The 57,671-nt window shown below is 33.8% G+C and carries 50 protein-coding genes, 1 tRNA gene and 1 other RNA gene (1 of these 52 running past the window's edge); 29 read left to right on the forward strand and 23 right to left on the reverse strand.

Translation table 11 applies throughout. The annotated features are described in order from the left end of the window. Positions 1-1,663 (reverse strand): SprB repeat-containing protein (locus tag IEV84_RS15555; RefSeq protein ID WP_444542653.1); only part of this gene is annotated, 1,663 nt, incomplete at its 3' end. A gap of 623 nt (positions 1,664-2,286) precedes the next feature. Here IEV84_RS15555 and IEV84_RS15560 point away from each other — a divergent pair. The 4 genes from IEV84_RS15560 to IEV84_RS15575 are packed head-to-tail and all read left to right on the forward strand — an operon-like array spanning position 2,287 to position 6,350. Further along, positions 2,287-2,772, forward strand: coding sequence for a SixA phosphatase family protein (locus IEV84_RS15560; RefSeq protein WP_188495609.1), 486 nt, complete (start codon positions 2,287-2,289; stop codon positions 2,770-2,772). A 3-nt stretch (positions 2,773-2,775) separates the two neighbouring features. Further along, entirely contained in the window at positions 2,776-4,848 is a 2,073-nt protein-coding gene (gene ppk1 / locus IEV84_RS15565) for a polyphosphate kinase 1 (RefSeq protein ID WP_188495611.1), read from the forward strand. A gap of 24 nt (positions 4,849-4,872) precedes the next feature. After that, positions 4,873-5,763 carry a Ppx/GppA phosphatase family protein gene (locus IEV84_RS15570; protein ID WP_188495613.1) on the forward strand — a complete coding sequence of 297 codons (891 nt, stop codon included), beginning with the start codon at positions 4,873-4,875 and terminating at the stop codon, positions 5,761-5,763. Between the two features lie 8 nt (positions 5,764-5,771). Then, positions 5,772-6,350: a TMEM175 family protein gene (locus IEV84_RS15575; RefSeq protein ID WP_188495615.1), complete on the forward strand. Its 579-nt coding sequence runs from the start codon at positions 5,772-5,774 to the stop codon at positions 6,348-6,350. A 14-nt stretch (positions 6,351-6,364) separates the two neighbouring features. Here the strand turns inward: IEV84_RS15575 and IEV84_RS15580 are convergent, their stop codons facing one another. The 3 genes from IEV84_RS15580 to IEV84_RS15590 form a co-directional block, all read right to left on the reverse strand. Then, on the reverse strand, positions 6,365-6,739 hold the full coding sequence (locus tag IEV84_RS15580) for a DUF8439 domain-containing protein (protein ID WP_229732717.1): 375 nt from the start codon (positions 6,737-6,739) through the stop codon (positions 6,365-6,367). A gap of 248 nt (positions 6,740-6,987) precedes the next feature. Further along, the gene (dnaX, locus tag IEV84_RS15585) at positions 6,988-8,073 is read right to left on the reverse strand and encodes a DNA polymerase III subunit gamma/tau (RefSeq protein WP_188495617.1); all 1,086 of its coding nucleotides are present in this window, start codon (positions 8,071-8,073) and stop codon (positions 6,988-6,990) included. A 151-nt stretch (positions 8,074-8,224) separates the two neighbouring features. Next, the gene (locus tag IEV84_RS15590) at positions 8,225-8,524 is read right to left on the reverse strand and encodes a hypothetical protein (protein WP_188495619.1); all 300 of its coding nucleotides are present in this window, start codon (positions 8,522-8,524) and stop codon (positions 8,225-8,227) included. Positions 8,525-8,650: 126 nt separating this feature from the next. On the opposite strand from IEV84_RS15590, the gene rnpB reads away from it, so the two are divergent. Continuing rightward, positions 8,651-8,969, forward strand: an RNA gene (gene rnpB / locus IEV84_RS15595) — RNase P RNA component class A. A gap of 95 nt (positions 8,970-9,064) precedes the next feature. Here the strand turns inward: rnpB and IEV84_RS15600 are convergent. From IEV84_RS15600 to IEV84_RS15650, 12 genes are all read right to left on the reverse strand, one after another. After that, complete coding sequence (locus tag IEV84_RS15600) at positions 9,065-9,655, reverse strand: RsmD family RNA methyltransferase (RefSeq protein WP_188495621.1); 591 nt, start codon at positions 9,653-9,655, stop codon at positions 9,065-9,067. Continuing rightward, complete coding sequence (locus IEV84_RS15605; RefSeq protein WP_188495623.1) at positions 9,652-10,458, reverse strand: DUF3822 family protein; 807 nt, start codon at positions 10,456-10,458, stop codon at positions 9,652-9,654. The genes IEV84_RS15600 and IEV84_RS15605 overlap by 4 nt, the downstream gene beginning before the upstream one ends. 596 nt (positions 10,459-11,054) lie before the next feature. Next, complete coding sequence (locus IEV84_RS15610; protein ID WP_188495625.1) at positions 11,055-12,005, reverse strand: nucleotidyl transferase AbiEii/AbiGii toxin family protein; 951 nt, start codon at positions 12,003-12,005, stop codon at positions 11,055-11,057. Next, positions 11,998-12,582, reverse strand: coding sequence for a DUF6088 family protein (locus IEV84_RS15615; RefSeq protein ID WP_188495627.1), 585 nt, complete (start codon positions 12,580-12,582; stop codon positions 11,998-12,000). Before IEV84_RS15615 ends, IEV84_RS15610 begins: the two co-directional genes overlap by 8 nt. Positions 12,583-12,840: 258 nt before the next feature. Continuing rightward, a complete protein-coding gene (locus IEV84_RS15620) occupies positions 12,841-13,641 on the reverse strand; it encodes a PRTRC system ThiF family protein (protein ID WP_188495629.1) in 801 nt (266 codons plus the stop codon). Beyond that, entirely contained in the window at positions 13,638-14,123 is a 486-nt protein-coding gene (locus tag IEV84_RS15625; RefSeq protein ID WP_306451825.1) for a hypothetical protein, read from the reverse strand. Before IEV84_RS15625 ends, IEV84_RS15620 begins: the two co-directional genes overlap by 4 nt. A gap of 83 nt (positions 14,124-14,206) precedes the next feature. Next, positions 14,207-14,353, reverse strand: coding sequence for a hypothetical protein (locus tag IEV84_RS16600; RefSeq protein ID WP_306451826.1), 147 nt, complete (start codon positions 14,351-14,353; stop codon positions 14,207-14,209). Continuing rightward, a complete protein-coding gene (locus tag IEV84_RS15630; protein WP_188495631.1) occupies positions 14,350-15,441 on the reverse strand; it encodes a hypothetical protein in 1,092 nt (363 codons plus the stop codon). Before IEV84_RS15630 ends, IEV84_RS16600 begins: the two co-directional genes overlap by 4 nt. A 56-nt stretch (positions 15,442-15,497) precedes the next feature. Further along, positions 15,498-15,716, reverse strand: a complete 219-nt coding sequence (locus IEV84_RS15635; protein ID WP_188495633.1) for a PRTRC system protein C — start codon at positions 15,714-15,716, stop codon at positions 15,498-15,500. Between the two features lie 5 nt (positions 15,717-15,721). Then, positions 15,722-16,249, reverse strand: coding sequence for a PRTRC system protein E (locus IEV84_RS15640; RefSeq protein ID WP_188495635.1), 528 nt, complete (start codon positions 16,247-16,249; stop codon positions 15,722-15,724). 52 nt (positions 16,250-16,301) lie between these two features. Further along, the gene (locus IEV84_RS15645; RefSeq protein WP_188495637.1) at positions 16,302-16,661 is read right to left on the reverse strand and encodes a DUF7222 domain-containing protein; all 360 of its coding nucleotides are present in this window, start codon (positions 16,659-16,661) and stop codon (positions 16,302-16,304) included. Between the two features lie 48 nt (positions 16,662-16,709). Beyond that, complete coding sequence (locus IEV84_RS15650) at positions 16,710-17,108, reverse strand: single-stranded DNA-binding protein (RefSeq protein ID WP_188495639.1); 399 nt, start codon at positions 17,106-17,108, stop codon at positions 16,710-16,712. An 834-nt stretch (positions 17,109-17,942) separates the two neighbouring features. On the opposite strand from IEV84_RS15650, the gene IEV84_RS15655 reads away from it, so the two are divergent. From IEV84_RS15655 to IEV84_RS15685, 7 genes are all read left to right on the forward strand, one after another. Beyond that, positions 17,943-18,410, forward strand: coding sequence for a GbsR/MarR family transcriptional regulator (locus IEV84_RS15655; protein WP_188495641.1), 468 nt, complete (start codon positions 17,943-17,945; stop codon positions 18,408-18,410). Between the two features lie 63 nt (positions 18,411-18,473). Next, the gene (locus tag IEV84_RS15660) at positions 18,474-19,805 is read left to right on the forward strand and encodes a TolC family protein (RefSeq protein ID WP_188495643.1); all 1,332 of its coding nucleotides are present in this window, start codon (positions 18,474-18,476) and stop codon (positions 19,803-19,805) included. 17 nt (positions 19,806-19,822) lie between these two features. Then, complete coding sequence (locus tag IEV84_RS15665; protein WP_188495645.1) at positions 19,823-20,314, forward strand: efflux RND transporter periplasmic adaptor subunit; 492 nt, start codon at positions 19,823-19,825, stop codon at positions 20,312-20,314. Continuing rightward, positions 20,271-21,545: a DUF6119 family protein gene (locus IEV84_RS15670; protein WP_188495647.1), complete on the forward strand. Its 1,275-nt coding sequence runs from the start codon at positions 20,271-20,273 to the stop codon at positions 21,543-21,545. Before IEV84_RS15665 ends, IEV84_RS15670 begins: the two co-directional genes overlap by 44 nt. A 20-nt stretch (positions 21,546-21,565) precedes the next feature. After that, positions 21,566-22,252, forward strand: coding sequence for a GNAT family protein (locus IEV84_RS15675; RefSeq protein ID WP_188495649.1), 687 nt, complete (start codon positions 21,566-21,568; stop codon positions 22,250-22,252). 35 nt (positions 22,253-22,287) lie between these two features. After that, positions 22,288-22,863 carry a hypothetical protein gene (locus IEV84_RS15680; protein WP_188495652.1) on the forward strand — a complete coding sequence of 192 codons (576 nt, stop codon included), beginning with the start codon at positions 22,288-22,290 and terminating at the stop codon, positions 22,861-22,863. A 156-nt stretch (positions 22,864-23,019) separates the two neighbouring features. After that, complete coding sequence (locus tag IEV84_RS15685; RefSeq protein ID WP_188495654.1) at positions 23,020-25,278, forward strand: hypothetical protein; 2,259 nt, start codon at positions 23,020-23,022, stop codon at positions 25,276-25,278. A gap of 1,149 nt (positions 25,279-26,427) precedes the next feature. On the opposite strand, the gene IEV84_RS15690 is transcribed toward IEV84_RS15685, so the two are convergent. Further along, positions 26,428-27,183, reverse strand: coding sequence for a hypothetical protein (locus tag IEV84_RS15690; RefSeq protein ID WP_188495656.1), 756 nt, complete (start codon positions 27,181-27,183; stop codon positions 26,428-26,430). Positions 27,184-27,859: 676 nt separating this feature from the next. Then, positions 27,860-27,944 (reverse strand) — tRNA-Ser (locus tag IEV84_RS15695). Positions 27,945-28,377: 433 nt separating this feature from the next. On the opposite strand from IEV84_RS15695, the gene IEV84_RS15700 reads away from it, so the two are divergent. Further along, positions 28,378-30,660 (forward strand): NADP-dependent malic enzyme, encoded by a 2,283-nt coding sequence (locus IEV84_RS15700; protein ID WP_188495658.1) that lies wholly within the window; start codon positions 28,378-28,380, stop codon positions 30,658-30,660. A 177-nt stretch (positions 30,661-30,837) separates the two neighbouring features. Then, on the forward strand, positions 30,838-32,259 hold the full coding sequence (locus IEV84_RS15705; protein WP_188495660.1) for an ATP-dependent DNA helicase: 1,422 nt from the start codon (positions 30,838-30,840) through the stop codon (positions 32,257-32,259). Positions 32,260-32,584: 325 nt separating this feature from the next. Here the strand turns inward: IEV84_RS15705 and IEV84_RS15710 are convergent, their stop codons facing one another. Then, on the reverse strand, positions 32,585-32,953 hold the full coding sequence (locus tag IEV84_RS15710) for a winged helix-turn-helix transcriptional regulator (protein WP_188495662.1): 369 nt from the start codon (positions 32,951-32,953) through the stop codon (positions 32,585-32,587). A 120-nt stretch (positions 32,954-33,073) separates the two neighbouring features. Here IEV84_RS15710 and IEV84_RS15715 point away from each other — a divergent pair, with 120 nt between their 5' ends. Both IEV84_RS15715 and ygiD read left to right on the forward strand, forming a co-directional pair. Continuing rightward, positions 33,074-33,952 (forward strand): SDR family oxidoreductase, encoded by an 879-nt coding sequence (locus IEV84_RS15715; RefSeq protein WP_188495664.1) that lies wholly within the window; start codon positions 33,074-33,076, stop codon positions 33,950-33,952. A gap of 139 nt (positions 33,953-34,091) precedes the next feature. Beyond that, positions 34,092-34,922 (forward strand): 4,5-DOPA-extradiol-dioxygenase, encoded by an 831-nt coding sequence (gene ygiD, locus IEV84_RS15720; protein WP_188495666.1) that lies wholly within the window; start codon positions 34,092-34,094, stop codon positions 34,920-34,922. Positions 34,923-34,966: 44 nt separating this feature from the next. On the opposite strand, the gene IEV84_RS15725 is transcribed toward ygiD, so the two are convergent. Both IEV84_RS15725 and IEV84_RS15730 read right to left on the reverse strand, forming a co-directional pair. After that, positions 34,967-35,752 carry a sulfite exporter TauE/SafE family protein gene (locus tag IEV84_RS15725; protein ID WP_188495668.1) on the reverse strand — a complete coding sequence of 262 codons (786 nt, stop codon included), beginning with the start codon at positions 35,750-35,752 and terminating at the stop codon, positions 34,967-34,969. A gap of 71 nt (positions 35,753-35,823) precedes the next feature. Next, on the reverse strand, positions 35,824-36,459 hold the full coding sequence (locus IEV84_RS15730) for a Crp/Fnr family transcriptional regulator (RefSeq protein ID WP_188495670.1): 636 nt from the start codon (positions 36,457-36,459) through the stop codon (positions 35,824-35,826). A gap of 326 nt (positions 36,460-36,785) precedes the next feature. On the opposite strand from IEV84_RS15730, the gene IEV84_RS15735 reads away from it, so the two are divergent. Both IEV84_RS15735 and IEV84_RS15740 read left to right on the forward strand, forming a co-directional pair. Next, complete coding sequence (locus IEV84_RS15735; protein ID WP_071183272.1) at positions 36,786-37,097, forward strand: rhodanese-like domain-containing protein; 312 nt, start codon at positions 36,786-36,788, stop codon at positions 37,095-37,097. Between the two features lie 42 nt (positions 37,098-37,139). Next, the gene (locus IEV84_RS15740; protein ID WP_188495672.1) at positions 37,140-38,720 is read left to right on the forward strand and encodes an NADP-dependent glyceraldehyde-3-phosphate dehydrogenase; all 1,581 of its coding nucleotides are present in this window, start codon (positions 37,140-37,142) and stop codon (positions 38,718-38,720) included. Positions 38,721-38,811: 91 nt separating this feature from the next. Here the strand turns inward: IEV84_RS15740 and IEV84_RS15745 are convergent, their stop codons facing one another. Together IEV84_RS15745 and IEV84_RS15750 are read right to left on the reverse strand one after the other, a co-directional pair. Beyond that, on the reverse strand, positions 38,812-39,501 hold the full coding sequence (locus tag IEV84_RS15745) for an NUDIX hydrolase (RefSeq protein WP_188495674.1): 690 nt from the start codon (positions 39,499-39,501) through the stop codon (positions 38,812-38,814). Between the two features lie 196 nt (positions 39,502-39,697). Then, positions 39,698-40,273, reverse strand: coding sequence for an RNA polymerase sigma factor (locus tag IEV84_RS15750; RefSeq protein ID WP_188495676.1), 576 nt, complete (start codon positions 40,271-40,273; stop codon positions 39,698-39,700). 109 nt (positions 40,274-40,382) lie between these two features. Between IEV84_RS15750 and IEV84_RS15755 the strand changes: the two genes are divergently transcribed. The 11 genes from IEV84_RS15755 to IEV84_RS15805 form a co-directional block, all read left to right on the forward strand. After that, entirely contained in the window at positions 40,383-41,549 is a 1,167-nt protein-coding gene (locus tag IEV84_RS15755; RefSeq protein ID WP_188495678.1) for a FecR family protein, read from the forward strand. Positions 41,550-41,704: 155 nt separating this feature from the next. Continuing rightward, on the forward strand, positions 41,705-45,004 hold the full coding sequence (locus tag IEV84_RS15760; RefSeq protein ID WP_188495680.1) for a SusC/RagA family TonB-linked outer membrane protein: 3,300 nt from the start codon (positions 41,705-41,707) through the stop codon (positions 45,002-45,004). Positions 45,005-45,034: 30 nt separating this feature from the next. Then, positions 45,035-46,597 (forward strand): RagB/SusD family nutrient uptake outer membrane protein, encoded by a 1,563-nt coding sequence (locus tag IEV84_RS15765; protein WP_188495681.1) that lies wholly within the window; start codon positions 45,035-45,037, stop codon positions 46,595-46,597. Between the two features lie 97 nt (positions 46,598-46,694). Continuing rightward, complete coding sequence (locus IEV84_RS15770; RefSeq protein ID WP_188495682.1) at positions 46,695-48,308, forward strand: arabinan endo-1,5-alpha-L-arabinosidase; 1,614 nt, start codon at positions 46,695-46,697, stop codon at positions 48,306-48,308. A gap of 143 nt (positions 48,309-48,451) precedes the next feature. Next, entirely contained in the window at positions 48,452-49,999 is a 1,548-nt protein-coding gene (locus tag IEV84_RS15775) for an alpha-N-arabinofuranosidase (protein ID WP_188495683.1), read from the forward strand. 7 nt (positions 50,000-50,006) lie between these two features. Next, a complete protein-coding gene (locus IEV84_RS15780; RefSeq protein WP_188495684.1) occupies positions 50,007-50,996 on the forward strand; it encodes a glycoside hydrolase family 43 protein in 990 nt (329 codons plus the stop codon). A 52-nt stretch (positions 50,997-51,048) separates the two neighbouring features. Continuing rightward, the gene (locus IEV84_RS15785; RefSeq protein ID WP_188495685.1) at positions 51,049-52,029 is read left to right on the forward strand and encodes an arabinan endo-1,5-alpha-L-arabinosidase; all 981 of its coding nucleotides are present in this window, start codon (positions 51,049-51,051) and stop codon (positions 52,027-52,029) included. A gap of 159 nt (positions 52,030-52,188) precedes the next feature. Continuing rightward, positions 52,189-53,307, forward strand: a complete 1,119-nt coding sequence (locus IEV84_RS15790; protein WP_188495686.1) for a family 43 glycosylhydrolase — start codon at positions 52,189-52,191, stop codon at positions 53,305-53,307. Positions 53,308-53,393: 86 nt separating this feature from the next. Further along, complete coding sequence (locus IEV84_RS15795) at positions 53,394-55,379, forward strand: alpha-L-arabinofuranosidase family protein (protein WP_188495688.1); 1,986 nt, start codon at positions 53,394-53,396, stop codon at positions 55,377-55,379. Between the two features lie 137 nt (positions 55,380-55,516). Continuing rightward, positions 55,517-57,184, forward strand: a complete 1,668-nt coding sequence (locus tag IEV84_RS15800) for a ribulokinase (protein ID WP_188495690.1) — start codon at positions 55,517-55,519, stop codon at positions 57,182-57,184. A 9-nt stretch (positions 57,185-57,193) separates the two neighbouring features. Then, positions 57,194-57,671: the 5' portion of an L-ribulose-5-phosphate 4-epimerase gene (locus tag IEV84_RS15805; RefSeq protein ID WP_188495692.1), read on the forward strand. Its footprint extends 224 nt past the window's final position; 478 of the gene's 702 nt are visible here — the first part of the coding sequence; it begins with the start codon at positions 57,194-57,196; its stop codon lies beyond the right edge, outside the window.

Below are 57,671 nucleotides of genomic sequence, written 5' to 3' on the forward strand. Positions count from 1 at the left end.
AAAGAACTGCAGTTGTTGTAGCAGAAGCAGTTAAATCGTTATCAGGTTGAGTCACTGTTGCCGAAGCAGTAGTTGTACAGTTATTTTTATCAGTGATTGTTACATCATAAGTTCCAGCAAGTACAGAAGCAAGGTCTTGAGTAGTTGCTCCGTTGCTCCAAAGGTAAGTATAAGGGCTTGTTCCACCAGTTACAGTTAAGTCTACGGCACCATTACCACCTTTACAAAGAACTGCAGTTGTTGTAGCAGNTAAAGTTACAGTTAATTCCGCAGAAGTACAGTTATTAGCATCTTTAACGATTACTTTATATGTACCAGCAGCAAGTCCAGTTTGGTCTTCAGTAGTAGTATTAACTCCGGTTCCTGTCCAAGCATAGGTGTAAGGAGCGACTCCACCAGCAGCAGTAATGTTTATAGCTCCTGTAGATGCATTTTTACATAATATATTAGTTTGTGAAGAAATAGATACTGTTGGAGCAGTAGAAACAACAACTGAAGTTGAGTTACTAATTGTACAACCGTTACTGTCTTTTGCAATTACTGTATAAGATCCATTAGCTAAACTACTAAAAGTAGTACTTGTTTGGTAATTTGTACCTCCATCAATGCTATAAGTATAGCTACCATTACCTCCTGTAACTCCGCTAGCTGTAATACTTCCTAATGCACCATTGCAAGAAGTAGGAGAGGGTGTTAATGTTAAACCAGCTAATTGTGGATATATAGTAACCGTATGAGTTTTGATACTACTGGCTGGAGTTGGTGTAGCTGTATCTGTAGTTGTTAATGTAATTGTATAATCAATAGGGCTAGCCGTATTATTAACAGGAAAAGAATGAGCCGAAAATACGTAATCATCAAATTCTTGATTAGCATCATCATATAAGTCAGGAGAAACTGTAAAATCTCCTGTTCCATCACCATAATTAATTTTTAGAGTGTAAGGAGTTTGAATTGGAGTTAAATCATCCCCAGTTGCATATAATTTACCACCAGTAATATCTGTTGTGAGAATAATATTATTGCAACTGCGTGAATATGAAAAATCGGTTTTTAGTGGAGCATCCACAGTAATATTAGGAATTGCACCGTTACAATGTGGATACTTGTTGGTAGGACAAATTGGATTTCCATTTGAATCATTATTATCCCAAGAGACAAAAATATTCTTTAATTCAATCTCATCCCCACAAGTCCAACCAACAATTTCCATTGTTTTATAAAATGCAGTTTGAGTATTTCCATTATATTTAAATGTATTTAAAACAGAGGGATTTCCATTTATTGATACATTAAACTGTACTAACAAACCATTTTTATTACCAGTTTCGAGAACATTAATGAAAATGAAAAAAGGTCCTGTCTGACTACAATTAGTTACTGGTGCTCCAGTTGCTGTTCCAATATAAGCTCCACGTATTTTAGTAGATGATGATGTACAATTTAGAGATGGAGAACTTGCCTCGCATGATGTGCCACCTGTTTCTGTTGTTGTAGGAGAAATTATTGTCTGCGAGAACCCAATCGTTGTAGAAAACAACAATATTAGAAAAGTTAAAAATCGAATTGGGATGATTTTTTTCTTACGATTCTGTAAATAACTGTTTACTGTCGAGAATAGCAGAGCCGTAATTGTCAGTAAAAAAAGTAGTTTTGTTTTCATACAATTAATTTTTAATTTATGATTTGGGTAATTTTAAATCTATAATTGTGAGATTATATATTAATTTATTTGGTGATGTTAATTAATTAGGATAAAGTTTGTATAACCTTAATTTTTATTTTTGCCGAAATTACAGACAAATAAATAATTAGACATTTTTTCTCTATCAATGACCTAAAAACTCGTTAAATAGCTTTTTTACCGATAATTCGTCTTGTTTTTGATTTTAATTAAGTTGTAAAATGTGCTTTTTGTCGTTTTTTTTATGTCGTTTTTACTGTTATCATTGATACGATAATCTTAAAAATTAACATAAAGCAATGTTAAAATTTCAATCAAACTTAAATCGTTTTTTTATATCTACCAAACAAAACATCGATAAAGTGTAAAAAAACATCGACAAAGTGTATTTTTATAGGTTTTTTATTTCTTTTTTCGTTTGTAATATTATCCTTGTTAGTCTTAAATGAAGAAAAAAATAATTAGATAGGGGATTACTTTATTTGGTATGATATTATAAGTTTAAAAAAGGGAAAAATAAAGTCTTAATCTTTCGCTTTTCTTTTGTAAATTGTAAGTTCGATTTCTGTTTTCAGGATTAATTACAATTAAAATCGATATCTATGAAAAATTTAGTATTAATTAGACATGCAAAATCAAATTGGGATATGCCATTAAAAGATATTGACAGACCTTTGGATCAACGTGGACTACAGGATGCTCATTTAGTTTCTTCAAAAATTCAAAAATATGTTCCTAAAAAGTACATTATTTGGAGTAGTCCGGCTAAAAGGGCTTCTGATACAGCTATAATTTTTGCACAAAATGTTTTGTATCCAATCGAAAACATTGTGTATAAAGACGATTTATACACTTTTGACGAGAAACAGTTAGAAGAAACTATTAAATCTTGTGCAAATACATTTGACAGCGTAATTCTTTTTGGACATAATGCTGCAATTACAAATTTTGTTAATAAATTTGGAGATGTATTTATAGATAATGTTCCTACAAGTGGTTTTGTTTCTTTAGAATTTGAAACGGATAATTGGGGCGAAATAAAAAAAGGTAGAACCAAAAAAATAATAATTCCAAAAGATTTTAAATAAAAAATGTTTGATCAAAAGTATATTGATAGAGAAAAAAGTTGGTTAGCATTTAACGCCAGAGTACTTCAGGAAGCAGCAGACGATTCGGTACCATTATTAGACAGATTACGATTTTTAGGGATTTTTTCCAATAATTTAGATGAGTTTTTTAGAGTTCGGTTTGCCGCTGTTCGCAGATTGAGTTTGTCTGGAAAAACAGGAGAAAAAATACTGGGAGGAATTTCTGCGCAACAATTAGTAAAAGATATTACCGAAATTGTAATTCAGCATCAGGCAGAAAGTTTAGCAATTCTTAAAGAAATAGAAGCCAAATTAGAGACTGAAAATATCTTTATAATTAACGAAAACGAGATTTCGACTGAACAGGAAATTTTCTTAAAGGATTTCTTTATTCAAACTTTAAGTCCGGAATTAGTAACTATTATCCTGAATGATTTGGCCGAATTTCCTTTGTTGAAAGACAATATAGGTTATCTGGCAGTGAAATTAGTCATGAAAAAAAATGCGGCTGTTCATTATGCAATTATAGAAATTCCTAAAACAATCAACCGTTTTGTTGTTTTACCATCCAATGATCATAAGCAATATGTGATTCTTATTGATGATGTCATTCGGCACAATTTAAAAAGTATCTTCAATATTTTTGATTGTGAAAGTATCGCTGCTCACATGATTAAAATTAGCAGAGATGCGCAATTAGATATTGATAGTGATATGAGCAAAAGTATGCTCGAAAAAATATCGACCAGTGTTAAAGACAGAAGAATAGGAGAGCCGGTACGTTTTATTTATGATCAGTTAATTGAACAGGATACCTTGCAGTTTTTCTTAGATAAAATGAAAATCGTTTCTACTGATAGTATCATTCCGGGAGGGAGATACCATAACAGAAGGGATTACATGGAGTTTCCAAACTTAGGAAGGTATGATTTATTATATAAAAAAAACATACCATTACCCATTCCGGAACTCAATTTAGAAGGCAGTATTTTAGATAAAATCAGTAAAAAAGATTATCTATTGCATGCACCTTATCAGTCGTTTTCTTATTTGACAAAGTTTTTAAGAGAAGCAGCTTTGGATCCAAAAGTAACTTCGATAAAAATAACATTATATCGATTAGCTAAAAATTCCCAAATTATCAGTTCTTTAATTAATGCTGCCAAAAACGGTAAACAAGTCACGGTTCAGATAGAATTACAAGCTCGTTTCGATGAAGCTTCTAATATTTCGTATGCAGAACAAATGCAAACCGAAGGAATTGATCTTATTTTTGGTATTAAAGGTTTAAAAGTACACAGTAAAATTTGTGTTGTTGAAAGAAATGAAAACGGAAAAACAAAACGTTACGGCTTTATTTCAACAGGAAATTTCAACGAAGCTACCGCTAAAATTTATACTGATGTCACTCTTTTTACCGCTCATCAGCAAATTTTAAAAGACATTTCAAAAATTTTCGATTTTTTTAATATCAACTACAGAGTACATCGTTACAAACATTTGATTGTTTCGCCTCATTATACCCGTTACCGATTTTATAAATTAATCGATAGAGAAATATCGCATGCACTCGCAGGTCGCGTGGCTTATATGAAGTTAAAAATGAATAGTTTGTCTGATTTTGCAATGATTGATAAGTTATATGAAGCAAGCAATGCCGGAGTGAAAATTCAATTAGAAGTCAGAGGAATTTGTTCATTAGTTCCCGGAATTAAAGGGATGAGCGAAAATATAGAAGCCATAAGTATTGTTGATAATTATCTGGAACATTCCCGTATTTATATTTTTGGAAATGGAGGTCAGACTGAAGTTTATATTTCTTCAGCCGATTTTATGACCCGAAATTTAGATGGAAGAGTCGAAGTAACTTGTCCTATTTATGATCAGGATATCAAAAATGAATTGATTGAAAACTTTGATATAGGTTGGAAAGGAAATGTAAAAGCTCGTTTTCATTCCTATAAGTTAGATAATAAATACCGTAGTAATGACGGAAAAAATGTATTTAGGGCGCAAATTGAAACGTACAAATACTATCAAAGAAAAGTGGGTTTGCTCGAAGAAATTATTCTTTAATGGCAATTAAAACAGAAAGGTGTAATGATTAAAATAAAAAAATACGCAGCTATCGATATTGGATCCAATGCCATGCGATTATTAGTTGTCAATATTGTCGAACAAGAAGGAAAAGAAACCCAATTTAATAAAAGTTCCCTGGTACGTGTGCCTATCCGTTTGGGACAGGATGCTTTTACAGTTGGAGAAATTTCGACTGAAAATAGAGATCGAATGGTTGATGCTATGAAAGCATTTCATCTTTTAATGAAAGTTCATAAAGTAGAGTCGTACAAAGCTTTTGCAACTTCGGCTATGCGTGAAGCATATAATGGTAAAGAAGTTGTGGCGCTTATTAAGAAAAAAGCCGATATCAAAGTCGAAATTATTGACGGAAAAAAAGAAGCAGCTATCATTGCATCGACCGATTTGCATCATTTGCTAAAAACAGATAAAACCTATTTGTTTGTGGATGTAGGAGGGGGTAGTACCGAATTTACCTTGTTTTCTGATGGTAAAATTGTGACTTCAAGATCGTTTAAAGTAGGTACGGTTCGTTTATTGAATGAAATGGTTCATGATGTGGTATGGGAAGAAATTGAAAAATGGATTAAAACTAATACAGCCGATTTTGACGAAGTTTCCCTGATAGGATCGGGAGGTAACATTAATAAATTATTCAAAATGTCGGGAAAAATGCAGGATAAGCCTTTGTCTTATTTGTATATCAATTCGCAATATGCCTTTTTAAATTCGTTAACCTACAATCAAAGAATTTCCGAATTAGGTTTGAACCCTGACCGTGCCGACGTAATTATACCTGCAGTTCGTATTTATCTTAATGCGATGAAATGGAGCGGAGCCAGAAACATCTATGTTCCTAAAATCGGACTTTCAGATGGTATTGTTAAGGCCATGTATTTTGGTAAAATATAATTTATAATATGAATAAAACTAGATTAGAAGCATTTAGTGATGGGGTTTTAGCTATTGTTATTACCATCATGGTTTTAGAATTAAAAGTTCCGGAAGGGGAACATTTTATCGATTTATTACCCCTTTTTCCTGTATTTATTAGTTACGTTTTGAGTTTTATTTATGTTGGGATTTATTGGAACAATCACCATCATTTATTGCATAGTGCTACTAAAGTTAACGGAAGAATACTTTGGGCAAATCTTCATTTGCTTTTTTGGTTGTCGTTAATTCCGGCTTCAACGGCTTGGATGGGTGAGCATAATTTTGCAAAAGCGGCAGTAACTGTTTATGGAGTGGTACTTTTTATGTCGGCCATTGCATTTGTTATTTTGCAAAACACAATTATATGTTATGATGGAGAAAAATCTCTTTTAGCAAAGGCTATTGGTAACGATATTAAGGGTAAAATGTCACAGGGTTTGTATTTTTTGGCTATTATAATCTCATTTTTTAATCAATGGATTTCATTAGCAATTTATTTAATAGTTGCTTTGATGTGGTTAATTCCGGATACCCGAATAGAAAAAAAGATGTTAGACAAGTAGTAAAACTAATTTGTTTAAATATTCAAATCTAATCCAAATGTTGTTCTTAATAGTTCAATATTTGGATTGATTTCATGTAAACGATTGTATCTGTCCTGATCATTCAGTGCTTTTTTGATAGCTACATTTTCATTTACAATTACTTCTATGGTAATATTATGATTATGAAGATGTCCTCTTAAATGTCCTAAAAGTCCATTCATTTCTTTTTCGAAATCCAATTTCGAACCTTCATTTGGCAATTCTATACTAACGGTTGTTCCGTTTAAAACCGGATCATTGATAAGTAATAAAGATTCCATGATTTTGAAACCTTTGTCTCCTAGTCTTTTAGCATAATTAGTCCATTGCAACAACATTTCTGTTTCCGTAAAAGCTTCGGTAGGCAAATCAACAGTTTCTCTTACGACTACTTTTTTAGTATCTTCTAATGCTTTTTTGGCGCGAATACTCGATAATGATAAGGCTGAAAATTGAGGACCACTCGTTTCAGTTGCCGCTTTTTTTGGAGTTTCAGTAGTTTGAATTGCTGCAGGAACTTCTTTTTCAACAATCGTTGGAGCAGTAGTTACAGTTTCAATAGGTTTAGATTGCTCTACTATTGAATAGTCTTTTTTTCTAAAATAAGTAGGCGGAATTATGAAAGACTCAACTTTTTTTTTTCTCCATCAAAAGTGATAGAGGCTAATTGCATTAAGCAAAGTTCAACCAGTAAACGCTGATTTTGACTCAGTTTGTACTTTAAATCGCATTCATTGGCAATGGCAATTCCCTGTAAAAGAAATTCCTGGGTGCATTTTTGAGCCTGAATACCATACATTTTTTGAGCTTGTTCACCTGCTTCTAATAAACTTAATGTTGAAGGTGTTTTGCTAACCAATAAATCTCTGAAATGACTTGCTAATCCCGCTACAAAATGATGCGCATCGAATCCTTTTGAAAGAATATCGTTGAAAGCTACCAATAAATCAGGGATTTTATTCTCTAAAATTAAATCGGTAACACTGATGTAAGTTTCATAATCTAATACATTCAGGTTTTCGGTAACTGCCTGACGTGTCAAATTAGTTCCGCAATAAGAAACTACTCTGTCAAAAATAGACAAAGCATCACGCATGGCACCATCAGCCTTTTGAGCGATGATATGTAAAGCATCGTCTTCGAAAATAATTTCCTGACTTTTAGCTACTTCGGCCAAATGTTCTTTAGCATCTTTTACAGTGATTCTTTTAAAATCAAATATTTGACAACGCGATAAAATCGTTGGGATAATTTTGTGCTTTTCAGTAGTTGCCAAAATAAAAATAGCATGTTTTGGCGGTTCTTCTAAGGTTTTCAAAAAAGCATTAAAAGCTGCCGATGACAACATGTGCACCTCATCTATAATATAGACTTTGTATTTTCCGGTTTGTGGTGGAATACGAACCTGGTCAATTAAATTACGAATATCATCAACGGAGTTGTTTGAAGCAGCATCCAATTCGAAAACATTAAAAGCAAAGTCTTCGTTTGGATCGTCATAACCGGGCTGATTGATTTTTCGTGCCAAAATTCGTGCACAGGTAGTTTTTCCAACACCTCTGGGACCTGTAAATAATAGGGCAGAGGCCAGATGATTGTTTTCTATAGCATTCAATAAAGTATTGGTAATCGCCTTTTGTCCCACAACATCATTAAATGTTTGTGGGCGGTATTTGCGGGCTGATACTATAAATTGTTCCATAGATTTTCTATTCGAAAGCAAATATAGGGTTTGAAAAACCAAAAAACAAATTCTAAATTCCAAATACAAAAAATTAAAGAATCGATTGAATTTTAGTATTGCTTAGGGATTTGATTTTCTGTTGGTTTTAATTTTTGATTATATTAAAAAGCTATTTTTTTCCTGTTTTAATACTAATATTTAATAAAAGTTGAGCGGTTTCATTAATAGAATTTGCTGCAAAACCGGCTACATAAACGCCTTTTTTCCCCGATTTGGACTGAATACCAAAAACAATCGCTTCGTCATCCGGATTGGATTCTCCTTCATAACGATAGATATGTCTGATTTCGTAATTGTCAGGATTTTTTAGGATCAAATCTTCGTGTTGATTAAAGTCATAATTAAAACCATTTTCGTTCAATTCGTCCAAAGCTTTTGAAACAGAATCGTAGTGATATATAGTGTTCATGGTACTAAATATTTAAGAGTTAAAAACATACTTAAATATAACTATTTTATTTTTAATGGCTTGCAAAATGCTTGTTAAAGTAGTTCTATTAGGCTTGTTAACCCGCTTTTATTGTTGTAATTTTGCACAACAGACCGCCTTATCGCCGTTTTGAGTAATCAAGAAGGAGGAAAGTCCGGACACCATAGAGAAGCATAGCGGGTAACACCCGTCATCCCGATTCATCGGGATAGGACAAGTGCAACAGAAAGTATGTACAGGTGATGCTGTAGTGAAACCAGGTAAACTCTATGCGGTGAAATACCAAGTATATCAGCATTTAAGGATTTCTCGTCCGTTGCTGAAGGGTAGGTAGCTCGATCTCAATAGTAATATTGAGGCTAGATAAATGATAAGGCTCCGATTTCATCGGAGACAGAATCCGGCTTATAGGTCTGTATTTTTTTAAAATCAAAAACCATTAAGGAATTTAGAAATTATGGCAAAAGCTTAATGAAACTAAATTCCTTAATGGTTTAATTTTTTTTGTAGAAGTTTTAGTTATTCTTCTTCTCCTTCATCATCAAAATCGTCTTCATCAATTTCTTCTTCTGATTCAAATTCGAAAAAACTAAAAACAGAACCACCATAACTTTTCTGAAAAGAGAAATTTGGCAAGTGTTCTAACTTTGTATATTTAGAATGCTCAATAACCATCATTCCATCCGGATTGAGAATATTTCTTTCAAAAACAAGTAGAACTACTTTTTCAAAAGTCGCCTGGTCAAGTCCATAAGGCGGATCGGCAAAAACAATATCGAATGAAGTATTGCATTTTTCCAGAAATTTAAAAACATCACTTTTGGTTGCTGCAATCGGAAAATCGTATTCGGCAGCTGTTTGTTTGATGAATTTTACACAACCAAAATCACCATCAACTGATGTGATTGGCGAACTTCCACGAGAACCAAATTCATAACTGATATTTCCGGTTCCGGCAAATAAATCCAATACTTTCAAACCGTCAAAATTAAAATGATTGTTTAAAACATTGAATAGAGCTTCTTTGGACATATCGGTTGTAGGTCGAACGGGTAAACCTTTTGGCGGGTTAATGCGTCTTCCTTTGTATTTTCCTGAAATGATTCTCATGAATTGAAAAGTATAAAATGATTTCTGTTTTCGGCCTCAGAAAAATAATTGTTCCATCGTAAATCTTCTACATCTATGAGTGAAACATTACGGATGTATTTGTAAGCGATTTTAAAAAACGGACTTTCGGTAGTGATGTCCCCGATTAATTCCAATGGAAAATTTTCCGGATTTAGATTCAGTTGCTCGGCAGTGAACAGTATATAGTAGATAAAATCTTCCGGAGTTTGATATTCGAAAGAATTAAATAATAATAGTTTTTGGTTTTGGATGACCACAATTTCAAAATGAGTGGAGTTAAAATGAACCATCATTTTTTTAGTGTCAATATTTTTAGAAGCATCTAATAATTTAGTGACAAGAATACTATTGGCATGTTTGTAGTCAAAAGAACCAAACTTATCAATGAAAAAATTATTCATATTCACATACGGAATATAAACGGCATTGATTTCGTAATTGCTTATTTCGTCAAAAGCAAAAAAATCAGTTTCGAAAACTTTGGTGTTGTATTGTAAATAACTTCCCAAATAATTTTCGTCAAAAAGAGGAGTCGGAACAAAAGTGGAAAGATTATTACTGTGAATGACAAGTACCTCGTCGTATTTCTCATTTAATTCAGAATATTTTTCAAAAGCATTGGCAAACAAATCCTCAATTTTTAAATTTTTATCAAAATTTCCAAAAGGAATGTCTTTAAAGGAAGAAACGGTGTTATTTAGTGTGTCGAAACAACAAAAAGAAAGCCCGGTCAGCGAAACCTGAATGGAAAGTTTTTTAAATTTCTTCTCGGTAATATCCATTAATATTGCTTTTTTCTGATTGGCAAACTTACAAATTTAAAAAGTAATCACAATACCAAAACTTAATTTCATTGGTAATAAGTATAGAAGAAATAAAAAGAAAGATTATTGAAATAAAAAACCCTAACGAACTAATTTTTAGTGGTTAGGGTTTTAATTCTGCGGAGTCGAGGGGATTACAATCGAACACCTTATACCTATTTTAATGTTCTTGGATAACTTAGAGAAATAGTTTGTGAAGCCTTATGTTTATTGAGGATTTTGAAGTTCTTTATGTTGTTTTTGTCTCTCTTTTTTAATGGTAATTACGAGTTTTTTATATTTAATTTTAATTATATAATTTTTTTAAATGCAAATTGTTCCATTAAAAATGCCTTGAGGTGTTCGACTGTCGAACACCTTAATTTTTGTCTGCAATTGTTTCTAAGTTGTTATGATATCTAAAGAATAGTTTTAGAGAAAGAGAGAATTGTACTCTTTCTCTAACGCGTTAATATGTAAGAATTATATATTTTTTTCATGTTTTAAGGCCTCGCTTTTGCCCCTCAATTCAGAGTTGCAAATTTTGAAATTCTACAGAACGAAATAAATGAATTTTACAATTTTTCAACCCATTTGCCGATTTCAGCAAGTAGTTCGTTAAAGTCAGGTTGACCTTTGTAATACAGTTTAGCTGTTTTTTTATAGCGTTCTATAAAGTGTTCTCTAAGCTCCGGATTATTCAATAAAAAAGCGTCATTATTAGCAATAGGTATTTCGTAGTCTTTGGGTGGAAACCGAGTTTCTTTGTGTTTTTGATATTCTACTGTCCCTATGAATGCTTTAACTATGTCGTTTTTTAAAAGGCTGTAGACATCATAGTACTGACGCATTAAATTTTGCCGTTCTTCTTTGTCTTCCTGTTCCTGTCTAAATTTGGTTGCAATAGTCTGTAATTTTTCAACAAAAGTGTAGCCAATGTGATAGCAGGCAATATCTACAGCCCGATTGTCGATTATATCGACGCCTTGTTGAACAGCTTTGTCATACGCCCAGGATGATATTGTTAGTGGATTATTTGGTGTCACTGTATCAAATCCAACTTCCAATAAAATACCCTCTTTAACTCCTTCAATCGCCTCCGTCATACTTTCGTAATGTAATCTTATACCACCGCTACGATATTGTCTTTGATCATCAAAAGCTTCGTCTCTTACTGCCGATATAATGCCGTCTATTTTTATATCGTTTGCCAAACCATCGTAAAAATCTTTTCTCTTTTGTATATTTCGTGGCTTATTGTTGTTTGGATTTTCATTGATTTTCATTTCAGTCGGTGGCTTAATATGAATATCGATGTCTTCAGAAAAACGGTGTATGATTCCATATCCTTTAGATAAAGAAGTACCTCCCTTGAGTTCGAATTGAAACCCTTGTTGTTTTAACCCATATAAAACATGCATAATCCAATAGTCTTTTTCAACAAGCCCTGGTTCAATATTTAATTCTGCTCCTACAATACGCAGTAGGTCGCGGAAGTTTTTATGATTGTGTAAGTAATCAGACATATTGTGCTGTTAAGACAGGTTCCAGCATTTTTTTTGCTTTAACACTGCCGTATTGCTGAAGTGATTTTTTTAGTTTTTTAGCATCCATTGTTTTTACTTTGGAACGCACTTTTGAGACAACTTCTTTTGAGTCTTCAGCTAGTTGGTCAAGATTGTTTAGCAGGTCTACCAATAAAAATTCAGGTGTGGCTTTTAATGGGAAATGAGGTTTTACTCTAAATGAAAATGTCATACCGCCTAGGTTGAAATCCCCATGGCGTTTATGGTTATAAACCGTTTTACCATTGTATAACTGAGTAGTTCCTACGCCCAATGCGTTATATGCATTTAAGGAAGTTACCAGAAAACGTTTGTCTTTGAGGAAAGAACGCACCAATACTTCTTCTTCGGGAGGTGTTTCCCCAAAGACTGTTACTTCAGGATAATAGTATAATCCTTGAGATAACTTTTGTAAAGTACCTTCCTGTACCAACTCATCCAAATGACGGTCAACAGACTTTGACCATTTAGACAAATCAGCTCTACGGTATACTTTTCCTCGTTTTAAATGTTTTTTTAGTTCTTGTAACTTATTCATAGAGCAAAGTTAGTAAATATTATTTAATTGCATATTTTTTTATTGAAAATTCATGCAATATTGCTTTTACATAACTCTATTTTAAATTAAGAACGATTGACTACTCAGTATTCATCCCACTAAAAATAAATGAACAGTCACTTACACTAAACTTACGCAATCGATAGGTTAGTGAAAGTTTAGTGCAAGTGACTATTCCGCTTAGATCGCCCCGCAATTGTACAGACCCTAGGAAGAACAATTGCGGGGCGGCGGTCGTTAGCACACCGAAATGGGTTGTGACCTGAAATCCGCAAGGTTTAGGAAAAAGCCCCGATGTTGGGTCATTCCTTCACGGAACAATTTCCATAATAATGATGCTCCCATATTGGCAAGTGTAGAATTAATATACAAATCCTGTTTTTCTAACGCTTCGGCAAGGGAACAACTCGGCTCATTGTTATCTGTTTGAGATTCCAATAATTCCCTGAATTCATCTGTGACCATAGGAAGATTGGATACAGTCTTATATAATTTAGAACTCGGCTGTTTGATTTCTCCGATAGTGGATAATATGGCTTGTCCTGTATTTCTGGCATTGCCAATGTCCATCCAATAGAGGGCTTTATTGCGTTCCCAATTGTTAACCATAACCCCCTCCAAGGCTTTTGCAATATCAAATCGTGCCGATGCAGTGTCCACACAACTGATATAAATATTTGCCTTGCCTTGATTGGGTATCGATTTCAAATTAGTTGTACTGAATTGTTCGGTAACTGCTTTCCAGTTCGTCCCAAAAAAGCGGTTGGTTCTATTGATAAGTGCTACCGATTTGTACAATCCAATTTCGGCATCAGCAAAAAGTTGTCGTCCCTGATTGGCTGTAGTTATGATATCATCATCATATAAACAGAGCTGTAGTCCTGTATGTCCCAAGGCGATAAGGCTGTGATTCATTCTTGCCAGTTCTGTAAGCATTCGGCTTCCTGTTCCTCCAGCACCAATAAGGTTCACAGTTATGGGATTTGTTGAATTTATCAGGTAATTGTCAGTGTAATGTATAGCGGTTTGAAGTTTCATGATAGTAATTGTTTAAGAATTAGACCGTTTTTAATTAAGGATTTCAAAGGGAATTTTTTCCGCCTATTCACAAGACTTTGCCAAAGTTGAATGAGGTTTCCCTTAACGGGACTTTTTTCCTGTATCAGGTGGCTGAAATAGCTATTAAAAAAGTACTGCTCCCATTGGTAAATGAACTCTTCTAGCAGACAATCTGCCTTGATATTGACCGATACCGTACCCATGCAAACCTTGCCGTCTTCATACAGATTAAAAAAAGGGGCATGAAATAAAGCACTTTCTTCGTTGATATCGGAATCGGAATCCAGCGAATAAACATAGAGACTATTTTTAGAAGCTTTCCAAAGCAAGGGAGGGAGGGAAGCCATGCCGTTAGGAATCCCTAAACTTTCCGTAAAAAACAAATTAACTCTTTGCGAAGTTGTGTGCCAAATGGCATAGCCATCATGGTCGGGGGTAATGTACACTACATTTTTAGGCAATAGACCAGAAGGTTTTAGAAAATTGCGTTTGAGTTCATCGGAGGTGTCTAAAGCGTTTGCTAGTTGGGTACTCTCCGAAAGGCTTAAAGGATGTGCATTGATGGGATAGCCATTTTGTCCATGTCGTAGCTTTCCACATAAATACTTTTGTCATAGCTATCTTTTTGGTAAACTACAAAGGCTTTAACAGGATGGTATAATGTACCGAATGTGGCGGTGATATCTTTCATGGCATATTGTTTAAAAGGGTACATAAGTCTGTCAATAAAGGAAATAAGCGGTATTCGAAATCTAGGCTTTCCTTTGAAAACCGATTTTCGGTATCGTAGATTTGTATAAACTTAGGTTCTTCTATTTCTCCGCATTCGTTGAATTCGTCATTTATGGTACGGGAGATATTTTCGAATAGTATGCCCTCATTCTCTCCAATAAATGAAATGTATTGCTCTGCCATGATTACTCCATCAGATTCCTCAAAATCCTCATTAGAGGTATTGCGGAATATATTGTGTTCGGGATATTGCTCCATTAATTCCCAAGCTTTTTTTGCAATGTTGTGACAGTCCTTTTCAAAAGGATTACTTGGCTTGTAGCTATTGATACGATATTCAAAGCAATTCAGATGGTATAAATTGTAAATTTTACGAAACATGATATCGCCATAATAAGAAGCTTTATTAAATTCTGAAATAGTAGTACTGACTTCTTCCGTTTCGTCGCTTTCATCCCAATCCATTAACCATTCCTGCACACATTCATATTGATAAAAAAGATAAGTATTACTTTCCCTGTAATAAGGAATTCCTGCAATGTGGTAGAGATAAGCAAATACAGATAATAAAAGTTCAGCGGTTCGTTTTTGCTTCTTGTCCTGCAACAATCGGTATAAGGGTAAGACTGGAATATAATACAATGTCATGTTGGTATAATAGCTGTGCATGGTAGCTAGTTTTACAATACCCTTATCGTCTTGCATGATTGACAACTCAATGTCCTGTTCTAACTTTTTAAGCTGTTTTTGAACCTGTTCTTTTGCTAAAAGAATGTTGTAAGGATAAGATTTGTCTCTAACAGCTATTGTTTCAAAACCATAGTGTTCCGTCAGAATACGTAGGGATTCAAAAAATTCCGTTTCTGTTTTTTTGCTTTCGGGCAAATCGTTGTTCTGCTCATACAAAGGAAGAAAGGGATGTCTTAAAAAACCATCGGTAGGAGTTCCAACGGAACTGAGTTGGACTTGTTGTTTTTTACTTGCTGTGCATCGGGTAGGCGGTTGGTGCTTTCTGCGAATTTGCCTAGTTGCTGATAAAGTTTCCATAGCTTTTTGTTTTTAGGAGCTGTGATACAGGCTGTTGTTTTTTTTGATTTCATGGTTTATCCTTTAGTTCCGATTTGCGATACAAATTTGTATTGAATAGCATCATTGTTTATTACAGGACCTTCTATGGTTGCCGTGGTCAAAATAGGGTAGGTCTGAGCATAGAAATTCAACACCGCTTCGGGAGAAAATGATGGCGATGGGTCAGCCAGTTCAATTTCTTGTTCTTTCTCTCTAAAAGAAAAAATACGGGGTAATGTGGTAGTGATTAACATAATTTCTAAGATTTAGGTTCATTAAATAAGTCAGGAGCAAATTGTTCAGAGAGTTGCATTCTACGGTTACGAATATTTTCTGCATATTCGGGATACAATTCAGGTTGTGGTACTTTCATCCAGGCATCACGGTATTTGCCATCTGCTTCGAGTTCATCCACTTTCTTCATAGCATCCTCGTACTTTTTCTGTTTGTCTGTTTTCTCTTTATCTGCTTTAGAGGCATTGTCTTTTTCCATTTGGGAATTGATTTTCGCTTGTTCTTTTTCTTTGAGAAACTGCTCCATATTAGAAAAGAGTTGGGCAGTTTCCTGTACAGGCTGTTGAATGACCTCGAAAAATCCCTCGTCAAGTTCCTGAGCAGTGCCTTTGAGTAAAATAGGTGGTATTTTTTTGCGGGCATCATCCCCGATAGTATCATTGAAAAACAAAACGGATACAATAAGTCTATCAGTTGTTTCTTTAGCGATGTTGATTGTCCAGTTCCCTGCGACCTGCAAGGCTAAAATGGATTGAAAAAAATTAGTTTCCATACTCTTGAATTTTTAGTTCTATTTATTTTATTTATTTATTTTATTTATTTATTTATTCAAATTCATTAATGTAAATACTGTGACAATACTCTTCAAAGCAAAGCCAGCACATAAAAGTGTAATGAGGATTTTTAAAGCGGTTTACTATTACTTCACCTAAAGAATCTTCTAAATCATTTTTAATGTTTTCTAAGTCGTCAAGATGAGTGATATAAAATGTTTTACAATCAGTATGATAAATGAATTCACTTATCATACCACTAATGCAGCCACTTTGCTGTAGGTCTTCCAAGAAAGATTTTAACTGCTCTTTCTTTGTACCATTGTAACTCTCTATGTGTCTTAAAATTATTTTATTATATACCGTGCTTACCTCATAAATACGATAGGATGTTTTCAATAAAGCTTTCATAACAATATATATCTTAGTTGAAAGTGATTTTAATATGTGCGGATAGGATTAAAAAGGTAAATCGTCTGTCGGTTCTTCTTTCATACCCTGTTTTGTAGGTATAGTTGTTCCGCTACTTTGGGATTGTTCTGTTCTTTTAGCAAAGACTATTATTTTAAGGTTGTTGGTATGAAAAGTCAGGCTACCTAAAGCCCTACCATCGCTACTGCTATAGACATTCAACCCAATACGCCCGAATAATTGAACTAGTGCACCTTTTTTGAGCCACTGAGCCGTTTTAGAATTGAGCCAATACGAGCAATTAATGTAGGTTACAACTTCTTTTACTTCGCTACTCCCTTTAGGTTTGTAGCTGTCATTGATAGCAATACTAAAATTGACTACCTCTTTGTTTTCGCCCACTTTGTGAACGGTTGCATCTGCTGTTAATCTTCCTGTGATTTCCATAGCTTTAAATTTTAAGGATTAGGTTTTTTTTTTTTGCTTCCTCTGTAACCGTCTCCCTGATAAAAAATGTTTTCAAAAGAAAAAACGGAAAAAAAGAAAGCAAGATGCCAGTAGCGCATCCAGTACAGAGTGCTATAAGTCCCGAAGGGTGAGCAAGTGTAGCGCAGCTCATTATGCGCACGTCGTATTGGGGCGTTACTATCTTAGCTGCCCTTTTAGTCCGTTTCAAATGAAAACTTGAATTAAAATTTATTTAGAAGATCTCTTAGAACTTTTTTTTGTTAAGTGATCATTGAGAGTCAGATGTTTTAATTAATTCTTGATAATATATTGTTGAGATTTAGTTATATTATTAACATTAAAATAATTGGTTCTTTTTTAATTTTAAAAAAATGTCGTTGAGGTTATGAGATTAATTGTAAGTTCGCTGCTTTTGGGATATTTTTTATGTTGTACTTCAGTTTAGATAATGAATTATTAGTTTTTTTATAAAATATTTTAGTTCTTTTGTTGAGAACTAAAAAAACTTATATATATTTGCCGTGTCGTAATTGCTGAAATTGATTAATTTTTGATCAAAAGTAATAACTAAAACAGACTGGTTATCTGTATATATAGTTATATGTTAGTTTTTTATAGTGGTTTGCTTAGTGTCCCCGAAAGTAATAATTTCGGGGGTTTTATGAGTTATTCTGTTGTTGTATTATTGGTATTAGAGAAGGATAAGCTCTGGTTTTAATTGAATTTTTCTTGATACCTTTTTTTGATAAAAAAAACAGTTGTTTATTTGTGAACTAAAGGAGCTATTGTATATTTGACCCTAAAGAAATTATTATGACTGTGCAATTATCAGATAAAAAATTGAATTTAATCGAAGAATTGGGAATGCATTTTGAGAAGTCTGGTATGCAGTCTGCGGCTTCTAGGATATATGCATTATTAATGATTTCTGATAAAAATGAATTAACATTTGAAGAAATTCATGAAACCTTGAATATGAGTAAAAGTGCAGTAAGTAATAGCCTCAATTTTTTAATTGCTTCTAATCAGGTTGATTTTATTACAAAGCCTGGTGAGCGCAAAAGATATTTTCGTTGCAAAATAAAATCTTTAGAAGAAGGTGTTCAAAAAACTCTGGAAAGCATGGAGGTTTTTAATTCGATTTTAAAAAAAGTGCTAGTGGAGCGTTCAGAAGAGGCGAAAGAATTTAATAAAGGTCTTGAGGATGTTGTAAGTTATCTTGATTTTATGAAGGAGCAATTGCCAGCATTGTTTGTAAAATGGGAAAGTCTTAAAAAATAATTTTTTTACCTTATTGGTTCTTTTTGTTTGAACTAAAAATATTTTAATATAATGAGTTTGATTATGAATAAAAAAAATATCCTAAGCTTTGTTTCTTGCTTTCTGTTAGGGGTGCCGTTTTATGCGCAGCAGGTCTTTAGCTTGAAGGAGTCTATAGATTACAGTTTGAAAAATCACGGAAGTAATGTGATTTATGCCAATGAGGTTAAAATTGCCAAAAACAAGTCAAAGGAAGCTTTGGCGGATTATTTGCCACAAGTAAGCGGTTCTTTTTCACTTGATGATAATATAAAACGTCAAACAACAGTGTTGCCAGGTGCTATGTTTGGGAGTGATAAAGATGTTGAAGTGCAGTTTGGAAATAAGTTCAATTCTATGGCTATAATACAATTGGATCAGACTATTTATGATCAGGCGTTGATTTATGGGATAAAGGCGGGTGTTCCTGCTAAAAAGATTGCGGAACTAAAGCTTCAAAAAAATAATGAAGACCTAATTTATAATACAGCGACTGCTTATTCTCAAATTCTTTTATTAAAAGAGCAACAAAAAATGCTTGTTGCTAATGAAAAACAATATAATGACTTGTATGCTATTACTAAATTTCGTCTAGAAAAAGGGGTGGCTAAAAAGGTAGATTTAGATAGGGTAACAGTACAGCTTAATGATATTAAAGCAAAACAAAAACAGATTCAAACCAGTATTAATGTAGCCTATGCTTCGCTTAAGAATGAGATGGGGATGCCTCAAGAAACATCTTTTGTTATAGAGGAAAGTCTTGATTATTCTAAATATTTGCAATTTACAGATGAGAGTTTAGATGTAAGAAATCTTATAGACTACAAACTGCAATCTGAAAATATTGCATTGAAAGAAATCGATGTAAAGAGAAAGCAAGCAGCTTATTTGCCTACAATTACTGGATATATAAGAAATGGGCAACAAGCTTTTGGAAATGAATTAGATGCAGCTGTAAGCAACTGGAAAAATTTTTCAGCTATAGGCTTGAAGGCTAATGTTCCTATATTCAGTGGAATGCGTAAAGATGCACAATTACAGCAAAGTCGCTTGGAACTAGTAAATGCTAAAGAAGATTTTAATTTGAATATTGGGAAATTTGAATTACAGTTTCAGAATGCCAATAAACAATTACAAGAGAATATTGCTACGTTGAACTCAAATAAAAGCAATATGGATTTATCAAAGAGTGTATATGAGACTGGTGTGTTTGAATATAACAAAGGAGTTTCTTTACTATCTGATTTATTGAATGCTGATTTCTCGTATCAGCAGGCTCAATCCAATTATATGTCTTCCTTGCTTAATTTGGTCGCTAATCGTTTACTCTATGAAAGAGCAAAGGGAACTATTAGCAGTTTTGTTAATCAATTATAATCATAATTAAAACTATAATGAAAAAGAAAATTATTATAATATCCGGTGCGTTTCTACTTTTTGCTTCTGTGGGCTTTGTATTGAATAAAAATAAAAATGCAATTGATGCTAAGAATGTAATTGTTGATCGCTCATCTATTCCGGTAGCAGTTACAGTGGTGAAAGTCTCTAATCAAAGCGTATCAGGAAATCTTGAGTTGCCTGCTACATTAGAGCCGTCGAAACAAGCTGATATATCAGCAGTAACATCAGGTAAAATAAGCAGTCTTCGCATTATTTTGGGATCAACTGTTGGTGCAGGTCAGGTAATTGGTGCTGTTGATACCCGTCAGCAACAAATAAATCTTAAAGATGCCAAAGAAGTATTGGCTAAAGCACAAAAAGATTATCAGCTTAATAAAGAATTGTTTGAAGGAAATGCAGGAACTGCCCAAAGTGTAAAAGATGCTGAGCGTACTTTAGAGGGTGCCCGTACTAAACAATTTTACCAATATACCATCCAAAATTAATATTAAATTAAAACAAGAAATAAAGGATAGTGTTTTTGATTTTATTAATTTTTCAAACAGAGATACTATTTTAGAAATAGGTTCATATTTCAATATCAAACACAGAATTCCGTTCAATACTTTACATATTTTATTTAAAAAAATAAATGAAGTAAGTAAATCAACTGAAAAAAAATCCCTATCATCCTTTGTTGAGGTTAAAGATAATGGTTACAAGGAAAGTATTTTAAAAGAAGCACTTTTATCTCGGTTATTTGAAAATATGAATGATTTGTTTTCTCCCGCCAGACCCACAAACCCAAAGAAATTTGATATTGAATTCGTTCATCCATCAAATGTACAAGAGTTTTATGAGGCCGATCATTATGTTCTTAAATTTAAAGGTGAAAAAAAAGGTCATACTTTCTATGATAGAAAAGAACTTTATAAAGAAGGCTTAGGGTTGGTTTATGCAAGTTTAGAAGATGTAAACAATTTGTTTAGCTTTAAAAATAAAATAAGGGGATTAAGAGTATGGAGTATGAGGAAAAGAGATGTTTTAGTAAATGCAATGTTTATAGATCATATTGTATGCGAAATATCTGTAGAAAATAGACCTGTTTTTCAGATTGATGCTAAATGGTTCAAAGTGGAAGATGATTTCACTAATTCAATAAATACAATATGTTCAAAAATGATTGAAAATAATTATTTAACAACAGGAATAGTTACAGAAGTATGGAACAGTTTGGAAGATGAGGATTCTTATAATAGGAAGTACCATGACAAAGATAACTATTGGGTTTTTGACAAGGCTTTAGGTGAAAATATTGAATTATGCGATATTATGTATGAAGATAATAATACAATTTACTTCATTCATGTTAAAAATGGTTTTGATGCGAAAATCAGAGATTTAAGTAATCAAATTCAAATTTCAGCAAGCAGATTTATTAATGAAAGGAATTCCGGTAGTAATAATTTTATTTCATCAGTAATTGATTCTTATAATAGCAAAGATGTTAATTCAGATAAAATAATTGATAAAGATGAATTTATTTCAAAGTTTAAAACAGGAAGTAAAAATATACAATTTGTTATGGCTTTTAGATCTGATTTGAAAAAGTTACCTCATGTAAAAAACAATGTAGATAAAGTTCAATCCAATATAGCTAAATATTCATTAATTCAATGTGTTAGAGAAATGAATATGTTGAGTTTTCCACTTAAAATTATTGAAATTGAAAAGTAATTTCTAACTACCATTACAATATGAAATCGTCTTCTATCACATCAATAATAAACAAGTTAAATAGAAAGTCTTATTATAAAAATTGTATCAAACATTCAATAAGTAAAAATGTTGATTTTGCTCATATTTGGATTGAAAATTCTAGACTGAAACATAGTCCCAAACCATTTTTTTTAATCAAAAAAGATAATGAGTATGTTGGTGCTGTTTTGGATATGACAACAGATTTACATTGGGTTATTTTACCAGAACATCGTAAAAAGGGTTATTTGACAACCGCTCTGACAGAAGCTATAATACCGTATTTATTTAGAATTGTTGAAAGAGAAGAATTAAATATCACAATTAATGAATTAGAAATAGGTAAGGAGAACTACGATAATTCATTAAGTACAGCTTTGAAAGTTGGTTTCAAAAAAGTAGATGATACAACCTTTATATTAGAGGAATATGATTTTGATTTTTCAAATGAAGAATTGGATATAAAATACCAGGGGATAGAAGATGATGAAATAGAGGATATTTGTACAGAACTTAAAGCCATTGCTAAAAAGCTTAGTGTTATTAATTCTAAAATAGAATTGTCGTTAGGTCATTCTCCTGCTGCTTATATGAGACCTTCATTAGATGATATGAGTCATAAGCTGAGCTATTTTACAACTCTAATTGATGATGTAAAACACGATTATTTGCAAAAACACACTTAGATATAAACCATTATTAATTGAGATACAATCAAAAAATGAATTTAGTAACATTTCATAAAAACTATTCTACTGATATAGTAGCTTTTATTAATTTTTGGTCAACGCAATATTTATTTTCTAATGAAACCTTATATAGTAATTCTATATCTAAAAAAGAATTTACTGTAGAGGATATTCAAAACTTATACATTTGGAAAAACGGTATGAAATTAAGCGACCTAAAGCAGAAATCATTAGAAGATAAAATCATATCCAAACTATCGATAATCAACGATTTAAAGTCTAATAACGAAATAGACTTAGTAGTATTCAGTAAGGAATTTAAAAACCTTTCGGCAGTTTGGAAGATATTTCTATTACATATAATAAAACCACATACATATCCAATTTATGATCAACACATACACAGATGCTTTGTATTCATTCATAATGAGGATTGGAGTAATATTTCAAATGATACCATATCAAATAAAGATAAAGAAACGTTTTATTTCAATCGTTATTTACCTTTTATTCAAAGTAGTAATTTGAGAGATTTAAAGCAATTAGATGAAGCTTTCTTCGCTTTCGGACAGTTTCTAAATACTAGAAATTACGCTACGTTATTATAGATTTCAAATTTGAAGGGAAGTTACAACATTTACATACGATGAAGGAGTTATTAAGTATTTTGAGTATAGTATAGTAAAATTTAGATAGTGCAATAATGCGACCCTAAAAATACAAACAGGAATACTATTTTTAATAACTCGATTTAAAAAATACATATGAAAAAAATATATCTTTTATTCTGCTTTATTTTTACCATACAAGGTTTTACACAAAATCCTGCCGATATAGAGCATACTTTTGGCTCTTACGCTGGATTTAATGGTATTATTCGTTCTCAAGTATTCCAGTCAGATGGGAAAATATTGATTGGTGGTGATTTCCAAATGTATCAAGGAAAAAATCAAAATTATTTGGTCCGCCTGAATTCAGATGGTAGTAAAGACGAGTCTTTCGATATAAAAATGGGCTTTTCTTACCACGTTTTTTCTTTAGCTGTACAATCTGATGGAAAAATATTAGTAGGTGGTGAATTTGAAAAGTATCAAGGTGTTTATCAAAAATATTTGCTTCGGTTAAATCCAGATGGTACTATAGATGATTCTTTTAATCTTAGCGGCCTTAGAGATAAAAACTACATGAGAGGTATTAGAAATATTATTCTCCAATCTGATGGAAAAATTCTTCTTAGTATTTATGATTTGAGTGATGATAAGTACCATTATAGTATAATTCGTTTGAATGCTGATGGTAGCATTGATGATTCCTTTTCAAATGAAACTAAATTTAATGATGAAATTAATTCTATAGTTCTACAACCAGATGGAAAAATAATCTTAGGAGGTTCTTTTAATATGTTTAAAGGTGTTCCTCAAAGGTATTTGATTCGTTTAAATCCAGATGGGACAAAAGATAGTTCTTTTGATATCAAGACGGGATTTAATAGTTCTATTAGTTATGTTGCTCTTCAAAAAGATGGTAAAATAATTGTTGGTGGTAAATTTAATAACTATCAAGGCACTACTCAAAACAAATTGGTTCGTTTAAATCCCGATGGTAGTAAAGATAATTCATTTAATATTGGAACAGGATTTGATTTTAATATTAATTCAATAGCCATTCAAGAAGATGGTAAAATAATCGTAGGGGGGCTTTTTGATAGTTACAACGAAATTAACCAAAAAAAGTTACTTCGATTAAACTCAGACGGAAGTAAAGATATTTCTTTTGACATAGGTGATATCTTTGATTTTGGATTTAAATATAGTGCTGCTGTTCACAATATAAATCTACAACCTAACGGGAAAATAATATTGATTGGAGCTTTTACTAGATTTCATAATGGATTTCCTCATGGTCTAATACGCCTAAATTCCGATGGTAAAAAAGACTTATCTTTTAGCACTGGAAATGGCTTTTATGGAAGTGTGAATTTTATGGTTCAACAAGTCGATAAAAAAGTAATTGTGGGAGGTTCAGTGAGTGTTTTTCAGGGTATAAATCAAGATTTATTACTTAGACTAAACGTAGATGGTAGCATTGATTCTTCTTTTGTATTTAATACATTTTTTAATAAATTCTTTGTTATTAATTCAGTGCTTTTACAACCTGATGGTAAAATACTTGTGGGAGGTAGATATAGCGATGATAAGGGACTAAATCGTTTTTTTTTAATACGTTTAAATTCAGATGGTAGCAAAGACAAATATTTTGATATTGGAGACAGTTTTGATGCTGAAATCATTTGTATGTCCTTACAAAAAGATAGTAAAATAATTGTTGGATTAGCTTATGCTCAAAAATCATCATTGATTCGTTTTAATTCAGATGGCAGCAAAGACACCTCTTTTGATATAGGAACTGGATTTGATCCTTTTTCAAGAATTGGGGCTATAGCTGTACAACATGATGGTAAAATAATTGTTGGTGGTACTTTTTCTAAATTCAAGGAATCACCAGCTAACGGTTTGATTCGTTTAAATTCAGATGGAACCCAAGACTTCTCTTTTGATATAGGTACTGGCTTTAAGAATAATAAACTATCATATGAAATTTTATCTATAGTAATTCAATCTGATGATAAAGTGTTAGTTGGCGGGTCCTTTTCTAGCTATAAAGAGATAGCTCAAAATAATTTAATTCGCTTAAATTCAGATGGTAATAAAGATGTGACTTTTGATATAGGTACTGGTTTTAATTCTGCAGTGGCTAATATTGTTGAACGAAATGGTAGATTTTTTATTGTTGGACATTTTGATTCTTTTCAAGGGAAAAGCCAAAATAAATTAATTTGTTTAAAGTCTGACGGAAGCAAAGATGAAACTTTCGATATTGGGATAGGATTTGATAAAAATTGTTCAGTTCAATCTATACTTCTTCAAGACGATGGGAAAATTCTCGTTGGTGGGTCTTTTCGTACTTATCAGGACAATAGTAATTCTGCTTCATTAATTCGTTTATATGGGCTCTATAAATAGGTTTTGACAGCTAAAAATATTAAAGCCCTATTGAGCAAATTTGTAATCCCATTTCAATCAAAATTCGATATTAATAAATAATCCTTGCAAAATAACGTATAATATTTATAATCGCATAAGTTTCATAACAAGAGTACTTCTAAAAATAACGAGCAATCAAGCGGTCTCACTACGGTCGTTCCCTTTGTTCCGTTCGGCTGTTCCAGTCGGTCAACCTTGCATTTCTATAAGAAGATTTAGCGCTAAAAAAGCAATTTATTATTCCACTTCAATAGTTAGGTTTTCCTCCGTTCCACAGTCCGTTCGTCAGCCGCAAGATAAGGCAGCTTAAAAAAAAGCAGCCTTACTGTCCGCTTCCTCACCCTCATCTTCACACGGTCACTTCCTGCGTTCGGTCGGGCTACTGCATCCACAATACAGCTTCATTCCGTTACACTCCGTCCCGAAAAGTCGGGACTACGTTTCACTACATTCCAGCAGTATTTGTGTCTGCCGCCCTATATTTTTTTGGCGGTTGCTCCTTCGCTCAGCCATCGGGGTTGGCTCCGTTAGCACTTTGCCCTAAATCAAGGTTTGCCAAAGGCAGTCTTTTATAGTTTCCCCGCCGTTACACGCTACTATCCCTACATTCCACTTCGCTATTGCTACGTTTCATTCTCGGTCTAGTGTGGCTGTTCGATTGCCGCAACACCGCCTCTTCGCTCCTCGAAAAAACAATAATTTCCGCTATCGCTACAATCATTATTTCTCTGCGGTGCTTGGGGGTGTTTGATTGCCGTTTTCCATAAGAAACCTCCCACCCACAAAATAACGTCCCTGCTATAAAAAAATAAATAAAAAGAAAGTAAAGGTCTGCTACGGTTTCAAATAGTAAAGTTCAAGCCCTCCGGGTTTTTGAAAAAATCTCCACCCTTACATTTCCAATTCAAGTTCCGATTAGTTTTTCACGTCTAAAATAAGCAACAACTGTTGGGTAGTATTTTTTCAAAAAAACTTGACTTAATTTGAAACCTTCGCCGATTGAACGACTTTCTTTTTTTTCTTTTTTTCTTTTGAAAAAATTAAGGCAAAGGATAAAAAATGCCAATAAAAAAAGTCTAATCTGATTTCAGACTAGACTTTAATTGAAATGAAGAATTAATTTTCGATTTACAATCCGCTTACTTGAACCAATGCTAAAGGGTTAAAAGCACCGTTTTTCAAAGGATACATACTACCATTCACTTGTTGGAAAAACTCAATTCCTACTGCAAGAAATAAAGGTTTTGTGCTTGCAGGTGTTACGTTATTTACATGACTAATTACTGCGGTTGCACTAAAATCCCATGGTAAAATTGCAGATTCAGAATTGGATGAAACAAATGTTTCTGCTTCAAAATCTACTTCAGCACCAGCTGTAATAATTTTAAAATGAGTTGTGCCACTTGGAGCTGCAATCATATTAGCAGGAATAAAAGCAGGAATATCAACTGAAATTTCACCTGATACTCTATTAATACCGCCTGTGTAAGGGGCAAACATTGTAGAGCCTAATTTACCTCTAATATTAAATTCGAACCCAGTCAATAATTCGGCTTCTCCGTCGATAACGTTTCTTAAGCCTCTTTCATTAGTTTGATCAGCTTGAATAACCTTAACCATAGATTGAGTAAGTCTGCCAACCATTTTGCTATCAGCAGTGTTTAAAAGCAAAGTTCTTAATGCAGTTCTTAAAGTTTTCCCTGCTGTTCCTGCTCTTCCAAACTCTGCTCCATTTTCACGTGTTCTTTGAAATGCAGGATCATTTTTAATTCTGTTAGCATCTAGGCTACCTTTTTCACGTGCTAAATGCCCATCTTGTGTTTTGTAAAAAGTAATATCCCCGATAGTACCTTTCAATTTAATAATACCATTCTGTCTGGCCATAATTTCTAAAATTTAAGTTGTTTATAGATTTGAAATTTTAATCAATTGCTGTATGTTTTGTTGCTGTTGATCATTGATTTTAAATCAAATTTTATAAATTAAAATAGCATAGCAATACAAAGTGTCACAATTAGGCACATTAGGCAATAAAGGAACATTTTACCTCTTAAAATCAGTTATAGAATTGTAAATTGGTTGACGTAAGGGAGAAAAAATCTTCCATTTAAGAAGTGAAAAAAGCATGTTTTTGAGTGTTTTTAAAGTAGAACAAAGCAAAGGCAAAGGCATAGATAAAGTATGAAACCATGACAAAGAGATTATGTATTTATCCAAAGGACGTACAGTGTATTACAGGGAAGAGTTATAGATACAGTGCTAGATTGTTGCAAAAAATAAGAACTGAGCTTAAAAAGGATAAAAATGAGCTTTTATCAATAGAAGAGTTCAGTTTATATACTGGTTTAAAATTAGAACAAGTAGAACGTTTTATAATTGGATAAATAATAAAAGTATCTGGAATAAGCTTTGGTACGGCAATAGATACTTTTATGAACCGCTTAGAAATAGGCGGTTTTTTTTATGTTTAAAACAATTGAATTGTGGGGATAATGTGGGGATATTTTATAAATAAAAAACCCTAACTAACTGATTTTCAGTTGTTAGGGTTTTAATTTTGCGGAGAAAGAGGGATTCGAACCCCCGGACCTGTTACAGTCAACAGTTTTCAAGACTGCCGCATTCGACCGCTCTGCCATTTCTCCAGTATGTTGCTATCGTTTTGTGATTGCGAGTGCAAATATAGGAGGTTTTTTCAGATAAAAAAATATATTTAATCACTGTTGATGTATTTATTCTTTATAAAAGGAAATATGATTTTGAAATTCAGTATTAACTTGCTGAAAATTAGCAATGATTAGAAGATGTAATTATATTTTTTTATGATAGAAAGTTTGTTGCTCTTTTTATTTCAGGCTAGCGAAGATAATTTAGTTGGTTTAGAAAAAATGATTATAATATTTCTTAGAGATTTTACTTGACAAAAGAAATAATATCAAAGTAAAATAAAATAACAAACTATTTCTTTTTAAATGTTGGAGGCATTTTTAAAATAGTTATTTTTATACAGATTAATAATCACTACACTACCAAAAGACAAATTAGAATTAAGATTTATTAAAATTTTATACTGAGTTTATGAGCAAAGAAAAATTGAAAAAAGACGCCTTATTATACCATGCTGAGCCACAGCCCGGGAAAATAAAAATAGTACCTACAAAGCCCTATGCCACACAACGTGATTTAGGATTAGCTTATTCTCCGGGAGTTGCTGAGCCTTGTTTGGAAATTGCAAGGGACGTTAATGAAGTTTATAAATATACTGCCAAAGGAAATCTGGTTGCCGTAATCTCCAATGGAACTGCGGTTTTAGGATTGGGAGATATTGGTCCTGAAGCATCTAAACCGGTAATGGAAGGAAAGTCGTTATTGTTTAAGATTTTTGCTGACATTGACAGTATCGATATCGAATTGGATACTAAAGATGTGGATAAATTCATTGAGACGGTAAAAATTATGGCGCCTACTTTTGGCGGAATTAATCTGGAAGATATCAAAGCGCCGGAGGCATTTGAAATCGAAACAAGACTGAAAGAAGAATTGGATATTCCGGTGATGCATGATGATCAACATGGAACAGCCATTATATCGGCTGCAGCCTTGTTAAATGCATTGGAACTGATTAATAAAAAAATAGAAGAAGTACGCATTGTAGTAAGTGGAGCGGGAGCTGCAGCTGTTTCCTGTACGAAATTGTATAAGGCTTTTGGAGCCAAAGCCGAAAACATTGTGATGCTCGACAGTAAAGGTGTAATCAGAACGGACAGAGAAAATCTATCTGCTGAGAAATTAGAATTTGCTTCCGACAGAAAGATTGATACTCTGGAAGAAGCGATGGTTGATGCCGATGTTTTCATTGGTTTGTCTATTGCCGATGTTGTTAATCCGGAAATGTTGCTTACGATGGCAAAAGACCCGATTGTTTTTGCAATGGCAAATCCCGATCCTGAGATTGCTTATGATTTAGCGGTGCAAACACGAAAAGATATCATCATGGCTACAGGTCGTTCAGATCATCCTAACCAAGTAAATAATGTTTTGGGATTCCCATATATTTTCAGGGGAGCATTGGATGTCAGAGCAACAAAGATTAATGAAGAAATGAAAATGGCTGCCGTTACGGCTTTGGCTGAATTGGCAAAAGAATCGGTTCCTGAGCAGGTAAATATCGCTTATGGTGAAACGCGTCTGGCTTTTGGTCGTGATTATATTATCCCAAAACCTTTTGATCCAAGATTGATTTATTCGATACCTCCGGCTGTTGCTAAAGCGGCTATGGACAGCGGGGTTGCTCGAATTGCTATTGAAGATTGGGATAATTATAAAGAAGAATTATTACTGCGTTCCGGTAATGATAATAAAGTGGTTCGAATGCTGCACAGCAGGGCAAAAACAAATCCTAAAAAGATAGTCTTTGCTGAAGCCGATCAATTTGATGTTTTAAAAGCAGCCCAAATTGTTTATGAAGAAGGAATTGCCCAACCTATTTTATTGGGTAATAAAGAAACCATTTTGGAACTTAAAAAAGAGTTGGATTTTAATGCCGATGTTGTTATTATTGATTCTAAAGATGCTTCATCTAAGGAAAAAAGAGAGCAATATGCAATTAAATATTGGAATAAAAGAAAAAGAAGCGGAGCTACTTTGTACAGTTCTCAGTCCAAAATGAGAGAACGCAACTATTATGGCGCTATGATGGTTTTGGAAGGAGATGCCGATGGAATGATTTCGGGTTATACCAGAGCTTATCCAACGGTGGTGAAGCCTATTTTTGAAGTTATCGGAAAAGCTCCTAATGTAAAAAAAGCGGCCACAGTTAATATTTTGGCAACTGAAAGAGGGCCAATGTTTTTAGCCGATACTGCAATCAATATTGACCCAACATCAGAGGAATTAGCTGATATTGCACAGATGACAGCTAATGTTGCCACTACTTTTGGTTTTGATTCGGTTATTGCGATGCTTTCGTATTCTAATTTTGGTTCATCAGCTCATGCTAATTCTGCAAAAGTGCGAAAAGCAGTAAGTATTTTGCATGAAAATAATCCTGAATTAGTTGTTGACGGAGATATTCAAACCGATTTTGCTTTGAATACCGAATTATTAGAAAAGACTTTTCCGTTTTCAAAATTGGCAGGCAAAAAAGTAAACACGCTTGTTTTTCCAAATCTGGAATCAGCTAATATCACTTATAAATTGATGAAGGAATTGAATAAGTCGGAATCCATCGGTCCAATTATGATGGGATTGAGCGAGTCGGTTCACATTCTTCAATTGGGTGCAAGCGTAAATGAAATTGTAAACATGACCGCTGTAGCTGTGGTTGATGCTCAGGAACGTGAAAAATCCCAAAAAGTATAATCATAAAATAGTTTTTGAAAAAAAAAATCATGCAGTTTGTTGTATAACTGTTGATTTTTAAAGTTTTGTTCCGATGAAATAGAGACTGTCCGAAATTAATGATCGGACAGTCTTTTTTTTGGTTGGTTAGCCGTATAAAAACTATCTTTGGACTTCAATTTTAATTCCGGTAATTAGATGATTTCCTCCCAGTTTTACAGTCTTTTAAAAAAGAAATTTCCTTTTAGTCCTACTTATAATCAGGATATTTTTTTTCAGAAGATTGCTATTTTTTTGACCGAAACGACTAATGATAGCATTTTTGTCTTAAAAGGATATGCCGGAACAGGGAAGACTACTGTGATTTCGACTATTGTAAATAATCTGATAGAGATTAATAAAAAATATGTTTTGCTGGCACCAACTGGTCGTGCGGCAAAAGTAATTGCCAATTATTCGGACAAACCGGCATTTACGATTCACAAGAAAATCTATTTTCCAAAGAAGAATTCAGGTGGTGGCGTTTCTTTTACATTGCAACAAAACAAACATAAAAATACTGTTTTTATAGTCGATGAAGCATCGATGATTTCGGATGTCGATTCCGATTCTAAAATGTATGCCAATGGTTCTTTGCTCGACGACTTGATTTCCTATGTATATTCAGGAACTAATTGCAAGATGATTTTGCTGGGTGATACTGCTCAGTTGCCTCCGGTGAATTTAGACGTTAGTCCTGCTTTGGATATTCAAACTTTGAGTATGAACTATAATAAGGATGTCGATTATATCGAACTAGATGAAGTCATGCGTCAGGAAGAGAGTTCCGGAATTTTGCATAACGCAACTGAACTTCGCGAATTATTAAAAGATTCTTTCATTACTGATTTTCAGTTCGATGTCCGAAAGTTCAAGGACATCGTTCGCTTAGTAGATGGTTATGATATTCAGGATGCCATCAATTCGGCTTACAGTAATTATAGTATTGAAGACACCGCTTTTATTGTTCGTTCGAATAAAAGAGCCAATCAATATAATGAGCAAATCCGATCTAAAATTCTCGATAAAGAAAGCGAACTTTCCACAGGTGATTTTCTAATGGTGGTGAAGAACAATTATTTTTGGCTGAAAGAATCGGATGAAGCCGGTTTTATTGCTAATGGTGATATTATAGAAATTCTGGAAATTTTTAAAATTGTCGAATTGTACGGTTTCAAGTTTGCCAAAGTAAAAATCCGAATGGTCGATTACCCAAATCAAAAACCATTCGAAACGGTTTTGTTATTGGATACGATAAAAAGTGAATCACCGTCATTAACTTATGAAGAATCCAATCGATTGTATCAGGAAGTTTTAAAAGACTACGAAGGAGAAACTAAATTCAAGCAATTCCAAAAAGTGAAAGCCAATGAATATTTCAACGGACTTCAGGTGAAATTTTCTTATGCCATCACTTGTCATAAATCGCAGGGTGGACAGTGGAATACGGTTTTTGTAGAACAACCGTATTTACCCAACGGAATTGACCGGGATTATATTCGTTGGTTGTACACAGCAATGACCCGTGCCAAAAACAAATTGTACTTAATAGGATTTAAAGACGAAAGCTTTGTAGATTAAGTTTTGGAATTTGAAACATTAAGAAATTTAAGATTGAAGTGATTTAAACTTTTTGCTAAACTTATTTTATACAAAACTAAACGTCCCCATAGGGACGAACTGTTTATAGAAAAATCATTTATTTGTAAAAAAAGCTCCGTTAGGAGCGAACTGTAAATTAAACAGACCGCTCCTAACGGAGCTAATGCCCAGAATGTATAAATTGCTATTAACAGGATGCTCCTCCGGAGCATTATCAGAAAAGTTTAAATGAGTTCATTCATTAAGCAGAATCTTAATATTCTTAATTTCTTAGTGGTGAAAAAAGTAAAACTACAATTGTCGATTAATTTTTAGCAATCGTTGCTTCGCGATGTTGCAAACCCCATTCTAACATTTTATCCAAAACATCGCCTAATAATTTTGCTGATTCGGTCAATTCATATTCCACTGTAATAGGAGTGGTGTCGTAAACCGTACGTTTGACCATGCCGTTCATTTCTAAATCTTTCAATTCTTTGGATAACATACGGGGAGTAATTTTCGGAATATTACGCTGAATATCAGTAAAACGTCTTTTTTCGAATAATAACGAACCTATAATTGGTAATTTCCATTTACCGCTAATTACATTCAACGTATCATTTACCGCTAAAACGAACTGAATCGGGCAGGCTTTGGCTTCTTTGAAACTGATTAGATTTTCTATTTCCATAATCTGTTGATTTTATTATCGCTATACAAAAGTATAGTAGTATATTTTAGTGTGTTAGTATATTTTGTATAGCAAATGTACTTAACTTTGAATAAAAATTAATCATAAAACATAAAAATAATGAGTACAAAAATTTTAGTTACTGGCGCAACAGGAAATTTCGGAGGATTAACAATCGATTTTTTATTGAATAAAGGAATTGCAGCTGCTGATATTTCGGCTTTGGTTAGAGATGAATCGAAAGCATCCGACTTGAAAGCAAAAGGAGTCAACCTTAAAACAGGGGATTATGATAATTACAATTCTTTGTTGGCAGCATTTCATGGGATAGACAAATTGTTATTGGTTTCCGGAACAGATTTGGTAAACCGCAGTAAACAACAATTGAATGCAGTAAAAGCGGCAAAAGAAGCGGGAGTGAAACATATTGTATATACCAGTTTTGAACGTAAAAATGAATCCGAAACTTCGCCAATTGCCTTTTTAGCCCAATCGCATATCGATACTGATAGCGCAATCAAAGCAAGCGGAATCAACTATACCATTTTTAGAAATAATTTATACCTGGATGTATTGCCAATGTTTTTGGGAGATCAGGTATTAGAATCAGGGATTTATTTTCCGGTAGGAGAAGGTCAGGCGGCTTATGTTTCCAGAAATGATTTGGCTGAAGCAGCAGCAAATATTCTGATTTCAGAAGGACATGAAAACAAAGAATATGCTATGAATAATATTGAAAATTATTCTTTTCAGGATATTGCAGAAACTTTAAGCAAAATAACAAATAAAGAAATTAGCTATTTAAGTCCGGCGTCAGAAGAATATGCAGTAACTTTAAAAAATGCAGGAGTTCCGGAAGAATACATCGGAATGTTTGTAGGTTTTGCAGAAGCCATTAAACAAGGAGAGTTTAAAACTGATTCAAGTGATTTGGAAAAATTATTAGGTAGAAAACCGGCAACTTTAGCTGATTTTTTGAAAGAGGTTTATTTAAAATAATTTTTTAAAAGAAAAGATTTTTATATTTATACAGATTAGAATATCTAAGATTTTAAAACCATTAAGAAATTAAGTTTTATTAAGTCCTGGTTATAAAACCTTAATATCCTAAACTTCTTAATGGTGAAAAATAGTGTTTATGAATACTTTAAACGATTTACATAAAATTTCAAGTACTTTTTCGAATACCGAAAAAATGCCGGTGCTGTTCTTGGGACATGGAAGCCCGATGAACGCTATTGAAGAAAATCAGTTTGTGGCGGGTTTTAGAAATTTGGCAAAAACATTGCCACAGCCGAATGCTATTTTGTGTATTTCGGCGCATTGGTTTACCAAAGGGACAAAAGTCACTGCGATGGAAATGCCCAGAACGATTCATGATTTTGGTGGTTTTCCTAAAGAATTGTTTGCCGTGCAATATCCTGCTCAGGGAAGTCCGGAGTTGGCAATTGATACCCAAAAACTATTATTACCAACCGAAGTCGAACTCGATCACGAGTGGGGATTGGATCATGGTGCCTGGAGTGTGATTAAACATTTGTATCCCGAAGCCAATGTTCCGGTGATTCAGTTGAGCATAGATTATTCTAAATCGCCACAGTACCATTTTGAGTTGGCACAAAAATTAAGTGCTTTACGAAAAAAAGGAATTCTTATAATAGGTAGCGGAAATATTGTTCATAATTTACGATTGGTGGATTTCTATAATATGGACGTAGATAATTATGGTTTTGACTGGGCAATCGAAGCTAGGGAAAAAGTGAACTCCTATTTATTAGATGGTAATTTTCAGGCCTTGATTAATTATGAAAAACAAGGACAGGCTTTGCAACTGGCTATCCCGACACCGGAACATTATCTTCCTTTAATTTATACTTTAGGACTAAAAGAAAAACAGGAAGAACTCAGTTTGTTTAACGATAAATTATTAGGAGGTTCTTTGAGTATGACTTCGGTGAAGTTGTCCTGATACTGTTTGTTATCAAGACAACCGAATTAAAATGAGGATTTTTTTTAAAAGAAAAGTTCTTTTGTAATAATATAAATTCCCATTATCAATACAAACCAGCCAAAAACAGGTTTCAGTTTGCTGCCGTCTATTTTTTTAGAAAGAAGAATTCCAATAAACATTCCGATAAATGCCATAGACGAAATCAGTAAAAGAAAACCGTAATCAATAGGAGTGTTGAGGTATAAATCGCCTGCAAAACCTATTGCTGAGTTAATAAAAATAATCAATAACGATGTTCCTACGGCTTGTTTCATAGGCAGGTTAGCAAAAAACAGTAAAGCAGGAATAATCAAAAATCCTCCGCCAGCTCCAAGAAATCCGGTCACGATTCCTACTAAGGCACCAATAATAGCCAGTTGACCATAATTTATTTTATGGTTTGTTATTTCGTTTTTGTTCTTTTTTATCATTGATATTGAAGCTCCAATCATTAAAATGGCAAAGACAATCATAATCAATAAGTCTTTAGAAACAGCATAAGAGGCAATTGTAAACAGCGTGGAAGCAATTTTTGGAAAGATTACTTCTCTGATAATTAATATCGAAATCACAGAGGGTACAGCAAAGTACAATGCTGTTTTTAATTTCAGATTCCCTAATTTATAATGGCTGTAACCGCCATAAAATGCAGTGATTCCAACGATAAATAAAGAATAACTGGTAGCTAATTCAGGATTGATTTTGAATAAATAAACTAAAATAGGTATCGTGAGAATAGATCCTCCGCTGCCAATTAATCCTAATGAAAGTCCAATAATAATGGATGCAAAATAACCTAAATATTCCATGTTGTAATTTTTTTTACAAAGGTTGGAACTATTTAGGCTAGCCACAGTAACATTTGTCACATGACTTATTTTTACATTTTTAATTCAATTTGGTTACGGTGTAAGTTGACTAAACCGCGTTGTTCCATTTTTTTTAATAATCGTGAAACTACTTCTCGGGAAGTGTTTAATTCAAGGGCTATTTCCTGATGTGATAAATTGATTTCTTTGCAGCCACAGGCTTTGGCGTGACGTTTTAAGTAAAATTCTAATCGTTCGTCCATGGCTCTAAAAGCAATGTTGTCGATAACTTCCAGGACTTCTTCAAATCGGGTGCGGTAGGTGTAAATCACAAATTCGTACCAGGAACGATGATTCATCATCCATTTATCCATCAGGTTGAGCGGAATGCTTATGGCTTCGACATCTTCAACTACCTTAGCGGTAATTTGGCTTGTTTGATTTTTTGTTGAACAAATTAGCGAAATAGCACAGGCCTGTCCGGGTTGTAAATAGTACATTAAAAATTCTTCACCATCTTCGCCTTCACGATAAATTTTTAATTGTCCTTTGAGAATTAAAATAGTGTTTTTGATGTATTGTCCTGTCCGCATAATAACATCTCCTGCTTTAAAATATTGATAACTGGAGTTGGCTTCAATTTCCTGAATGAGTTCATTGGAGAAATTAGGAAAGGCATTTTTTATGGTGATTGTTTCTTCTGACATGATGGTAAAATTTTAGGCTACATCTTAATAATATGATGGATTTTTATGCAAAATAATAAGACTTTGGTAAAAGTAATTAAAAAAACGAGACATTTATTAGTTGATATGCTAAGAATAGTTGTCTGAAAATAAAAATAGCAGATTGAAGATATTGCATTTCTAAAGGGAATAACGCATTGTTTTTTAACAAAAAATTAAGTGATTGTAAAATTTGTTGATTATTATAAGTTCACTAAAACGTTTTCTTTAAAATATTCTCTAAATCAAATTACAGGAACCGTTTTTTTATAAAAACATCGTATTTTTACAAAAAACACAACATAATTATGAATTTAACACAAGAAGATTGGATTGCTCAACTCGAAGAAGATGAGAATGCAGTAATTTTAGATGTCAGAACAGAAGACGAATGTGACGAAGGAATTATTCCTAATGCTATCAATATTGATATTCATAAAGGTCAGGGTTTTATTTCTGAAATTGAGAAATTAGACAAAAGTAAAAATTACTATGTCTATTGTCGTTCTGGTGCCAGAAGCGCAAAAGCATGCGAAATCATGAATGAATTAGGATTTGAAAATGCCTATAACTTATTGGGAGGTATGTTAGATTGGGATGGAGAAGTTGTTGCTCCCTAATCACTAATACATTTTTAACACTAACTAAAATATTAAAACCAGATGAATTCAATTCCGGAAGAGTTTAAGATAAAAACATTATTACACCAGGATACTTATTTAGTTGATGGAGAGTTAAAAAAATGGACAGGAAAAACAACTGAGGTTTATTCTACCATTTCTTCTACCGAGGAATATGCGCCTACTTTATTAGGAACTATTCCGTTTATGGGCGAGGAAGAAGCTAGAGAAGTAGTTGCATCTGCAAGCAAGGCTTTTAATCACGGTCAGGGTTTATGGCCAACAATGAAAGTAGCTGATCGTATCAAGTGTATGGAAAATTTCGTTACCCAGATGAAAACGACACGTCAGGAAGTAGTGAAGTTATTAATGTGGGAAATTGGAAAAACTTTAGGCGATTCTGAAAAGGAATTTGACAGAACGGTAGATTACATTTATGATACTATCGAACATTACAAACAATTAGACCGCAGTAATGCCCGTTTTACAAAAAGTCAGGGTGTAAATGCGATGATCCGCAGAGGACCAATAGGAGTTGTATTGTGTTTAGGACCTTATAATTATCCTTTGAATGAAACATTTTCATTATTGATTCCTGCCTTGATTATGGGTAACCCGGTGATTTTTAAGCCAGCTAAAAACGGAGTATTGTTGATTTCTCCATTATTAGAGGCTTTTAAAACGAGTTTCCCAAAAGGAGCCATCAATATTGTTTATGGTAGAGGAAGAGAAATTGCTTCTCCAATTATGAAATCAGGAGTGGTAGATATTCTGGCTTTAATTGGAAACAGTAAATCAGCTATTGCATTGCAGGATCAACATCCTAATAAAAACAGATTGCGTTTGGTATTAGGATTAGAGGCTAAAAATCCTGCTATTATTTTACCGGATGCCGACTTGGATTTGGCAATTTCTGAGTGTATCACTGGTACTTTATCTTTCAATGGACAACGTTGTACAGCGTTGAAAGTATTGTATGTTCACGAATCGATTGCTGAAGAATTTAATAAAAGATACTCGGCTGCTGTTGATGCTTTGGTTTTTGGAAATCCTTGGGACAAATCAGTTTCACTGACACCACTGCCTGAAACCGAAAAACCGGCTTATATTCAAGGTTTGATTGATGATGCTACTGCTAAAGGAGCTTCAATCATTAATGCTAAAGGAGGGCAAATTTCCGAAAATTATATTTTCCCGGCGGTTTTATTTCCTGTGAACAAAGAAATGCGTGTGTATCATGAAGAGCAATTTGGACCAGTTGTGCCAATTATGACTTTTAAAGATATTCAGGAGCCTTTGAATGATATGGCTGAATCTAATTATGGTCAGCAAGTAAGTTTATTTGGTAAAAACATAACGACTCTTGCTCCGCTTATTGATGCTTTAGTAAATTTAGTGTGCAGGGTAAACCTAAACAGTTCTTGTCAGCGTGGACCGGATGTGTATCCGTTTACAGGACGTAAAGATTCTGCGGTAGGAACATTGAGTGTTTTTGATGCCTTGCGTTCATTTTCTATTAGAACATTTGTAGCGTCTAAAGACAATGCTTATAATAACGAAATTCTGCAAGAATTATTGAATAGTAAAGAATCTAACTTTATTAATACAGATTATATCTTGTAGTACTAACTAAAACAAACTAAAAACAAGAAAACCGTCCCGATTATTTTCGAGACGGTTTTTTTTATGGAATTTTGTTATTGGAATTTTAAAGTTAGAGGTTTAATACAAAGTGGTTCAATAATTTGGCATCGTATTTTTCTTTGTCAAACATATAAAGAAAAGAGCCTTTTCGGGATGATAGCATGTCTTTTTCATTGAGTTTGACTAAAATATCTAAAGAATTGATTTTGCTGATAAAATTACGCTTGTCTAATTCTTTGTCTAAGATAGCTTCATATAATTCGAGCAATTGACGCATGGTAAATTTTTCAGGCAAAAGCTCAAATCCTACCGGTTTTGTTGAAGTTCTGTAGCGTAATCTTCTGATAGCGTGGGCAACCATTTCGTCGTGATCAAAAATTAATTTGGGCATTTTTGATATATTAAACCATTCGGCATGGTAGTTCCGAATTAGTTCTGTATTGTGATTTTCAATATTGATAAGTGCATAATAGGCTACCGAAATGGTTCTTTCTTCAGGATCTCTGTCCACTTCACTGTAAGCATAAAATTGTTCCATATAGATGTTTTGCAATCCTGTATAATGATTCAAAACCCGTATAGCGGCATCATTTAAAGACTCACTTTTCTTTAAAAATCCTCCCATTAAAGACCATTTTCCTTTTTCGGGTTCAAAATCCCGTTTGATTAACAGGATTTTTAATCCTTCTTTGTCAAAACCAAAAATGATACAATCAACTGATAATAAGACTTTGTCTTCGGTGCTATAATTATTTAACATCTTAGTTGTTTATTTTGGGGTAAATATACTTACTTATAAAAAAGTATCATAATTAATATTAGGATGAATGCTTAGTGATTTTTTAAAGAAATCGTTGTGTTTTTCTAAAAACCATTTGAATTCTGTATTAATTAACACAAAACAATGCCTAAAAACTTTTATTTTTTAAAGGTATAAAATTAAAATTTGAGAACAATTATCCAAACATCAAAAACAGATAAATATTTGTGTTTTCTCCTAATGAATTACGCAATATTGAATAGGCTTTACTCATGTGTGCTTCTACTGATTTGATAGATAGGTTTTTATACTCGGCAATTTCAATATTAGTGAGTCCTTCTTCTTTACTTAGTAAAAAGATTTCCTTACATTTAGGAGGGAGATTTTGAATTTCTTTTTTGACTAACTTTATGATACGTTCCAGTGAATGTTCATCCTCATTTTCTACTATAGCATTAAGAGCATCAATATATTTTTTTTCCAAAGGGTAAACCGCTTTTTGGCTTCGGTACTGATCAATAAACTCATTATAAACAGATTTATATAAAAAACTAATAAGTACAAAGTCCTCTTTTAGATTTTCGCGTTTGTTCCAAATGCGCATAAATACATTTTGAACAATATCTTCGGATAAACTGCGATCATGAGTAAAATTGTAAGCATAAACACATAGTTTATGGTGGTACGTATTTACCAAATAAGTATATGCTTTGGGATCTCCAGTTTTTAAAGCATGAATAAGTTGGATGTTGTCAGAATAAACCTCTTGCATTGGGGGAAAAAGAAATAATTAGCTTAATTTTTATGCAATGTATAAAAAAAAATATAAAAAAGTTAGGGTAGTGTAAAATCAACACGTATTAATAGAAAATAGTATCGCAATGATAAGTAACAGAATTGAAAATATAATTGCCAAATTTTTAACCAGTCAGGCTTCAGCATCCGAGTTGAGTGAGTTAGAATTGTGGATTGAAGATGCCAATAATCTTGAAATGTTTAATCGGTATGTCAAAATTAATTATGCAATTGAATATAATATGAAAGAATTTGATTCGTATGGAGTAAAAAGTAAATTGCAGGAAGCATTTGCCAGAGAAAATAAAGAAAGGAAGCTTAAAAAGTTACGTAAAATTATTTATTACTCGGCTGCGGCAGTTGTTTTAGGAATAGTAACTACAACTTATTTCTACAGATTAGGTTTATTTGATAAGCCTGTAGCAACTCCGGTAGTAGTGAAAAATACTATTGAAGCAGGAACCGATAAAGCTATATTAACTCTAGAAGACGGATCGGCTGTTGTATTGGAAAAAGATAAAACCTATCAAAAAAACAACGTAGTCAGCAATGGTAAAGAATTAGTTTATGATAGTAAGAATAAGACCCAATCAGCTTTAGTATATAATTATTTGACGATTCCAAGAGGAGGTCAGTTTCAAATAAAATTATCTGATGGAACAAAAGTTTGGTTAAACTCAGAAACTAAATTAAAATTTCCGGTAGCTTTTAAGGAAGGAAGCACACGTCAGGTAGAATTAGTTTACGGTGAAGCTTTTTTTGATGTATCACCAAGTTCTGAACACAACGGAGCAAAATTTAAAGTATTGAATAAAAGTCAGGAAGTGGAGGTTTTGGGTACAGAGTTTAATATAAAAGCTTATGAAGATGAAGATAAAATTTATACCACATTAGTAGAAGGAAAAGTTGCTGTAAGCAATTCAAATTCTAAAAAACATTTAATTCCTAATCAGCAATCAATTGTTAACCTTAAGAATGGAAATATGGCTGTTAATCCAATTGATGCTTATAATGAAGTATTGTGGACAAAAGGAATTTTTAGCTTTAAGGGCAAAAGTTTAAAAGAAATTATGAACGTAATGTCCCGCTGGTATGACTTTCAGGTGGTGTTCCAAAATCCGGAACTGGAGAAAGTTAAATTCAATGGAGTACTGAGTAAAAACGATAATATAAAAGAAATCCTGTCAATAATTAAGAAAACTAACTTTATAAATGAATATGAGATAAAAGACCAGAAAATTATAATAAAATAAGAAATAAAAAGGGGAATAAAGTAATACCTGGACAGTAGCCTACTTTATCCCCTAATGAGATTATTAATTAACATTTAACCAATAAACACAAATATATGAAAATTGAATTTACTAACCATTTTTTCTTTTTTAAGAGAAAATTTTTACTAACCAGTATGAAAGCTTTTATATTGTTTTTTTGTACGACTGCTTTTAGTTTTTCGTCAACTAATGTTTTTACGCAGAATGTAAAAATTGTTGTTGATAAAGATAAAGTTGTAACTATTGATGAAGTTTTTGACCTTTTAAGGGAGCAAACCAATTTTACCTTTATCTATCAGGAAGATATGTTTAAAAATGCACCTAAAGTAAAACTGAAAAAAGGAACAATTAGTGCCAATAAATTACTCACCGAGAGCCTTTCGAATGAAGGTTTTAATTATGAACTTACCGGAAAAAATAAAATTATAATTACCAAAGCCAAAGCAGAAGAAAAACCGCAACAGAAAAAAAAGGTCTCGGGAATTATTAATAGTGCTGAAGGTTTACCCATTCCGGGAGTAAATATTTTGATAAAAGGTTCTACACTTGGTGTGCAATCAGATTTTGAAGGAAAATTTGCTATTGATGTTGATGGACCTAACACAGTATTGGTAATTTCCTATATAGGTTATGTAAACCAGGAAATTACAGTAGGAAATCAAACCAACATTACAGTTAAACTTTTAGAAGATTACGCTAAGTTAGAAGAAGTTGTTGTAGTGGGTTATGGAACACAAAAGAAATCCGATTTAACAGGTTCTGTTTCTGTTGTAAATGTTGAAAGTGCTAAAAAGACAGTAACTTATGATGTTGCTAAAATGTTACAAGGTCAGGCACCGGGTGTAAGTGTGCAATCTTCAGGAGAACCGGGCGGATTTGTAAATATTAAGATCAGAGGGGTGAATTCCTTTAGTAACAACAATCCATTATTTGTTATTGATGGAGTGATTGTAGATTCTCCATTTGATTTTGCTCCGGGCGATATCGAGTCGATGCAAGTTTTAAAAGACGCATCATCAGCAGCTATTTATGGAGTTCGTGGTGCTAATGGAGTAGTGATTATTACTACCAAAAAAGGAAAAGTTGGTGCGATGGAAATTAAATACAAATCGCTTTACGGAGTTCAAAATGTAGCCAAAGAATGGTCAGTAACCGATAGAGTAGGTTATCAAACCATTACTTCGGCTGCTGAAAGAAATGATGGTTTGGGAGTAGCACCGGGAAATGATCCTACAAGTCCTTTTTATATTAATAATGTAAATACCAATTGGCAAAGAGAAGCTTATGGGACAGGTACAATTCAAAATCATTCACTTACATTTAATGGTGGTGCAGAATATCTGGGGTACAATCTGAATGTGGATTATTTCAAAAACACTTCTTATTTAGAGACTCCACAAGATTACGAAAGGTATTCTATGAATTTGAATTTGCATGGTAAAAAAGGAAAATTCAAATACGGTTCAAAAATAGCTTATACGGAATCAGACAAAGAATCATTTAACAGCTGGGTGGGAGAATCAGCTATTCAGGCTTTAGTAACAGCCATTCCTACAATGCCGGTATATGATGACAACTGGTTAGGCGGTTATGGAGGTACATATAGTGATACTCAGCGAGCCATTTCGCTGAATGTTATAGGATACAATAATTTAATTTCTAATACAGGAAAAAGAAACCATTTTATTGGAGACATCTGGGGAGAATTGGAAATTTTAAAAGGATTAAAATACAAACTGGATGTTAGTTATGATAAATTACATTGGTTTGACCGAAGATATACTCCGGAATTTGAATTGGGATGGTATTATAGAGTTCCAAGTACCAGAGCAACTCTTAATATTGCTACCGGAAATCAAATCAAAACCTTTGTAAATAACATTCTTACTTATAATGTAAGTTTAGGAAAACACAATATTGATGCTTTAGTTGGATCTATCGACGAAAGAAATAATCATTACAACCATTTTTCTTCAGGTGTTGGTTACGATGCTACTGATATTAAAAAATTACAATTTGCTGATAACACAAATACCAATGAATACGAATATACTATTACCGGAAAATCCTATATCAGCAGACTGAATTACGGTTTTGACGATCGTTATTTGCTTACGGCTAACTTTAGACAGGACAAAACCTCTTTATTCAGTCAAAAAAACAATTCGGCTAATTTCTACTCTTTTTCAGGAGCCTGGAAATTGAGTAATGAAAAGTTCATTCATTTACCGGAATGGATTAGCAATGTGAAGTTAAGAGGAGGATACGGAATTATAGGAAACAATACGATTCCGCAATATTTCTTCGCTACCACGATGAACGGTTTTGCCAGCTATAATTTCAATAACGAATTAGCTCCCGGTTCAACAGTTGTGAATGCTTTAGACCCAAATGTACATTGGGAAGAAACGAAAACAACCAATGTGGCGCTTGAATTAGGAATGTTTGACAATGATTTGCAGTTTACAGCAGAGTATTTTATTAAAAAATCAAATGATTTATTGATTAGAGTTCCTTTGCCTTTTTCTTCAGGAGCATTTCCTGCAGATATTACAACTAATGCCGGAGCTGTAGAAAACAGAGGGCTTGAATTCTCGTTGATGTATAACAATAACAAAAATGAATTCAAATACAGCATTGCGGCTAATATTGGTACTTTAAAAAACAAAGTAACACAAATTGGTTTTTCTGAAAATGGAAATCCTATACCGGGTCTTGCCGCTATGACAGAAGTAGGAAGATCTATAGGTGAAATTTATGCTTATGAAACAGATGGAATTTTTCAATCTCAGGCAGAAATTGATGCAGCACCTTCACAAACAAACGTACAAGTAGGAGATATAAAATTCAAAGATCAATTAACAGTAGATGCTGATGGAGATGGTGTTATGGATGCAGCAGATGGAGTTATAACAGATAGAGACAGAGTATTTCAGGGAGTTACGATACCTAAATACAATTATGGTATCAATTTGACTGCATCATACAAAAACTGGAATGCAAGTATGTTTTGGCAGGGAAGTGGCGGAAACAAAGTATTTAATGGTTTGTACCGTGACTTGATGATTGGAAAATATGGAAACCATCATACTGATATGTTAGATTACTGGACTCCAACAAATACTGATACTAATGTACCGCGTCCTTCAATAGAGGATCGTAATGCTAACGGAAGGGATTCGAATCGCTTTATAGAAAGTGGAAACTATATCAAATTACAAACAGCTGAGATTAGTTATACTATTCCGGTAAGTAAGAACAGTTTTATTCAAAACGCAAGAGTATATGCTAATGGACAAAATTTATGGATTATTTCTAAATACCGTGGTTATGATCCAGATTTCATCAGCGATGGATTGTTCTCAAGAGGATATGACGGAGGTTCTTTCCCTAATCCAAGAACAATTTCTTTGGGTATTGAAGTAAATTTCTAATAGCTGTAAATTAATTTAAAACGAATCAAAATGAAACATAAAATATATAATTATTTAGCCGGTTTCTTTTCGCTGGCAATAATAACAACGAGTTGTGTTAACGATGAAGATTTAATTCAGGTTGACCCTAATAATAAAGCAGTTGACTCTTTTTGGAAAACAGATAATGATGCTCTTTTGGGAGTAAATGCGGCATACGGAAGTTTATTAACTGACGGAACCTATATGCGTAGTACACCTTTACTGTTAGATTTAAAAGGAGATGATTGCAGAAGTAACAGCCCTTGGCCGGCGATGGCAAATGTGGGACGTTTTAATTCTAATGTTAGTGATGCTGCAATTTACGGTTGGGCTTATGAAACTTATTATCAGGGGATTTTTAGAGCCAATCAGGTTTTAGCTAATGTGCCGGCTATCAATTTTGAAGATGCAGCATTAAAAGACAGAATTTTAGGTCAGGCTTATTTCCTGAGAGGATTGTATTTGTTTCATGCTGTTAATATGTTTAAGAACGTACCGGTTCCAACACAGCTGGCTGCAATTTATCCTCAAAAAACAGAAGCCGAAGGTTGGGCACAGGTTATTGCCGATTTTAAAAAGGCGGCCGAATTATTACCGACGTCTTACACTACCGTTTCAGGTTTGGATGCAGGAGAAAAAGGGCGTGCTACTAAAGGTGCTGCTTTGGGATATTTAGGAAAAGCTTATTTGTTTACCAAAGATTTTACAAATGCACGCGATACTTTTAAAGAAGTGATTGATTTAGGAATCTATTCATTAGTATCTAATTACCGAGATAATTTTACCGAAACCAATGAAAACAACTCAGAATCTTTATTTGAAGTGCAATTCAGCAGAGAAGCAGGAGGAGTTGACTTAGGTTGGGGTGGTGCTCCGGCTTCAGGCTGGGGAAAAACTTCGGCAAGAGCTATTACTTATGGTCCAAGAGATTTTGGATTTGTAGATGTTCAGCCAACCTGGGCTTTGTACAATGAATATCAACAGGAAAAAACTACGGCAAATACTATAGATCCTCGTTTAGATGCTACTATGTTTTACAATAAACCAGGTGGTATGCAATTATACGGAGTAGATTTTGCAACAAAATATGCTTCTAATCCAGCCGATTTGAATGATTTGTTTTGTAGAAAATACCAAAATTCTGATGGTCAAAAAGTGAATGAATTTGACTGGAGATCTGGAATCAATGAGCGTTTATTGCGTTATGCCGATATATTGTTAATGTATGCAGAGTGTCTTAATGAGACAGGAAATACAGCCGGTGCTTATACTTATATTCAAATTGTCAGAGATCGTGTTGGTTTACCACTTTTAAGTGTTGCAAAACCAAATATGACAAAGGAACAAATGAGAGAACAAATAGGTCACGAAAGATTCTTAGAGTTTCCATTGGAAGGACATCGTTTTGATGACATCCGTCGTTGGGGATGGTTACAGGATCCTACAAAACTAGCCTGGCTAAAAACCAGAGATGCTGAATTTAATTCTTATGCAGCAGGAAGAGAATTTTTCCCAATTCCACAATTAGAAAGGGATAATAATCCGGGAACGATTCAGAATGACAGTTATTAATATTAACTGAATCCGTTTCTAATAAAATTAAAATTCTAAATAATCATGTGGTAAACACGAGAACATTTACCACATGATTTTATATCTGAATACAAAGATGAAAAAATCAAATTCTATTTTGAAAATAGCGTCTTATTTTGGGCTTTCTTTATTTGTGCTTGCCACAGTAAGTTGTTCAAAAGACGATCCAACTGAAGAGACAGATCCTCCTGTTGTTGTACCGCCAGTGGTAACACCTACTTTTAACGGACCTAAATATGCTGATAATTACACTTCGATTGCTTCCTGGAGTAACAGATCACAATGGAATTTAGCTAATGTTCATGATCCTACTGTTGAAAAATCGGGCGAGTATTATTATATGTATCAAACCGATGCTTCTTATGGAAATGCGCATGATGGACACGGACATTTTCCTTACAGACGTTCTAAAGATTTGATTAATTGGGAGTTTATGGGAACCGCTATGGCGCAGGCTCCGGCATGGGTAAAAGATTCCTTGAATAATAAGAGAGCCAGAATGGTTCCTGCTTTGCCTCCAATAGATAATCCCAGATACGGATATTGGGCTCCTTTTGTAAAAAAAGTAGGCAGTAAATACCGAATGTATTACAGCATCGTGGTTGATGAACCAATAACAGGAAGCAGTTTTGAAACTTCATGGTCTGAAAGAGCTTTCATCGGACTGGCAGAATCAGATGATTTGGCGTCAAATGTTTGGGTTGATAAAGGAATGGTAGTATGTTCTGAACCCGATGGTGTAAAACCTTATTCTTTTACAGGTACAAGAAATTGGGAAAATGCTTATTTTAAATTCAATGCAATTGACCCTACTTTTACTGTTACTCCCGAAGGAGAACATTATTTGATTTATGGTTCCTGGCATTCGGGAATTGCAGCTTTAAAACTGAATCCAGCCACAGGAAAACCGGATCAGTTAAAAACATTGAGTGATTACGGAACCCGAATTGCTTCCCGGCATCCTACCAGCCGTTGGCAGGCTTCTGAAGGACCTGAAATTATATACAATCCGGATACGCAATATTATTATTTGTTTTTGGCTTATGATGAACTTTCAGTTGCCTACAATACCCGTGTGGCGCGTTCCAGAAGTATTACCGGTCCTTTTTTAGGAATTAATGGAGCTAATATTACTAATGGAGCCGACTGTTGGCCAATGTTGACACATCCTTATGGATTTAACAATCATACCGGCTGGGTAGGTTTTTCACATTGTTCGGTATTTCAAAATCCGGATACCAAAGAATGGTTTTATGCTTCTCAGGCGCGTTTGCCTGAAAATGTTCCGGGGATCAATGCTTCTAATGCTGTGATGATGGGACATGTGCGAGCGATTCAATGGACAGAAGACGGCTGGCCTGTAGTAGCTGCTGAACGCTATGCCGGAGTACCTAAAACGACAATCACAGAAGCTTCTTTTATAGGAACATGGGAGCAAATTACGATGAATTATCAATACAAGACTATTCAGAAATCAGTAACGATTACCTTAACTCCTGATAAAAAAGTAATTGGAGCTTTAACAGGAACCTGGTCTTATGATAGTGTAAATAAAACTTTAACTGTAAACGGAAATAAATGTAAAGTAAGTGATGCCTGGGACTGGGAAGCTTCAACAAGAAAAGTAACTCTCAGTTATTCCGGATTAACTGCTGATGGCAGACCTGTTTGGGGTAAAAAAATAAATTAAAAATAAATGACCCTTTCGATTTCAGAAAGGGTTTTTGTTAAAATACAAACAGAGTTTATTTATAGCTTGTTTTTATCTTTTTATTTTGCCTATATTTACAAATGTTAAACATACACTTATAACCAATAAAAAATGTAACTGGAATGAAAAAAAATTTAATGTTATTGTTGATTTTTACTTTTTGCAATCAACTTGCTTTTTCACAAAAAGAAACCACAGTTTTGAGTATTAAAAAAGCGGAAAACCCAATTGTTATTAATAAAAATATTTATGGTCACTTTGCAGAGCATTTAGGGAGATGTATCTACGGAGGTTTTTTTGTTGGGGATACTTCTAAAATTCCAAATACTGCCGGAGTCAGAAACGATATTATTGCCGCTTTAAAAGAATTGAAAATTCCAAATTTAAGATGGCCTGGAGGATGTTTTGCTGATACTTACCATTGGAAAGACGGTATTGGACCAAAAGAAAACAGACCAACAATTGTAAATCAATGGTGGGGAGGAACAACGGAAGATAACAGTTTTGGAACTCACGATTTTTTAAATTTATGCGAAGTATTAGGAGCTGAACCTTATTTGGCTGGTAATATTGGTAGTGGAACTGTTCAGGAATTGGCCGACTGGGTTCAGTATGTGAACTTTGCAGGTAAAAGTCCGATGAGTGATTTGCGTAAGAAAAACGGAAGAAATGAACCTTGGAAAGTGAAATTCTGGGGCGTTGGTAATGAAGCCTGGGGATGTGGAGGAAATATGACTGCGGAATATTATGCAGGTGAATATCGAAAATATGCCACTTTTATGTCAGATTGGGAAAATACAGGAGGAATCACTCGTATTGCATCTGGATCAAATGGTGCCGATTACAATTGGACAGAAGTTTTGATGAAAAATATTCCTACCAATATGATAGGGGGGCTAGGAGTACATCATTATGCTGTTATTAATTGGAATAAAAAAGGAGATGCAGTAGATTTTAGCGAAGATCAATATTTTGAAACGATGAAATCGGCATTAAAAATGGAAGAGTTGGTTACTAAACACGCCGCTATTATGGATAAATATGATCCTGCCAAAAAAGTAACTATGGCTGTGGATGAATGGGGTGGCTGGTATGAAGTAGAAAAAGGAACTAATCCAGGATTTTTGTACCAACAAAATACCATGCGTGATGCTATGATTGCTGGTACAACCTTGAATACTTTTAACAATCATGCTGACAGAGTGCGTATGGCTAACTTAGCACAATGTGTTAATGTGTTACAAGCGGTAATTTTAACTGATGAGGCTAAAATGATTTTGACGCCAACTTATCATGTTATGAAAATGTACCGAGTTCATCAGGATGCTGAATTGTTGCCGGTTAGCTTTACTTCACCAATGTACACTTTTGAAGGTAAAAGTCTGCCTGCAATTTCAGCTTCTGCTTCAAAAGACAAAAGCGGTTTAGTACATATTTCATTAGTAAATGTTGATTCTAAGAAAGAAAATACAATAACAATTGATTTGAATGAACTTGGTTTGAAAAATGTAACAGCAACCATTTTGACTTCTAAAAAATTACAGGATTACAACTCATTTGAGAAACCTAATGCAATTGAACCTAAGGAATTTAAAGGATTTAAAAATGCAAAAGGAAAATTAGAATTGACTATTCCAGCATTTTCAGTTGTAGTATTAGAAGGAAAATAAAAGGAGAATGAAAATCAAAACAATATTATATAGTGTGAGTCTTTTATCAGCAGCCGTTTCCTGTAAAACGGCTGCTGTAAAAGAATCAGCTCATACCGAAAATCAGCAATCGCTGAAAATGAATAATCCTATTATAACCGATAAGTATACTGCCGATCCTGCTGCTTTAGTTTATAAAGACAAAGTTTATCTTTATACAGGACACGATGTTCCTGAAAAAGGAGTGCAATCGTACAGAATGAATGATTGGCTGGTGTATTCTTCTTCGGATATGGTACATTGGCAAGAACATCCAATCCCTTTAAAAACTTCTGATTTTGCATGGGCCAAAGGTGATGCCTGGGCGGGACAGGTGATTGAAAGAAACGGAAAATTCTATTGGTATGTTGCTATTACGCATGGAGCTATTCATGGAAAATCAATTGGAATTGCGGTTTCGGATAGTCCAACAGGACCCTTCAAAGATGCTTTAGGAAAAGCATTAATCACTAATGACATGACAACTAAAACAAAAATTAGTTGGGATGATATTGATCCTTCTGTTATTATTGACGATGATGGTCAGGCGTATCTTTTTTGGGGAAATACCGTTTGTAATTATGTGAAATTAAAAGAAAACATGATTGAAATGGATGGACCAATCCAAACGATAGATTTACCAAATTTTACCGAAGCACCATGGATTCACAAACGCAAAGGTTTATATTATCTGTCTTATGCTTCTCAGTTTCCTGAAAAAATATCTTATGCTATGAGTAAATCAGTTACCGGACCTTGGGAATACAAAGGTATTTTGAACGAAGTTGCCGGAAATTCAAATACCAATCATCAGGCAATCATTGATTTTAAAGGGAAATCGTATTTCATTTACCATAACGGAGTTATCCCAACTGAAGGAGGAAGTTTTAGAAGGTCAGTTTGTGTGGATCGTTTGTATTACAATCCGGACGGAACAATGAAACGTGTGGTAATGACATCAGAAGGAATCACTCAGTAGCGCAGTTTGCAGAAATCAGATTTCAGAAAACGTAGAAATAAATTAAAAAAGTATGAAATTATATTTTAAAATAAAGTCATTATTCTTTTTTCTAACTGTTCTAATTGGTTCATCCGCTTTGGCGCAAAGCATTTCAGTACACGATCCGGTGATGATTAAACAAAAAGATACCTATTATTTGTACTGTACGGGACGCGGAATTAGTGTTTTTAGTTCAAAAGATTTGAAAAATTGGAATCCGGAACCCGCAGTATTCAATGAAAAACCAACTTGGGTAGATGCGATTGTTCCTGATTTCAAAAATCATATTTGGGCACCGGATATTTCATTTCATAACAATCAGTACTATTTGTATTATTCGGTTTCCGCTTTCGCAAAAAATACTTCGGCGATTGCCTTGGCAACCAATACGACTTTAGATCCGAAAGATCCTTCATACAAATGGGTCGATCACGGAATTGTCATTCAGTCTATTCCAAATCGTGATTTGTGGAATGCTATAGATCCTAATTTGACGTTCGACGAAAATAATACACCTTGGTTGGCTTTTGGTTCTTTTTGGGAAGGGCTGAAAATGGTAAAATTAAATGCTGATTTATCATCAATTGCTCAACCGCAGGAATGGTATACTATTTCAAAACGAAAAAGAACTTTTGAATTACAAGACACTAATCCTGGAGACGCTGCTTTAGAAGCTCCTTTTATATTCAAAAAGAACGGTTATTACTATCAGTTTTTATCATGGGATTTATGTTGCAGAGGGAAAGAAAGTACATATAAAGTAGTTGTTGGCAGATCAAAAAACATTACAGGACCTTATGTTGATAAAGACGGAAAATTATTAAACGAAGGAGGAGGAACCTTAGTTGTTCAGGGTGATGAGAATTTTTATGGTGTGGGACATAATAGCGCCTATACTTTTGATGGCGTAGACTATATCGTTTATCATGCTTATGAAGTAAAGAATAACGGAAGACCAAAATTAGAAATCAAAGAGTTGAAATGGGATGCTGATTTCTGGCCAAGTTTATAAGTAATCAACATTAACTTAATAAGTTGATTGTTAAATAAATGGCTTGTTTTTTTTATACCGCTATGAGAGGACAATCTTGTAATGGAACTTAAATATTAGAATAGCTGGTAATAAACGCATCAAAACCCACTTCTCAAATTAATTTAATTAAAGTATAACATGAAAACAAAGAGATTAAAAAAACTGGCATTATCAGCACTTGTTTTGGTAAGTGTAGCTTCCTGTAACGATAAAAAAGGGCAAAATGATAAGTCAAAAGAGGAAGTGGCTACAAATGCAAAAACAACCTTATCTAACAAGCCTATTGTGTTGCAAAGAGCAGATCCGTTTATTTATAAACATACAGATGGGTATTACTATTTTACAGGATCGGTACCAACCTACGACGCTATAGAGTTAAGACGTGCAAAATCTATTAATGAACTTCAAAATGCCGAAACTTTTAGAGTATGGGAAAAACATAAAAGCGGACCAATGAGTCGTCACGTATGGGCTCCGGAAATTCACTATTTAGAAGGAAAATGGTATGTGTATTTTGCAGCAAGCCAAGAAGACGATATTTGGAAATTAAGACCTTATGTTTTGGAGTGTACTGGTCAAGATCCTTTACATGATAAGTGGATTGAGCTTGGACAAATGCAGGCAGCTGATGCAGATCCAAAAAGCTTTACCGATTTTTCTCTGGACGGTACTGTATTTGAACATAAAAATAAACGCTATTTCTGTTGGGCAGAAAAAACGGGAGGACAGTTCGCGGCTTCTAATTTGTACTTAGCCGAAATGGAATCACCCGTAAAACTAAAAACAGTTCAGTTTATGCTAACAACTCCTGATTATGATTGGGAACGCATCGATTTTTGGGTGAATGAAGGTCCTGCAGTTATTAAAAACAAAGGAAAAATTTACATTACTTTTTCGGCAAGTGCTACTGGTGCATGTTATAGCATGGGTATGATGGAAGCAGACGAAAATGCTGATATATTAGATAGAAATTCCTGGAAAAAATCCAGATATCCGGTATTAAAAACCAATGAAGCAAAAAAGATTTATGGGCCAGGACATAACTCCTTCACAGTAGATGAAAACGGAGAACCATTAGTAATTTATCATGCAAGGGATTACGAAAAAGCTGTTGGCGATCCAAAAGTTGTGCCTGCGACAGATAAAAGACCGTTGAAAGAAATTATTGCAGACCCGTTATATGACCCTAATCGTCATGCGAGAATGATGAAATTAAAATTTGATGATAACGGAAGACCAATATTTGAATATAATTAAAGATATAAAGGGGAAACTTTGTAACAGAGCGATTAAAATTAATCCTTTTGTTAATTTTTACTCTAATAAAAAAGAAAGATTAAAAAATGAAACTAAATAGAATAAGTAAAAGTACGTTGTACGGTTTATTGCTTAGCAGTTTTTTGGCAAATGCTCAGAAAACCAATTTAGATATTGATTTGACAAAATCAATTACCAAAATCCAACCAACAATGTATGGTGTCTTTTTTGAAGATATCAATTTTGCTGCCGATGGTGGTTTGTATGCCGAAATGGTAAAAAACCGTTCATTTGAATTCAATGCTCCGCTTATGGGATGGTCACAACCTAACAGTAGTACGCATTCTATGAATAAGGAGTCGGGTTTAGCACTTCCTATGCGTACCGAAGGGAATCCAAAAAATGCTGATTTTTGCAGAGTTACGATTAATAACGATAAAGCATATCAAATTATTAATGAAGGTTTCAGAGGTATGGGGATCAGGAAAGATGTTAAATACAATCTTTCTTTAAAAGCAGCGAATCATGATAATGCAATAAAAAAGATAATCGTCCAATTTATAGATGCTAACAAAAATGTTTTAGGAGAAACAACAATTGTTCCTTCGTCATCAGATTGGAAAGATTATTCGGCTCAAATTATTGCTACCGGAACAGAAGCTAAGGCTCAGTTGAAAATTAGTTTTGAAGGTACAGGAATTATCGATTTGGATATGATTTCGTTATTCCCTCAGGAAACCTGGAAGAACCGAAAAAATGGTTTGCGTAAAGACATTGTTCAGTTATTGTATGATTTGAAACCGGGATTTATTCGTTTTCCCGGAGGTTGTATTGTTGAAGGGATGACGCTGGATAACAGATACCAATGGAAAAAAACAGTTGGACCGGTTGAAGACCGTGAAACGATGATTAACCGATGGAATGTGGAGTTTAAAAACAAGCAGGCTCCTGATTATTTCCAGTCTTTTGGTTTAGGATTTTATGAGTATTTCCAACTTTCAGAAGATATAGGAGCACAGCCTCTGCCAATTTTAAGTTGTGGAATTGCCTGTCAGTACAACACAGGAGAATTGGTTCCATTGGAAGAATTAGATCCTTATGTTCAGGATGCTTTGGATTTAATTGAATTTGCCAATGGTGCTGTGACAACTAAATGGGGGAAATTACGTGCCGATATGGGACATCCTAATCCTTTTAATCTGAAATTTATTGGAGTTGGAAACGAACAATGGGGACCACAGTATATTGAAAGATATAAGGTTTTTGCAAAAGCGATAAAAGAAAAATATCCAAACATAACAATTGTTTCCGGTTCAGGACCTTCGCCTGACGGAGCCATGTTTGATTATGGATGGGAGGAGTTGAAAAAATTAAACGCAGAAATTGTTGATGAGCATTATTATAAAAATCCGGAATGGTTTAAAGAAAATGCAGCACGTTATGATAATTATGACCGAAAAGGACCTAAGGTTTTTGCAGGGGAATATGCGGCACATCCTAAAGGAGTTGAAGACGGATTTAAAGAAAATAACTGGTTGTCGGCTCTTTCTGAATCCGCTTTTATGACAGGTTTAGAGCGTAATGCCGATATGGTCCATTTAACTTCTTATGCGCCTTTAATGGCTCATGTTGAGGCTTATCAATGGGCTCCTGATATGATTTGGTATGATAATTTGAATTCTTACGGAACGGCTAATTATTATGTACAAAAATTGTATTCTAATAATAAAGGAACAGATGTTTTATCAATAACTAAGGATGGAAAAGCCTTAACGGGACAAAATGAATTGTATGCTACTGCAGCAACTGATGTAAATACAAAAGAGCTGATTGTAAAATTGGTAAATACATCAGAAAAAGCGCAGGATGTTGAAATCAATTTATCAGGCAAAAGTGTCGAATCTAAAGGAAAAATGATTGTGTTGACTCATGAAAAGTTAGAGGATTATAATACTTTGGCCGAGCCAACAAAAATTATTCCTGTAGAAAAAGAGTATAAAACTGCTGGGAAAAAAGCAGCGGTGAGTTTGCCTGCATATTCTTTTGTGGTATTGAAGTTAAAGTTGAAATAAATTTCAATTTTACAAAATGCTAGCAGACTTATTTTTAAAACAAAAAATATAATAATTTAATAAAATTATATGAAGTGTAAGTGTTACACTTCATATAATTTTGTGCTATATTTGTAGCCATATTTTAAAAAATGAAGATGAAAAATTATGTAATAGGTTTAGATTACGGTTCAGACTCAGTTCGTGCCGTATTAATTGATACCGAAAACGGGCAAGAATTAGCCTCAGACGTTTGTCATTATAAGAGATGGAAAAACAATGAATATTGTAATCCGTCAATCAATCAATTCCGTCAGCATCCTTTGGATCATATTGAGGGATTGGAATCAACAATTAAATCAGTTGTTGCTCAGGCAAATGTTAATCCTTCAGAAATAAAAAGTATCTGTATCGATACAACAGGATCTTCTCCGATTCCTGTAAATGCAGAGGGAACTCCTTTATCTTTAACTAAAGAATTTGAGCACAATCCAAATGCGATGATGATTCTGTGGAAAGACCATACTGCTATCAATGAAGCCAACGAAATTAATGAATTGGCTGTTTCTTGGGGTGGTGAAGATTTTACCAAATATGAAGGAGGAATTTATTCTTCTGAGTGGTTTTGGGCAAAAATTCTACACATTGTTCGTGAAGATGAAGCTGTAAAAAATGCCGCTCACTCTTGGATGGAGCACTGTGATTACATGACTTTCTTGTTAATTGATGATAAAGATTTAGCTACTTTCAAAAGAAGCCGTTGTGCAGCAGGACATAAAGCAATGTGGCACGAAGACTGGAATGGTTTACCACCGGAAGAATTCCTGACAAAATTAGATCCTTATTTGGCTCAATTAAGAGGTAAATTATATAATGAAACTTATACTTCAGATTTAGTTGCCGGAAAATTAAATCAGGAATGGGCAACAAGATTAGGTTTAACTACCGATACAATTATTGCTGTTGGAACTTTTGATGCACATTCAGGAGCTGTAGGTGCTAAAATTGATGAGCACGCATTAGTTCGTGTAATGGGAACTTCAACTTGTGATATTATTGTGGCTTCTCATGAAGCTGTGGGAAGTAAAACAGTGAAAGGAATTTGCGGACAGGTTGATGGTTCTGTAATTCCGGGATACATCGGTTTAGAAGCAGGACAATCTGCTTTTGGAGATGTGTTGGCTTGGTTCAAAGATACTTTGTCATGGCCATTGAATAATTTAGTTTACACTTCTGACGTTTTATCTGCTGAGCAAAAAGCGCAGTTGAAAGAGGAAGTAGAATCTAATTTCATCAAAACATTAACTGAACAGGCAGAAGCTATTCCATTGTCAGAAAGTATTCCAACTGCTTTGGATTGGGTAAATGGTCGTAGAACTCCGGATGCTAACCAAGGATTGAAAAGTGCAATGACGAATCTTTCTTTAGGAACTAAAGCGCCACATATTTTCAAAGCTTTAATCAATTCAATTTGTTTTGGTTCTAAGAAAATTGTGGATCGTTTTGAAGAAGAAGGTGTTCGTATTGACAGCGTTATCGGAATTGGTGGTGTGGCCAGAAAATCGCCATTTATCATGCAAACTTTAGCGAATGTGTTGAATAAGCCAATTAAAGTTTGTGCTTCTGATCAGGCGCCTGCTTTAGGAGCTGCTATTTATGCTGCTGTTGCTGCCGGAATTTATCCAAACGTAATTGAAGCGGCTAAAAAAATGGGAAGTGATTTTGAAAGCGAATATTTCCCTCAGGCTGATAAAATTGAAAAATACCAGGAATTGATGGATTCTTATTCTGAATTAAGTCAGTTCGTTGAATCGATAACAAAATAATAAATAAAGATGAGTTCAAAATTTCAAGCGTTAAAACAAGAATGCTACGAAGCTAATATGCAACTAAACGAATTGAATTTAGTAGTATATACTTTTGGAAATGTAAGTGCTGTTGACAGAGAAAATGGCGTTTTTGCTATTAAACCAAGTGGTGTTCCTTATGAGGAATTAAAAGCAGAGGATATTGTTATTGTTGATTTTGATAATAACATTATCGAAGGAGACAAACGTCCTTCTTCTGATACAAAAACTCATGCTTATTTGTACAAGCATTGGCCAAATATTGGAGGAATTGCTCATACTCACGCTACATACTCAGTGGCTTGGGCTCAGGCTCAAAGAGATATTCCAATTTTTGGAACTACTCATGCGGATCATTTAACAGCTGATATTCCATGTGCTGCTCCAATGGCTGATCATCTTATCGAAGGAAATTACGAGCACAATACAGGAATCCAGATTTTGGATTGTTTCAAAGAAAAAAATC

The organism is Flavobacterium palustre (assembly GCF_014639535.1).
Taxonomy (GTDB): Bacteria; Bacteroidota; Bacteroidia; order Flavobacteriales; family Flavobacteriaceae; genus Flavobacterium; species Flavobacterium palustre.

Excerpts from the sequence above, each read along its gene's own strand:
- IEV84_RS15665 (WP_188495645.1), top strand. The coding sequence starts at position 19,823 with ATGAAAAAGAAAATTATTATAATATCCGGTGCGTTTCTACTTTTTGCT.
- IEV84_RS15635 (WP_188495633.1), bottom strand. The coding sequence starts at position 15,716 with ATGTTAATCACTACCACATTACCCCGTATTTTTTCTTTTAGAGAGAAA.
- IEV84_RS15615 (WP_188495627.1), bottom strand. The coding sequence starts at position 12,582 with ATGAATAAGTTACAAGAACTAAAAAAACATTTAAAACGAGGAAAAGTA.
- IEV84_RS15640 (WP_188495635.1), bottom strand. The coding sequence starts at position 16,249 with ATGGAAACTAATTTTTTTCAATCCATTTTAGCCTTGCAGGTCGCAGGG.
- IEV84_RS15600 (WP_188495621.1), bottom strand. The coding sequence starts at position 9,655 with ATGAGAATCATTTCAGGAAAATACAAAGGAAGACGCATTAACCCGCCA.
- IEV84_RS15570 (WP_188495613.1), top strand. The coding sequence starts at position 4,873 with ATGATTAAAATAAAAAAATACGCAGCTATCGATATTGGATCCAATGCC.
- IEV84_RS15715 (WP_188495664.1), top strand. The coding sequence starts at position 33,074 with ATGAGTACAAAAATTTTAGTTACTGGCGCAACAGGAAATTTCGGAGGA.
- IEV84_RS15705 (WP_188495660.1), top strand. The coding sequence starts at position 30,838 with ATGATTTCCTCCCAGTTTTACAGTCTTTTAAAAAAGAAATTTCCTTTT.
- IEV84_RS15655 (WP_188495641.1), top strand. The coding sequence starts at position 17,943 with ATGACTGTGCAATTATCAGATAAAAAATTGAATTTAATCGAAGAATTG.
- ppk1 (WP_188495611.1), top strand. The coding sequence starts at position 2,776 with ATGTTTGATCAAAAGTATATTGATAGAGAAAAAAGTTGGTTAGCATTT.
- IEV84_RS15730 (WP_188495670.1), bottom strand. The coding sequence starts at position 36,459 with ATGTCAGAAGAAACAATCACCATAAAAAATGCCTTTCCTAATTTCTCC.
- IEV84_RS15645 (WP_188495637.1), bottom strand. The coding sequence starts at position 16,661 with ATGAAAGCTTTATTGAAAACATCCTATCGTATTTATGAGGTAAGCACG.
- IEV84_RS15620 (WP_188495629.1), bottom strand. The coding sequence starts at position 13,641 with ATGAAACTTCAAACCGCTATACATTACACTGACAATTACCTGATAAAT.
- IEV84_RS15650 (WP_188495639.1), bottom strand. The coding sequence starts at position 17,108 with ATGGAAATCACAGGAAGATTAACAGCAGATGCAACCGTTCACAAAGTG.
- dnaX (WP_188495617.1), bottom strand. The coding sequence starts at position 8,073 with ATGGAACAATTTATAGTATCAGCCCGCAAATACCGCCCACAAACATTT.
- IEV84_RS15710 (WP_188495662.1), bottom strand. The coding sequence starts at position 32,953 with ATGGAAATAGAAAATCTAATCAGTTTCAAAGAAGCCAAAGCCTGCCCG.
- IEV84_RS15725 (WP_188495668.1), bottom strand. The coding sequence starts at position 35,752 with ATGGAATATTTAGGTTATTTTGCATCCATTATTATTGGACTTTCATTA.
- IEV84_RS15795 (WP_188495688.1), top strand. The coding sequence starts at position 53,394 with ATGAAACTAAATAGAATAAGTAAAAGTACGTTGTACGGTTTATTGCTT.
- IEV84_RS15750 (WP_188495676.1), bottom strand. The coding sequence starts at position 40,273 with ATGCAAGAGGTTTATTCTGACAACATCCAACTTATTCATGCTTTAAAA.
- IEV84_RS16600 (WP_306451826.1), bottom strand. The coding sequence starts at position 14,353 with ATGAAAGATATCACCGCCACATTCGGTACATTATACCATCCTGTTAAA.
- IEV84_RS15770 (WP_188495682.1), top strand. The coding sequence starts at position 46,695 with ATGAAAAAATCAAATTCTATTTTGAAAATAGCGTCTTATTTTGGGCTT.
- IEV84_RS15740 (WP_188495672.1), top strand. The coding sequence starts at position 37,140 with ATGAATTCAATTCCGGAAGAGTTTAAGATAAAAACATTATTACACCAG.
- IEV84_RS15790 (WP_188495686.1), top strand. The coding sequence starts at position 52,189 with ATGAAAACAAAGAGATTAAAAAAACTGGCATTATCAGCACTTGTTTTG.
- IEV84_RS15560 (WP_188495609.1), top strand. The coding sequence starts at position 2,287 with ATGAAAAATTTAGTATTAATTAGACATGCAAAATCAAATTGGGATATG.
- IEV84_RS15765 (WP_188495681.1), top strand. The coding sequence starts at position 45,035 with ATGAAACATAAAATATATAATTATTTAGCCGGTTTCTTTTCGCTGGCA.
- IEV84_RS15680 (WP_188495652.1), top strand. The coding sequence starts at position 22,288 with ATGAATTTAGTAACATTTCATAAAAACTATTCTACTGATATAGTAGCT.
- IEV84_RS15605 (WP_188495623.1), bottom strand. The coding sequence starts at position 10,458 with ATGGATATTACCGAGAAGAAATTTAAAAAACTTTCCATTCAGGTTTCG.
- IEV84_RS15760 (WP_188495680.1), top strand. The coding sequence starts at position 41,705 with ATGAAAGCTTTTATATTGTTTTTTTGTACGACTGCTTTTAGTTTTTCG.
- IEV84_RS15630 (WP_188495631.1), bottom strand. The coding sequence starts at position 15,441 with ATGGAAACTTTATCAGCAACTAGGCAAATTCGCAGAAAGCACCAACCG.
- IEV84_RS15775 (WP_188495683.1), top strand. The coding sequence starts at position 48,452 with ATGAAAAAAAATTTAATGTTATTGTTGATTTTTACTTTTTGCAATCAA.
- IEV84_RS15745 (WP_188495674.1), bottom strand. The coding sequence starts at position 39,501 with ATGTTAAATAATTATAGCACCGAAGACAAAGTCTTATTATCAGTTGAT.
- IEV84_RS15675 (WP_188495649.1), top strand. The coding sequence starts at position 21,566 with ATGAAATCGTCTTCTATCACATCAATAATAAACAAGTTAAATAGAAAG.
- IEV84_RS15700 (WP_188495658.1), top strand. The coding sequence starts at position 28,378 with ATGAGCAAAGAAAAATTGAAAAAAGACGCCTTATTATACCATGCTGAG.
- IEV84_RS15690 (WP_188495656.1), bottom strand. The coding sequence starts at position 27,183 with ATGGCCAGACAGAATGGTATTATTAAATTGAAAGGTACTATCGGGGAT.
- IEV84_RS15590 (WP_188495619.1), bottom strand. The coding sequence starts at position 8,524 with ATGAACACTATATATCACTACGATTCTGTTTCAAAAGCTTTGGACGAA.
- IEV84_RS15735 (WP_071183272.1), top strand. The coding sequence starts at position 36,786 with ATGAATTTAACACAAGAAGATTGGATTGCTCAACTCGAAGAAGATGAG.
- IEV84_RS15610 (WP_188495625.1), bottom strand. The coding sequence starts at position 12,005 with ATGTCTGATTACTTACACAATCATAAAAACTTCCGCGACCTACTGCGT.
- IEV84_RS15660 (WP_188495643.1), top strand. The coding sequence starts at position 18,474 with ATGAATAAAAAAAATATCCTAAGCTTTGTTTCTTGCTTTCTGTTAGGG.
- IEV84_RS15685 (WP_188495654.1), top strand. The coding sequence starts at position 23,020 with ATGAAAAAAATATATCTTTTATTCTGCTTTATTTTTACCATACAAGGT.
- IEV84_RS15755 (WP_188495678.1), top strand. The coding sequence starts at position 40,383 with ATGATAAGTAACAGAATTGAAAATATAATTGCCAAATTTTTAACCAGT.
- ygiD (WP_188495666.1), top strand. The coding sequence starts at position 34,092 with ATGAATACTTTAAACGATTTACATAAAATTTCAAGTACTTTTTCGAAT.
- IEV84_RS15575 (WP_188495615.1), top strand. The coding sequence starts at position 5,772 with ATGAATAAAACTAGATTAGAAGCATTTAGTGATGGGGTTTTAGCTATT.
- IEV84_RS15780 (WP_188495684.1), top strand. The coding sequence starts at position 50,007 with ATGAAAATCAAAACAATATTATATAGTGTGAGTCTTTTATCAGCAGCC.
- IEV84_RS15785 (WP_188495685.1), top strand. The coding sequence starts at position 51,049 with ATGAAATTATATTTTAAAATAAAGTCATTATTCTTTTTTCTAACTGTT.
- IEV84_RS15800 (WP_188495690.1), top strand. The coding sequence starts at position 55,517 with ATGAAAAATTATGTAATAGGTTTAGATTACGGTTCAGACTCAGTTCGT.